Consider the following 57,671-nt stretch of genomic DNA (forward strand, 5'->3'; position numbering starts at 1 on the left):
CGTCAGGACGTACGTCCAGGGCGCCGAGCGCCCGCTGACCGGCCAGCCGCATCGCGGCCATGATCCCGACCTCGTCGATCTCGGAGGCCAGGGCGTGCCCGACGGCGGAGTCGACGGCCCACCGGCGCACCTTCGGCGCGAGCGCCTCGCGGGCCTCAGGGGTGAGCAGCTTCGAGTCGCGTACGCCCTGGGGTGCCGTCCGCGTCGCCGCGGAGATCACCACGATGCCGATGGAGACCGGCCCGCACAGAGCGCCCCGCCCCACCTCGTCGACGGCACCGAGATGGGTGACGCCGTCGCGCAGCATGGACCGCTCGACCCGGAGGGTGGGCGCCGTGCTCATGGTGACGGCACACCCTCGAAGCTGTCGGGCCGGTGGATCCACTTGGCCCGGCTCAGCGGCCAGCCGAGCGCGACGACCTTGCCGACCACGTTGTCCTCCGGCACCCACGGCACCAGCGCGCAGTCGGTCTCGTTGGCGGTGCACATGTGCACGGTCGAGTCGGCCGAGTTGGCCCGGTTGTCGCCCATCACGAACAGCGACCCGTCGGGCACCGGACCGATCTCCCAGTGACGGGTGCCGGGCATCGGCCCGAAGCACTCGCCCTCCTTGTTGGGACGGCCGCACTTCGTCTCGGCCGGCCGGGCGTACGGCTCGTCGATCGGGACGCCGTTGACCATCAGCCGGCCCTGCTTGTCGCAGCACTCGATGACGTCGCCGGGGACCCCGATGACCCGCTTCACCAGGTGGCCGCCCTCGGGATAGAGCCCGATGATCGCCAGCCCCTTGCCGAGAATGTTGCTCGGGCCAGCCGACTCGTCGACACCGAGCCAGGAACCCGGGTCGGAGAAGACCACGACGTCGCCGCGCTCCGGCGTGCCGGCGAGCCAGTAGGACGGCTTCTCCACCAGCACCCGGTCGTCGGTCGCCACCGACGGGCCGCCCTGCAGGCCCGGCTCCATCGACTCCGAGGGGATGTAGAAGGCCTGCACGAACAGGGCCTTGACGACGACCGCGACCAGCACGGCCAGGACGACCAGGACGATGCCCTCCTGCCAGGCCGACAGCCGCGGCTTGTGCTCCTCCTCATGACGTCCCGATCCGTTGCCAGGGACGCCCGGGCCACGCTGCTCAGGGGTCCAGCGCGGCGCCTGGGGAGAAGACGAGAACGACCGCGATCCTCCCATGTCGGGCCCGTCCCAGCGGGCCTGGGGCCCGACGCCGACGGATGGATCGCGGTCGTTCGAAGTCACGCGGTGAGTCTAGAGACTCCCTCCACAACGAGCCTCATCGACTCGCAATGCTCAGGAAACCCTCAGACCTCCGAGGCTCACGCCTCGCGGCGCTCCTTGATCTTCGCCTTCTTGCCGCGCAGGTTGCGCAGGTAGTAGAGCTTCGCGCGACGGACGTCACCGCGGGTGACGATCTCGATCTGCTCGAAGATCGGGGAGTGCAGCGGGAAGGTGCGCTCGACACCCACGCCGAAGGAGACCTTGCGGACGGTGAAGGTGCGGCCGATGCCGGAGCCGTGGACGCGGATCACGACGCCCTGGAAGACCTGGACGCGGGACCGGTTGCCCTCGACGACCTTGACGTGCACCTTGACGGTGTCACCGGCGCGGAACTCCGGCAGGTCGTCGCGCTTGGAGGCGTTGCCGACCTCAGCGAGTACGTTGCTCATCTTTTCTCCTCACGCTCGCCACAGGCCGATCGCGGTCATCATTGCCCTGGTCAGGGCGGACTTTGGCGGTGGTCCAGCCGCGGTGGCCGGCGGCGTACGGTTCCCCCTGTGGCAGGAGCCCGTCGCAACACCTCCGGGTGTCTTCTTCGGAGCGTGCCTCGGCCGACTGGACCGGCCCACAAGTCTGCCACAGCGCCGCGGACCGCCGAGAATCGAGACGCGGAGACGTACGCAGCGCCTCCGGGCCCCGTGCGAGGATTCCTCCGTGACCGACACCGACTGGCCGCCGCACACCTACGTGACGCGCCCCTACCGGCAGCGGATCCCTCGCGGTCCGCGCGTGGACCGGCTGCTCCGTGAGGTCACGGTGGCGCTGCCGCCGCACATCGCCGATCTCGACCTGGCGCTGGAGCGACCGGTGGCGGCGATGACGACCGCCAGCGCCGGCGCGCTCCGCCACCTCGACCTCGTCCACGGCCGGACGTTGGACGGGCTCAACCACCTGCAGCTGCGCACCGAGGCGATCGACTCCTCCAAGATCGAGCACGTCGAGGCGAGCCTGGCCGACTACGGCCGCGCCCTGCTCGGTATCGGCGCCAACTCCTCGGCGACCTCGATGGCCTCCGCGACCAAGGCGATGGCACGACTGATCAGAGACGCCGATTCGACGCGCAAGATCACCTCCGACGCCATCCTGCGCGCACACCAGGACCTCTTCGCGCGTCACCCCGACGAGGCGGCCACCGCCGGCAGGTTCCGCACCGTGCAGAACTGGGTCGGCGGCTCCGACTACGCGCCCCGTGACACCCTCCACGTGCCCCCGCCACCGGAGACCGTCGTCGACTACATCGAGGACCTGGTCTCCTTCGCGAACCGCGACGACCTCTCCCCCATCGCGCAGGCGGCGATCGTGCACGCCCAGTTCGAGTCGATCCACCCCTTCATCGACGGCAACGGCCGCATCGGCCGGGCGCTCATCCACGCCGTGCTGCGCCGGCGTCGCGCCTCGCGTCACCTGACCGTCCCCATCGCCTCGGCGCTCGTCGCCCACCGTGACCGCTACTTCGCGGCTCTCAACGACTACCGGGCCGGCACCGCGGCCACGATCATCGCGATGCTCGCCGCCTCGACGACCATCGCCACGACCGAGTCCTGGAAGACGGCCGAGACGCTGGAGAGCATCCGGCAGGGCTGGGGCGAGGCGGCCGGCGGCCCGCGGCCCGGGTCTGCTGCGTACCGTCTCCTCGACTTCCTCACCGAGGAGCCCATCCTCAACGTCGAGCTCGTCACCACGTCGCTCGGGCTCGAGGACGTCCCCGGGACGATCGAGGGGCTGGAACGGGCCGGTGTCCTCACCCGCATCAAGCGCACCCGCCGCTCCCCCGTGTGGGTCGCCCCGGCCGTACTGGCCGAGGTCGAGGACCTCAGCGCCCGCATCCAGCACCAGGCCCGTCAGCTTCCGTACGGACCCCGCTGACGTACGCCACGAGGCCCGCCCCGGCGAACCGGGACGGGCCTCGTGGAGGATGCGAGCAGATCAGCCGAGCTCGGAGTAGCCCGGCTCGTGGAGGACGGTGTCGATACCGGCGACCTCGTCCTCCTCCTTGGCGCGGAAACCGATGGTCTTCTCGATCGCGAGGCCGATGATGAAGGCGACCACGAACGAGAACACGATGACGGTGAGCGAGGAGAGCAGCTGAGCGCCGAGCTGGGTGAAGCCGAACCCGTCGATGACGGTGTCGCGGCCGACGAGGTCCGCCGCACCGAAGACACCGACCCAGAGGCAGCCGATGAAACCGCCGACGAGGTGGATACCGACCACGTCGAGGGTGTCGTCGAAGCCGAGCTTGAACTTCAGCTCGATCGCGAGCGCGCAGACCGCGCCGGCGAACAGGCCGAGCACGAGCGCCCAGACCGGGGTGAGGAAGGCACAGGCCGGGGTGATGGCGACCAGACCGGTGACGATGCCGGAGGCGGCGCCGACAGCAGTCGGCTTGCCGTCCTTGAACTGCTCGACGATGAGCCAGCCGATCATGGCCGCGGCCGGGGCGAGCAGCGTGTTCAGGAAGATCATCGAGGTCTGGCCCTCACCCGCACCGAAGACACCGGTGTTGAAGCCGAACCAGCCGAACCACAGGATCGCGGCGCCGATCAGCACCAGCGGTACGTTGTGAGCGACCGTCTCCTCCTTGGAGAAGCCCACCTTGCGCTGCCCGACGACGAGCGCCAGAGCCAGGGCCGCCGCACCGGCGGACTGGTGGATGACCGTACCGCCGGCCCAGTCGAGCGCGGCGCCGAGGCCGTAGACGTTGTTGGCGAGCCAGCCGTAGAAGTTGCCGTCCGCGTCGATGCCCCAGATCCAGCGGAAGGTCGGGAAGACGACGAAGGTGGAGAAGAACGCGGCGAAGATCATCCACGGCCAGAAGCGGGCACGGTCGGCCACCGCACCGGAGACCAGCGCGACGGTGATGATGCAGAACGCGACCAGGAACGCGTGACCACCGAAGAGGTTGGCGGTCTTCTCGCCGGCAGCCCCGGAGGCGAGGCTCACCATCCCGAAGTCCTCGAACGGGTTACCGAAAAGCTTGCTGCCACCGCTGGTGCCGTTGCCGGCGATACCGGTGCCGCCGTAGAGGACGTAGAGGATCGTGACGACGGCGATCGAGCCGAAGCTCAGCATCATCATCGACACGACGGACTTGGCCTTGACCAGACCGCCGTAGAAGAACGCGAGGCCGGGGGTCATGAAGATGACCAGGGCCGCGCACAGGAGTTGCCATGCAAGTTCGACAGACATTCAGTGCCTCATTGATTGAGTCTCGGGATGGGGCTGTGACGCCACGCGAGCCACATCGCTCGTCGTACGCATTGCCCGGCATCGTTGCGACGCTTCGTTTCAGAGACAGATGCCTCGTGTTACAGAAAAGTAACAGAGTTGGCGGTTGCCGAACCGTTACCGACGGTGAGCGTGTGTCTTCGTCAGGATGACGGCGCCTGGCGGGGCCTCGAGATCGCGGCGCAGCCGGAACCCGGCCTTCTTGTAGATCCGCTGGTTGCGCTCGCTCTTCGCACCGGTGAAGAGCTGGTAGGTCCGGGTGCCGGCCGGGGCGACCGCCTGGATGTGGTCCAGCAGCTGCCGTCCGAGGCCGCGGCCCTGCATGTCCGGGGCGGTCATCAGACGACCGATCTCCCACACGTCGCCCACGAGCCGGGCACGGACCGAGCCGACCAGCCGCCCGGCGGAACGGACGACGTAGACGTCGTGGGTCTCCAGAGCTCGCACCGTGTCGTCGAGCGACTCGTGCAGCGGCGGGATCGGGACGCCGGGGTTGTCGTGCATCTCCTGCACCCAGCAGGCGAGCTGCAGCGTGTGCAGCTCGGGCACGTCGGAGCGTACGGCGGGCACGATCTCCCACTCCGTGGCGGCCTGGGAGGCGTGGAGCAGGTCGGGGCGGCGTACGGAGGTCCTCTCCACAGCCTGCTGGTGGCGCCACTCGGCGATGCGCTTGTGGTCGCCGCTGAGCAGCACCTTCGGGACCTCGAGGTCACGCCAGGAGGCCGGCTTGGTGTAGACCGGGTACTCCAGCAGGCCGTCCTCGTGGGACTCCTCCACCAGCGAGTCGGCGTTGCCCATGAACCCGGGGAGCAGGCGTACGACGGCCTCGGTGATCGCCATCGCGGCGACCTCTCCCCCGTTGAGCACGTAGTCGCCCAGCGAGACCTCGCGGACCTCGGCGCGGGTCGCGGCGTGGTCGAGCACGCGCTGGTCGATGCCCTCGTAGCGGCCGAGCAGGAAGACCAGCCGGGTCCGGGTCGACAGCTCTCGGGCCAGGGCCTGGGTGAACGGCTCGCCGCTCGGCGTCGTCACGATCACGGTCGCGCCGTCGATCGCCAGCTCGTCGAAGGCCTCGCCGAACGGCTCGGGCTTCATCACCATCCCGGCACCACCGCCGTAGGGGGTGTCGTCGACGGTGCGGTGCTTGTCGTGCGCCCAGGCTCGGAGGTCGTGGACGTGCAGGTCCAGCAGCCCCGACTCGATCGCCTTGCCCGGCAGGCTCAGCCGCAGCGGCGCGAGATAGTCGGGAAAGATGGTGAGGTAGTCGAGCCTCACTTCGCCGCGTCCTCGTCCTCGGTGCTCTCGGGGAAGGGCGTCACGAGGCCCGGCCGGTCGGCGATGACGACCTTCTTCTCGGCGAGGTCGACGACGGGCACCAGCGCCTTCACGAACGGCACCAGCGCGTCGCGCCGGTCAGGGGTACGGATCGTCAGCAGGTCCTGCGCACCACCGTGGACCAGCGCCTTCACCGTGCCGAGCTCGCGGCCCTCCTCGTCGAAGGCGGTGAGGCCGATGAGCTGATGGTCGTAGTACTCGTCGGGGTCCTCGGGCGTCTCCTCGGCCGGGACGTCGGCGAAGAGCAGCGTCCCGCGGGCCGCCTCGGCCTCGTTGCGGTCGGTGATCTCCTCGAAGGCGACCTGGAGCACCTGGCCGTGCCACCGGGCGCCCTCCACGGTCAGCTGCTTGGCGGCGTACGCCGAGCCCTTCGGCGGCTGCGTCCGCAGCACCGTTCCCTCGGCGAACCGCCGGTCGGGCTCGTCGGTGCGCACCTCGACCGTCACGAACCCCCGGATCCCGTGCGGCTTGCCGATCCGTCCGACCAGCACCTCGATCAACTCCACAGGAGTGAGATTAGGGGGTGTGGGGTGCGGGGTAGGAATCACCGGTTCACCGGTGATCCCTGCACTTCTCCGGCGTTGCATTGCCAGAGAAGTGCAGGAATACCCGGTTAACCGGGTAAACCAACGGGCGCCACCCCCGAAGGAGTGACGCCCGTGATGAGCTGGTGCAGCCGGTGCTCAGCGACCGCCGTCGACGTCGACGAAGTCGATCCGCGCGCCGCCCTTGCCGGCCAGCGCGGAGATGACCGTGCGGAACGCGGTGGCGGTGCGGCCACCGCGGCCGATCACCTTGCCGAGGTCGTCGGGGTGGACCCGGACCTCGAGAACGGAGCCGCGACGGAGCTGCTTGTCGCGCACGCTCACCTCGTCCGGGTTGTCGACGACTCCTCGGACGAGGTGCTCGAGAGCTTCGGCGAGCATGCTGCTCAGGCCTCGGCCTCAGCGGCCGGGGTCTCCTCGGCCTTGGGCTCCTCAGCCGGAGCCTCCTCGGCCTTCGGCTCCTCAGCCTTCTTGGCGGACTTCTTGGTGACGGCCTCGGCACCGGCGGAGGCGTGCGCCTCGGCGAGAGCCTTGTTGAAGAGCTCCAGCTTGTCGGGCTTCGGCGCGGCGACCTTGAGGGTGCCCTCGGCACCCGGGAGGCCCTTGAACTTCTGCCAGTCGCCGGTCACCTTGAGGATCGCCTCGAGAGCCGGGGTCGGCTGGGCGCCGACGCCGAGCCAGTACTGGGCGCGCTCGGAGTCGACCTGGATGAAGCTCGGCTCCTCCTTGGGACGGTAGAGACCGATCTCCTCGATGACAGCGCCGTCGCGCTTCTTGCGCGAGTCGACGATGACGATGCGGTACTGCGGAACCCGGATCTTGCCCAGGCGCTTCAAGCGGATCTTGACAGCCACTGTTGGTGGTATTCCTTCGGAATCGAATATGGGTGAAGAGGCCCGTGTCGGTGTGGGGACACCCGTCAGGCAACTTCGGCGGGCACTGAGCGCCGGGTGAGAGGGTCCCTGCGCACAGGACACGCGCTCCAGTTTGCCAGACCTGCAGGTCGGGAAGAAATTCCCGTACGCAGCGCGCAACCGCCCCGCCCGGTGGGGCGTCTCACGAGTCATGACGATCACCGCACCCGCTCCCAGGCCGGCCGAGCACGACGTGCTCGCGATCGCGGCCCGGCGTACGCCGCTGAGCAAGCGCCACCCCTCGCTGCTTCCCCTCGCCCGCCTCGTCCACCGCGAGCGACGCCACCTGGACTGGCTGCTCTCCTCCACCACCTGGGCGGCCACCCGTTCGGAGGAGAACCTGCCGGTGCGCGTCAAGCAGCACGGTTCGCTCCTGCTGCGCCAGCTCGGCGAGGCAGAGATGTGGCTGCAGCACAACAAGATCATCAATCTGCGGCTCGCGGCCGCGGAGACGGACGGGATCGTGATCCGGCCCGGCGAGACCTTCAGCTTCAACAAGGTGGTCGGCGACTGCACCGCCCGCAAGGGCTACGTCGAGGGCATGCGCCTGTCCAACGGCGAGGCGACCCCGGGCGTCGGCGGCGGGATCTGTCAGCTGGCCAACCTGCTGCACTGGATGTTCCTGCACTCCCCGCTCACGATCGTGGAGCGCTCCGAGCACAGCTTCGACCCGTTCCCCGACAACGGTCGCGTGCTCCCCTGGGGCGTCGGCTGCTCGATCGTCTACCCCTACCTCGACCTGGTCGTACGCAACGACACCCCGCACACCTTCCAGCTGCGCACCTGGGTCGGCGAGAAGCACCTGCGCGGCGAGCTCCGCGCCGACACCCCGACCGGCGTCTCCTACCACGTGGACGCCCGCGGCGAGGAGTTCCTCCGCGTCCCCTCCGGCGAGGTCTACCGCCGCAACGAGATCTGGCGCACCCTGATCGACACCCGCACCGGGACCGCGTACGCCGAGGAGTGCGTCAAGCGCAACTGCGCCCTGGTGAAGTACCTCCCCGAGGAGCACCGGATCCGCGACGTCGCTCAGGAGTAGACGGTCCCGCGGAGCACGACGGCAGCGGGCCGGGCCAGGACGGTGAGGTCCTCGAGCGGGTTGGTGTCGTAGACGACGAAGTCGGCGGGATCGCCCTCGGCGAGGCCGGGGTTGTGGCCGAGCCACTCCCGGGCGCGCCAGGAGGCGGCGCCGAGGACGACGTCGGCGGGGAGGCCGAGGCGGTGCATGGCGAGGACCTCGGTCGGGAGTACGCCGTGCAGCTGGTCGCCCGCGCCGTCGGAGCCCGCGTAGAGAGCGACCCCCGCCTCGTAGGCGCTCATGATCGTCTCGCGACGGCGCGCGTAGAGGTCCTCCATGGTGGCGGCGTACGTCGGGAACTTGGGCGCCGCGGCGGCAGCCAGATCGGGGAAGATCTCGAGCTGGGCGACGGTGGGGACCAGTGCGGTCCCCTGCTCGGCCATCGCCTCGACGAGATCGGGGCTCAGCCCGGTGCCGTGCTCGATGCAGTCGATCCCGGCCTCGATCAGCCCGGGCAGGACCTCGTGGCCGAAGCAGTGGGCGGTGACGCGCGCGTCGTTGTCGTGGGCCACCTTGATCGCCTCGGCGAACGACTCGGCCGGGAAGGACGGCTTCAGGTCGCCCTCTGCCCGGTCGATCCAGTCGCCGACGAGCTTGACCCAGCCGTCCCCGGCGCGGGCCTGCCGCTCGACGGCCTCGGCCAGGCCCTCCGGCTCGACCTCGTCGGCGTAGTTGCGCATGTAGCGCTTCGTACGCCCGATGTGGCGGCCGGCGCGGATCAGCCGAGGCAGGTCGTCGCGCGACTGGACCCAGCGGGTGTCGGCGGCGGAACCGGCATCGCGCAGGAGCAGGGCACCGGCGTCGCGGTCGGCGATCGCCTGCGCCTCGGCGGTCTCCTGGTCGACCGCGCCGTCCGGCCCGAGCCCGACGTGGCAGTGGGCGTCGACGAGACCGGGGACGATCCAGCCCGACGCACCGGTCTCCGCCCCTGACGGCCGCTCGTAGGTGATGCGGCCGTCGAGGACGTAGAGGTCTCGCACCTCTCCATCGGGAAGGACCGGGCCGGAGAAGCGCAGAGCAGTCATGTGACGCAGGTTACCTATTCGCCGACGGCACCTTCACCCCGGCCGCCTCGAGGATCGGGATGTGCTGGGCGAGCGGGATGACCTGGCCGGTGACGACGTTGTTCTCGTCCCAGCCGATGGAGGTGGGTACACCGACGAGCTCACCGTCGTCGTTGACCGCGGCGCCACCGGAGTTGCCGCTGGAGATCCGGGCGGTGACGTCGAAGACGGCTCGCTCCTCCCCCTCGAAGGAGAGGATGGTGGCCACGTTGCCCTCGGCGACGGTGGGCGGCTGGAAGAGAGCGCCCTCCTTGTCCACGAAGCTCTCCTTCGGCAGCATCGGGAAGCCGATCGTGGCGATGAAGTCGCCACGATCGACCGCGTCGGAGTCGCCGAGCGCGATCGTCGGCAGGTCCAGCGAGGACGGGTCCACCGCGTTGCCCTCACCGTCGGCGACGATCTGCACGACCGCGCTGTCGACCTCGCCGTCGGACTCGATCACCTTGGCGACGTAGTCGGGCTCGCCGACCTTGTAGCCCTCGGCCGGGTTGGTCAGGTGGATGTTGACGTAGTCGGGTGAGACCTCGCCCTTGGCGGCGTACTCCGGGATCTTCGCCGGGTCGGCCACGTGGGCGTTGGTGAGGATCTTGCCGTCCTTGGAGACGATCGACCCGGAGCCCATCGCGATGGTGTCCTCGGTCGGCGCGTAGGTGATCCAGACGGTGGCGCTCTGCGCGACGTTGAGCTCCTCCTTCGTCAGGCCGGCGTCCTGGGCGGCCGAGTCGCCACCGGGCACCACGAACATCGCGACCACCAGTCCGATGATCACGACCGCGGCGGCGGCTCCGATACCGCCCCACAGCAGGAGCTTGTTGCGCCGCTTGGCGGCGGCACGGGCGACCTCGACCTCGGCCGCGTAGATCGGGATGACCTTGAGGATCTCGCCGGCGACCGGGTGACCGAGGCGGATCTCGGTCTCCTCGTCGATGTCCTCCCGCGCCAGCGGCTTCCCCTTGAGGAAGGAGCCGGTCTGGGAGGCGTTCTCGAAGGTCCAGCCACCGGGCTTGGCGACCAGCCGGGCGTGCTGGCGCGAGACCCCCTGGTCCTCCAGGACGACCGAGTTGTCGGCCGCGCGGCCGATGGTCACCGTGACCGGGTGGCGGAAGCGGTGCTCCTTGCCCTCGGCGACCAGCAGCAGGTCGGGTCCGGTGGGCGGCGTCGGCGGCTGCCCGGGGGCGCCCGGCCGCGCCATCCCAGGGGCGATCGTCATCTCCGAGATCCCGTCGTCCGCCGACGGGGCCGGGGGCGCCGGCGGCTGGAAGCCGGGCGCCGCGGGCGCCGCTGCCGGCACCCCGGCGGGCGGAGCCACGGTCGCGCCCGGCCCGGCGAACCCGGCCGGCGGAGGCGGCGGAGCCGGCGCCTGGGCGCGCGGAGCCCCTGCCGCCACCGGTGCGTCGTCGAGCGTGACCGTGATCGTCGAGCCCGGTCCCGCCGGGCCGAGCTGGATCTCGGTCGCCCCGGTCAACGGCACCTCGGTGACGCGGCTGCCGGAGACGTACGTCCCACCGGCGGAGCCGACGTCGACCAGCTTCCAGCCGGTGGGATCCGGGCGGAGCTCGGCATGAGCACGCGAGACCGAGGAGGACGAGAGCACCACGTCGGCATCAATCGAGCGACCTATTCGGACGATCTTGTCGGGCGGGAAGCTGAGCGCACGTCCCGATACGTCTACGCGAAGCGTCTGCATGCACAGATCATGCACCGAAATGGCCCGATCCAAGCGTCGCGAATCGAGGATTCGCCGAACTCGGACCGGGCCATCTCACCTACCGACCGGTCCGCAGCCCGTGTCCGTACGCAAACAGCGGGTCATAGTCGGAATCACCGATATTGATCGGCTCCTGGTCGACCGATCGCGGCCAGGTCACCGGCAGCTTCCCGGTGAACGGACGCCTGCCGAAGAGCACGTCGGCGACCCCCTTGCCCTCGCTGCCCGGCAGCCAGGAGGCCACCAGAGCGTCGATCTGGCTCAGCAGCTCGGGCGGGATGATCATCGGGCGTCCGGAGACGACCAGCACCGTGCAGGTCGCCGCGGCCGCGCAGACCTTCTCGATCGCCGCGGTGTCGGCGTCGCTGAGTTGCATGGTCAGCGCCGGCCGGAGCACGCCGCCCTCACCCGGGTCGTAGCCCCAGCGCGGGCCGCCGACGTCACCGAAGCCCTCGGCGTACGGGTGCTCGCCGACGACCACGACACCGTGGGCACCGGCGGGGATCGGCGCCGAGGCGTCGGGCGAGTGGGTCACCTCGCCGTGGGCCGCGGCCTCGATGCCGTCGAGGATGGTGTCGCCCGGGATCTGGTGGGTGGAGTTGCCCTGCCAGGTGATCGTCCAGCCACCGGCCTGGTCGCCGATGCTGTCGGCCTTGCTGCCGGCGACGTAGACGTCGTCGTGGCCCGAGAGCGGCAGCGTGTGCCGCCGGTTCGTCAGCAGGACCTGCGACTTGGCCACCGCCTCACGGGCGACCCGACGGTGGTCGGCGCTGCCGATCTCGTCGATGTTGCGCCGGTCGGTGAACGGCTTCTCGAAGAGGCCGAGGTCGAACTTCGCGGTCAGGATGCGGGAGACCGCGTCGTCGATTCGGGCCATCGGGACGGCACCGTCCTCGACCGCCGCGATCAGCGTCTCGATGAACTGCGGGTAGCCGACCGTGTCGCCGGAGAACGGCTCCATGAACATGTCGACACCGGCATTGACCGAGGTCGCCACCTGCTCGGCGTACGTCCCGGGGATCTGGTGGATCGCCCGCCAGTCGGAGATCACCAGGCCGTCGAAGCCCTGCTTCTGCTTGAGCCAGCCCGTGACGAGCTCCTGGTGGGCGTGCATCTTGACCGGGTTGCCGAGACCGTCCTCGGTCCAGTCGACGCTGGAGAAGGACGGCATCACCGAGCCGACGTCGTGCTTCTTGATGGCGGCGACGTACGGCGTGAGCGCGAGCCTCTCGAACTCGGCGTGCGAGGCCTGGGTGATGCCCTGGTCGATGGTGTAGTCGCCCTCGCCGGTGCCGAAGGTCGTGAAGCCGTCGCCGGCGAAGTGCTTGGCGGTGGCGAGCACGCGGTCGGGGTCGTCGAGGTCGCCGCCGTCACCCTGGAACCCCTCGATCATCTGGGACATCTTCGCGGCGAGCTTCGGGTCCTCCCCGAACGACTCGTACGTCCTCCCCCACCGGTCGTCGCGAGCGACGCAGATGCACGGGGCGAAGGTCCACTGCGGCCCGGAGGCGCGGGTCTCCTCGGCGGCGATGTGCCCGATCCGCTCGGCGAGCTTCGGGTCGCGGGTGGCACCGAGGCCGATGTTGTGCGGGAAGACGGTGGCGCCGTTGAGGTTGCCGTGGCCGTGGACCGAGTCCACGCCGTAGAGCAGCGGGATCCCCAGCCGGGTCGAGAGCGCCTGCTCCTGGAAGGCGTCGACCGTGTCGGCCCAGGCCTCGGGAGTGTTCTCGGCCGGGGTCGAGCCGCCGCCGGAGAGTACGCTGCCGAGCCCGAGCTCGGCGATCTGGCCGGGGTCGGCGGCGACGTCGGCACGCTCGGCCTGGGTCATCTGGCCGACCTTCTCGGCCAGCGTCATCCGGGAGAGCAGGTCGGCGACGCGGGTCTCGGTGGACAGTCGTGGGTTCTGGTAGGGCAGCGCGTGGTGTGCACGGGTGGCCGCGCTGTTGGTGGCGGGAGTGGCAGAAGCCGCGGTGGACGCGGGGGTGACGAGGAGCGTGGCGCAGAGCAGGCCGGCGAGAGCCGAGGCTCCACCGATCGCGCCGCGCTGTCTGTGTGATCGCACGGGACAGGCCTCCTGAGAGTGATCTGCCGGCGCCTCGGCGGTGAGGCGCCAGGGCTCGTGAGAGCGCTCCCAGCGTGACGGTGATCACATCATCGGTCAATGGCTACGCGTGCGTAACCCCGCGAATTCCTCAGATCTGGTCAAGCAACCAGGACGGTCCCAGCGCGGTCGCGCCGCCGCAGCGCGCCTGCAGCATCCGGTCGGCGGTCACCAGCGTCACCCGGTCACCTCGGTCGGCCGCGGCCTTCACCTCTGCCACGATCGTCGCGTCGCCGTCCTTGGGAGCATGGACGGTATGCACATGCGCGTCCTTGCCGGGACGTACGCCGCCCTTGGCCTGCCCCTCCAGCACTAAGACGATCCGGTCGTGGGGGATGTCGGCGACCAAGAGCGCCTCGTGCAGCCGGCGCGCCGCCCCCGCGCGGTCCTTCCACCAGCCGTCGGGGCGCGCGCCGACCACATTGGCGCCGTCGACGACCAGAACCGTTGCCATGCGGCACAGCCTAGGCCGTCGACGTCGTCGCGGTTCACTCCGAGGGTGGGCCCGAGATCACCTTGCCGCGGCCCTGGCAGGGCTCGCCAGGCTATGACCGAGGGTCCGAGCTTGTGAATCGTTCACAAGCTCGGGCCCTCTGCCATAGCGGACGATTGCCGGGCCCGTCCCCGGGGTGCATTCCTCATGCCGCATCTTCGACTCAAGTTCGTGGAGCGATCCGGTTCAACACCGACGCGATGAAAGGGGCCTTACCCGTCCGGTAGGCATTCCGGTCCTCGTCGTCGACCGCCGCGAGCTGGCGTTTGATCGCGGCGTACGCCACACGGTCCTCGGCATTCGTGCGTAGATGGTCTCGGAAGGCCAGCCAGGTCGGCCAACCCTCCGAGGACTCCTCGACCACATGCAGGTGGTGGGCGCGATGGGCGACGGACGGCGAGCACCACGACCACTTCCGCTGTTCGACATCGTGAGGCTCCGGGGCAGCAACCCAGCCGACGCCGGTTAGTGCGACGAGGGAGCGCCCGACCGCCTCGTACGACTCCACCACTGCGAGCATGTCGATGATCGGCTTGGCAGGCAGGCCGGGTACCGACGTACTTCCGATGTGCTCGACCGGACGCACCAGATGCCCCGCAAGGAGCGGCTCCACCAACGACCGCGCCGACTCGAACGATTCTGCCCACTGTGGGCAGTGCTCGACGATGACGATGCGGTCGAGGCGGGTCACTTCAGGAACTTGGAGAAGTCGGACGGAAGGTTGAGCTCGGCGGCTGCCTTCTCGTAGTCGATCTCCTCGCCCCCGGGCACCCCGAACGGGTTGGCCGCGGCCGGCTTCTTCGCGGCGTCGGCCTTGGCCTGCTGGGCTGCCTTGGCCGGGTTGCCGGACTTGCGCGCGCCCTTGCCCTTCTTCTTCTGGGCCACCTGCTTGGCACCGGCGCGCTTGCCGAAACCGGCGCCAGGCGCACCGGGCATCCCGGGCATGCCGCCGCCGGAGGCGAGCTGCTTCATCATCTTCGACGCCTCGGTGAAGCGCTGGATGAGCTGGTTGACGTCGGAGACCTGGCGGCCGGAGCCCTTCGCGATGCGGGCGCGGCGGGAGCCGTCGAGGATCTTCGGGTTGGCGCGCTCGGCCGGGGTCATCGACTGGATGATGGCCTTGATCCGGTCGATCTCACGGTCGTCGAAGTTGTCGAGCTGCTCGCGGAACTGGCCCATCCCCGGCAGCATGCCCATCAGCTTCGACATCGAGCCGAGCTTCTGGAGCTGCTGCATCTGCTTGAGGAAGTCCTCGAGCGTGAACTCGCCGGTCGCGATCTTCGCCGCGTCCTGCTGGGCCTGCGCCTGGTCGAAGGTCTTCTCGGCCTGCTCGATCAGGGTGAGCATGTCGCCCATGTCGAGGATCCGGCCGGCCATCCGGTCGGGGTGGAACAGGTCGAAGTCGGTCATCTTCTCGCCGTTGGAGGCGAACATGACCGGCTTGCCGGTGATCTGGACGATGGAGAGCGCCGCACCACCGCGGGCGTCACCGTCGAGCTTGGTGAGCACGACGCCGTCGTAGCCGACGCCGTCGAGGAAGGCCTGGGCGGTGTTGACCGCGTCCTGGCCGATCATCGCGTCGACGACGAAGAGGACCTCGTCGGGGTTGACCGCCGCCTTGATGTCGGCGGCCTGCTTCATCAGCTCCTCGTCGATGCCGAGGCGGCCGGCGGTGTCGACGATGACGACGTCGTGGAGCTTGCGCTTGGCCTCCTCGACGGCCTCGCGGGCGACCGCGACCGGGTCACCCACGCCGTTGCCCGGCTGCGGCGCGAAGACGGGCACGTTGACCCGCTCACCGTTGACCTGGAGCTGGTTGACCGCGTTGGGCCGCTGCAGGTCGGCGGCCACCAGCAGCGGCGCCTTGCCCTGCTCCTTGAGCCACAGCGCGAGCTTGGCGGCCAGGGTGGTCTTACCGGCACCCTGCAGACCGGCGAGCATGATCACCGTCGGGCCGGTCTTGGCGTAACGCAGCCGGCGGGTCTCGCCACCCAGGATCGTGATCAGCTCGTCGTTGACGATCTTGATGATCTGCTGGGCGGGGTTCAGCGCCTGGCTGACCTCCTCGCCGCGCGCCCGCTCCTTGACCCGGGCGACGAACTCGCGCACCACCGGCAGCGCGACGTCGGCCTCGAGCAACGCGATCCGGATCTCGCGAGCGGTGGCGTCGATGTCGGCATCGGTGAGGCGGCCCTTGCCCCGGATGTTCTTGAACGTCGTGGCGAGCCGGTCGGAGAGCGTGGCGAACAAAGCGGTCCTTCAGCAGAGTGGTTGTCCTGCCAAGACTAACGAACCGATGTGCGTGGGGTGCTATTCGGCAGGCCCGCTCGGGGGTAACACCGTGTCACCCCTACCGCGCCACCTCGCATCGCGCCGCATGCTGACCGAGGTACCTCGGTCAGCGTTCGAGCGCCGCTCGGACCGCATGCGCCGCCTCGGCCGCCCGCTGCTCGGCGAGCGCACCGGCATGCGCCTCCTGCAGGTAGAACACGTCGACGGCCTGCGGGCCGAGGGTGGAGATGTGGGCGGAGCGTACGGCGATCTCCATCCGCGCCAGGGCGGCGGCGACGGTGTAGACGACCCCGGGGCGGTCGATGGTGCGCACCTCGAGGACGGTGGCCTTGCTGGAGGCCTCGGGACGTACGACGACCGAGGGCTCGCTCCCCCGCGCGGCCGCGCTCGGCGCCAGCCTGGTCGCCGGGTCGAGGCGGCCCTCGGTGATCGCCGAGAACCGGGTGCGCAGCACCGCGGCGTCGACGTAGGAGTCGTCGAGGTCCCACACGCTGACCCCGAAACCACCCTGCTGCCAGGCACGACACGCCCTGACCGGCAGCCGGGCGACCGCGAAGGTGGCGGCCAGGTCGGCGAGCAGCCCCAGCCGGTCGTGGGCGATCACCCACACCCGGGCGCCGTCGGCGAGCGGCTCGGACCGGAAGGAGACCGACCCCGAACGTACGCTCTCGGGGATCTCCACCGCGGCCTGCGGCCGCTCCCCCGCGGCGATGCCGGTGTCGAGCACCTTCGCCGCCCGCGCGGCCAGGTCGCGGATGAGCCGGGCCCGCCAGCTGGTCCAGGCCTGGGTGCTGGTCGCGCGGGCGTCGGCCTCGGTGAGCGCGGTGAGCAGCGCGAGCGCCTCCGCGTCGCCCATCGTCTCGACCACGAGGTCGACGGTCGCGGGGTCGTCGGGGTCGCGGGTGGTCGCGGTCGTGGAGAGCAGCAGGTGCCAGCGCACCAGCATCGAGATCAGGTCGACCTCCTCGTCCGGGAAGCCCATCCGCGTGGCGATCCGGCGGGCGATCGGCTCCCCCGCGACGCTGTGCTCGGTCAGCGACCCCTTGCCGATGTCGTGGAGCATCGCGGCGACGAGGAGCACGTCCGGACGGGCCACGCGCGGCAGCAGCGCGACCGCCTCGATGCAGGTCTCGATGGTGTGCCGGTCGACCGTGAAGCGATGGATGATCGAGGCGTGCGGAAGCAGCCGGATCCGCTCCCACTCGGGCAGGATCCGGGAGACCGCCCCGGTCTCCTCCAGGGTCTCCCACACCGCGAGCAGGCCGCGCCCGGCACCCAGCAGCCGTACGAAGAGCCGGCGTGCCTCCTCCGGCCACGGCTCGGCCAGCGCCGGGGTGTCCCGGGCCAGGCGTGCGGCGGTCGCGGGCGCCAGCGCGACGCCGTTCTCCGCCGCGAGCGCCGAGGCCCGCAGCAGCATCAGCGGATCGCGCGAGGGGCGGGCGCCCGGCGCCAGCACCACCTCGCCCGAGGCGAGCGCCAGGCCGTTGCCCAACGGCGCGAGCTTCGGGCGTCGCGGCGCTCCGGGGCGCGATCGTTCGAGCACCCCGTCGACCCGCCGCCAGGCCAGGCGCGAGAGGTGGGTGAGGCGGCGGCCGATGGTGCGTACGTGGGCCTGTGCGGTGCGGGCGTCGGCCAGCTCGAGCCGCTTGGCGAGCTCGTCCCACATCTCGGGCACCACCCGGTCGGTGGCACGCCCGGCGATCTCCTGCACGAGATCACGCACGTCGAGGAGGGCCCGGCGCGACTTCTCCAGGTCGACCGCCGGGACGTCGATCAGCCAGGTCGCCACGATCGCCTTGATCACGACCGCGTCCCGTAGCCCGCCGTACATCTCCTTCAGGTCCGGGACCGAGGCGTGCGCGAGCTCGCCGGCGCGCCGGTGCCGCTCCACGCTCATCGTCCTCAGCTCCGGCAGCAGGGCGCGGGCGTGCTTGCGCCAGTGCGCCAGCATCGTCGTACGCAGCCGCAGCACCAGCCCGCGGTCGCCGGCCAGGTGCCGGATGTCGAGCAGTCCCAGGGCGACCCGAAGGTCGCCGGTAGAGGCCGAAAGCATCTCGGAGAACGACCGGACCGAGTGGTCGAGCTTGGGGGCGGTGTCCCAGAGCGGATACCAGACCTGCTCGGCCACGGCCCCGGGCTCGACGTCGTCGTCGTGCACCAGGACCAGGTCCCAGTCGGAGAAGGGCGCGAGCTCGCCGCGCCCGTATCCCCCGACCGCGACCAGGGCGACCCCGACCTCGGGGCCGCCGGCCGCGACGTACGCCTTGACGCACTGCTCGTCGGCCTCGGCTGTGCGCGCCGCCCGTCCCTCAGCGGTCACGCCCAGCCTCCTTCATGTCAGATCGCGGCGTCGTCGCGGTCGCCGGTGCGTACCCGCACGATGGTCTCCAGCGGGGAGACCCAGACCTTGCCGTCGCCGATGCGCTCGGTCTTCGCCGAGGTCTCGATGGCGGTGACCACCGAGTCGACCTCCTCGTCGGGCACCGCGATCTCGATGCGGATCTTCGGCACCAGGGCGACGTCGTACTCAGCGCCTCGGTAGACCTCGGTGTGACCCTTCTGGCGGCCGTAGCCGGAGACCTCCGAGACGGTCATGCCGGTGACACCGACAGCTTCCAGGGCGACGCGGACGTCCTCCCACTTGTGGGGTTTGATCACTGCGGTGACGAGCTTCATTTCTCTCCTCCGGTGGGGATTCGATGGGACGGCACTCGGACGAAGCCTAGTCAGAGCGCTTCCGCATCGCGCGCACCGGTCCGTACGCGGACAACCGACTCGATCGGGCTGAGCCAGACCTTCCCGTCACCGATCCGTCCGGTCTGAGCGGTCTTCACGATGATCCCGACGACGTCGGCCGCGTCGTCGTCCTCCACCACGATCTCGATGCGGATCTTCGGCACCAGCGCGATGTCGTACTCGGCGCCCCGGTAGACCTCGGTGTGGCCCTTCTGGCGACCGTAGCCGGAGACCTCCGAGACGGTCATCCCGGTCACGCCGAAGGCCTCGAGCGCCTCGCGCACGTCCTCCCACTTATGGGGCTTGATCACTGCGGTCACGAGCTTCACGAGAGGGCGCCTCCAGAGGTCCTTGATCCTGTCATCTTCGCCGCCACCTTCACCTGGGGACGTTTCGACACCCCGAAGCGTCTGTTTCCTCTGTGTAACAGACCATTTCCCCGTACGTCGCCGGAGCATCGAAACACCCCGCAAATCACCCGTGCCGGACCCGCGCGGCGCCACCAAAGGTCGCTACCCTCGACGCATGTCGCACTACGCCGTCGAGATCGACCTCGATCACCGCAACACCAGCCATGTGCAGGTCCTCGACCTGGCTGAGTCTGCCGTCTCGACGGGCGGTGGGAAGCGGGTCCTCGACGTCGGCTGCTGGACCGGCGAGATCGGCCGGATCCTCACCGAGCGCGGCTGCACCGTCACGGGCATCGAGATCGACCCCGAGGCCGCGAGCCTGGCCGAGAAGGTGCTGGACAGGGTGATCGTCGCCGACCTCGACGCGAGGCCGCTGACCGAGCTCGTCGAGCCCGGCTCCTTCGACGTGGTGATCTTCGCCGACGTCCTCGAGCACCTCGCCGACCCGCGAGCCGCGCTCGAGCAGGCCCGCGACCTGCTCGCCCCGGGCGGCCGGGTGGTCATCTCGATCCCCAACGTCACCCACGGATCGGTCCGTCTCGCGCTCCTCCAGGGTCGCTGGAAGACCACCGACACCGGGCTCCTGGACCGCACCCACATCAAGTTCTACTCGCGCGAGGGCCTGCTGGAGCTCTTCGCCGAGGCCGGCTACGCGGTCGAGGACCTGCGCGGCACCACCGCCGACCCGCTCAGCGTCGAGGTCGCGATCGACGGCGACCTGCTTCCCGAGGTCGCGGTGGAGTGGGTGCGCCAGCAGCCCGACGCGCTCGTCTACCAGTTCCAGCTCGCCGCCCGGCCGCTCGCCGCCGGTGAGCGGCCGCCGGCCGCGCCCGAGCTCGTCGAGGCGACCCCGGCCGACGAGGTCCGGCTCCGCGACATCCACACCCGGCGGTTCGAGGAGGCCACCCGCTCACGCTTGGCCACCCGCGACCACATCCTCGGCATCCAGGCCTCCGCCAACTCCGCCCAGGCCCGGGTCGGCTCGCTGTCCAAGCAGCTGCGCCAGGCCCGCGAGACCAACAAGCGCCGGCGCGAGCGCATCGAGCGGCTCCGCGGCCGGGTCGCCGGCCTCGAGGCAGACCTGGCCTACGCCAACCGCCACCCGGTGCGGAACTTCCTCCGCCGCGTCGTCCGCCGCCTGCGCCGCGCGGCGCAGGGCTGACCAGGATCCGGGCCGAGTCGGCTCATCCTGACCGAGATCGACGCCGAGTCGGCTCGTCATCACGAGCCGACTCGGCGGAATCTTCGGTCAGTTTGCGCCGACTCGGCGATCGCACGTGGGTCAGCGGACTCCGTTGGAGTAGCCCTCGCGTACGTGCTCGTAGTTGCCCCAGCGGTTGTTGATGAAGTCCTTCTCCCAGTCGTGGACCGCGTTGTCGCGGCTGACCGACTCGAAGTGGAAGAGGACGACGTCGTGGAGCCAGACCAGGCGCAGGCCGAGTGAGCGGCGGACCTTGAGGCACAGGTCGACGTCGTTGTAGTTGACCGGCAGGCGCTCGCTGAAGCCGCCGGCCTCGAAGAAGACCTCGCGCCGCATCGCGACACAGGCGCCGGTCAGCGCGGAGGTCTCCCGGTTGATGTGCAGCTCGCCGTGGTTGCCCCGCTCCTCGGGACGGGCCCGGTAGTAGGCGTGGGTGATGGTGCCGCTGCCGTAGATCAGGCCGGCGTGCTGGATGCGGAGGTCCTCGAAGAGGAGCTTGGGACCGGTCATGCCGACGTCGGGCTCGCGCAGCGGGGCAATCAGGTTCTCGATGACGCCCTCGGAGTAGGCCTCCATGTCGTCGTTGAGGAAGATCAGGACGTCGCCCCGGGCGTGCGCGGCGCCGACGTTGCACTTGGCGCTGAAGCTGAACTTCTCGGTGAACTCGACCAGCTTGATGTCGGCACCCTCGATCGCCCGCAGCGCCGCCAGCACCGGCGCCGGGGTCGGGGTGTCGTAGACGATCACGAACTCGACGTCGCGATGCTTGGTGGAGGCGACGACGGAGCGTACGGTCTCGACGACCATCGCCCGCCTCTCGCCCCACACGATCGCGCTGGTGCCGATGGTCGGGATGATCACGCTCACCGGGGTGTCCAGGTCGGGCTCCCGCTCGACGCGGTAGAGGCCGGGCGAGACGCCGTGCGAGGCCCTCGCCCGGATGCCGAGCCGGTCGAGGTGGGCCTGCACCGCGCGCACGCCGGCGTCCCAGGCGTACGGCTTGGCCTGGTTGTCCGCAGCGGCCGATCCCGGCACCTGGCGCCAGTGGTAGAGCGCGCCCGGGACGTGGACGATGCGCCGCGCCCGTTCGCTGACCCGCAGCACGAGGTCGTGGTCCTGGGAGCCGTCGTAGCCCTCCTGGAAGCCGCCGACCTCCTCCACGAGGGAGCGCCGGAACACCGAGAAGTGGGTGCAGTAGTTGTGGTGGCGCAGCCGCTCCGGGGACCAGTCGGGCTTGTAGTAGGCGTCGCGAAGCTCCCCCGCGTCGCTCATCAGGTCCTGGTCGCTGTAGGCGTAGTCGAGGTCGTCGAACCGGTCGTAGGCGCCGACCATCTTCTCCAGCGCGTTCGGCTCGAGCACGTCGTCGTGGTCGAGGAGGGCGACCAGCTCGCCGGTCGCCTCGGCCAGCGACGAGTTCGACGCGGCGACGATCCCGCCGTTCTCGGGACGCTCGACGATCCGCACCCGCGGCTCCTGCGCGGCCAGCTCGCGCAGCCGCGGCAGCACCCACGGCGCCGGCGACCGGTCGTCGCTGAGGACCCACTCCCAGTCGTCGAAGGACTGTCCCAGGACCGACGCGATCGTGTCCTCGAAGGCATCGGCGGGCGGGTTGTAGACAGCGGTGATCAGCGATACCCGGGGCGATGGCATGAGTTCCAGCCTATGCCGCTCCCCGGCGGTACGGGGAGCCCGACACGGGCCACCCGAGGGATCGGGCGGGAGCCGACATCTGGACTTCTCGGAGGGTTCACCCGGTCTTCATCGTCGGCATCGGGTGTGGTCGGCAGCCGCCCCGGAGGGAGGGTCGGGGGCGGCTGCCGAGTCAGGTGTGGCGTACGTCGTACGTCAGTAGCGCAGGCCGCGCAGGTAGGAGTAGCCGACCTCCGCGGTGTGGATCGGGCTGATCTCCGGGGTGTCGTTCTCGACGATGTACTCCTCGACCTCGTGGGCCGAGAAGACCTTGGCGAAGTCGATGAAGCCGGTGCCGAGGTCGACGTGGTCGCCGGTGGTGGGGTTGCGGTCCTTGACGTGGTACTGCCGCACCCGCTGCGGACCCGACGTGATGGTGTCGATCGCGAAGTCCACGGCCTCCTCGTTGGACAGGCCCCGGTTCACCCCGCCCGTGACCGCCCAGTAGATGTCCACCTCGAGGTGGACCAGCGACGGGTCCAGCTCGGTGGTGAGGATGTCCCACGGGGTCACCCCGCCGCCGAGGTCGGTCGTGAACTCGTGGGCGTGGTTGTGGTAGCCGTAGGCGATCCCGTAGCGCTTCGCGGCCGCCGCCTCGACGTTCATCTGCTCGGCCCAGGTCTGCCAGTCGGAGAGCGAGCTGGAGGCGAGGTAGGGCACCACCATGTAGCGCTGGCCGAGGGTCGCGGCGTTCTCCAGCTTGGTCTGCAGCGCGGCCCTGTCCGCGCTGATGCCGTCGTGGGAGGAGGAGGCGCGGATGCCGAGGCCGTCGTAGAAGGCGCGGAGCTCGGCCGCGGTCTTGCCGAAGTAGCCCAGCGCCTGCTCGACGCGCGGGTAGCCCATCTCGGCGATCTTCGTCATCGTCGCGTCGAAGCCGGCCGCGCCGTTGAGGTCGTCGCGCAGCGTCCACAGCTGGATGCTGATCCGGCCCGGAGGCACCCGGCATCCTCCTCGCGCGGACGCCACGGCCGCGCCGGCCGGGGAGAGCAGACCCGGCACGGCGGCCAGCATCGCGCCGCCGGCGACGGCGCCCAGGGCACCCTTGACCATCGAGCGACGGCTCAGGCCGCGCTCCTCCAGCGAGCGGCGCAGCGCGCCCTCACCATCGAATCCGTAACACATGGCTGATTCCTCTCGGGGGGGGTTCGAACTCTGGGGGTCGAGTCAGTCGTTGGTGCTGAAGGCGGCGTCGAAGGCGGCCTCGGGGGCGTCGAAGGCGAGCCGGCGGACGAACTCGAGCGCCTCGGGGGCACCGACGAGACGGTCCATGCCGGCGTCCTCCCACTCGACCGAGATCGGGCCGTCGTAGCCGATGGCGTTGAGCATCCGGAAGCACTGCTCCCACGGGACGTCGCCGTGGCCGGTGGAGACGAAGTCCCAGCCACGGCGCGGGTCGGCCCAGGCGAGGTGGGAGCCGAGCCGGGCGTTGCGGCCGTTGCCGGTCTGCAGCTTCGTGTCCTTGCAGTCCACGTGGTAGATCCGGTCGCGGAAGTCCCACAGGAACCCGACCGGGTCGACCTGCTGCCACACCATGTGGCTGGGGTCCCAGTTGAGCCCGAACGCCTCCCGGTGGCCGATCGCCTCCAGCGTGGCGACCGTGGACCAGTAGTCGTAGGCGATCTCCGAGGGGTGCACCTCGTGGGCGAACCGCACCCCGCACTCGTCGAAGACGTCGAGGATCGGGTTCCACCGGTCGGCGAAGTCCTGGTAGCCGGCCTCGATCGTCTCCTGGGAGACGGGCGGGAACATCGCGACGTACTTCCAGATGGCGGAGCCGGTGAAGCCGACGACGGTCCTGACACCGAGGTTCTTCGCCGCCCGGGCGGTCATCTTCATCTCCTCGGCTGCCCGCTGGCGTACGCCCTCGGGGTCGCCGTCGCCCCAGATCCTGGCGGGCAGGATGTCGCGGTGGCGCTGGTCGATCGGGTCGTCGCAGACCGCCTGCCCCTTGAGGTGGTTGGAGATCGTGAAGACCTTCAGGTTGTGCTTGGCCAGCAGGTCCAGCTTCGCCTGGACGTACGTCTCGTCCTCGGCCGCCTGCCAGACGTCGAGGTGGTCGCCCCAGCAGGCGATCTCCAGGCCGTCGTAGCCCCACTCGGACGCGAGGCGGCAGACCTCCTCGAACGGCAGGTCGGCCCACTGGCCGGTGAAGAGGGTGATCGGTCGGGTCATGGTTGTCCTTCCACGTGGGGTCAGAGGGGGTCAGAGCACGTCAGAGCAGGGAGGCGAGCAGGTCGCGGACCTCGGTGGCCTCGAACCGGTCGCGCTTGGCGGCGGCGTCGGAGCAGACCAGCACGGGGCCGTGGTCGGGGTCGTCCGGAAGCCGGCCGTGGCTGCCGGAGACCGGGGCGGGATCGAGCGGCACCACGCTCATCGCGTAGCGCAGCCCGGCCGTCTTGCGGGCCAGCGTCGTGGCGGCCCGCAGCTTGACCCAGCGGTCCTCGGGGTCGAGGAACAGCTCGGCGGGGTCGTAGCCGGGCTTCTTGTGGATCTCGACGCCGCGGGCGAAGTCGGGCGCGTTCGCGTCGTCGAGCCAGTAGTAGTAGGTGAACCAGGCATCCGGCTCGGCCACCACGACGAGCTCGCCGGCGCGCTCGTGGTCGAGTCCGTACGCCGCCTGGCCGGCGCGGTCGAGGACCTCGGCGACCCCGTCGAGACCGGTGAGCAGGTCCCGGACGCGCTCCAGGTCGGCGGGGTCCTTGACGTAGACGTGGGCGATCTGGTGGTCGGCGACCGCGAACGCGCGCGAGGTCCACGGGTCGAGCAGCTCGCCGGTGGCGTTGTGATGGACGTGCAGGAGGCCCTCGCGGCGCAGCAGCCGGTTGACGTCGACCGGGCGAGTCGCCCGGGTGATGCCGTACTCGCTCAGCAACACGACGCGCACCCCTGCGGCCTCGGCGTCGTCGAGCAGCGGCGCCAGGGTGGCGTCCACGTCACGGGCGGCCTGGACGGCCTGGGGGCTATCGGGGCCGAACCGCTGCAGGTCGTAGTCGAGGTGGGGGACGTAGACGAGGGTGAGGTCGTGGTCGGGCATGACCTTGCGGGCGGCCGCGACGATCCACGCCGAGCTCTTGATCGACGCTGTCGGCCCCCAGTAGGTGAACAGCGGGAACGGCCCCAGCTCCGAGGTGAGCTCGTCGTGGAGCGAGGGCGGCCAGGTCCAGCAGTCCGGCGACTTCTTGCCGTCGGCGTGGTAGGCCGGACGCGGGGTGACGGTGGTGTCGACGTCGGCGCCCATGGCGTACCACCAGCAGATGTTGGCGACCTTCACACCGGGCCGCCGGCGGCGGACCACACCCCAGAGCTTCTCGCCCTGCACCAGCGCGTTGTGCTGACGCCACAGCAGCACCTCGCCGAGGTCGCGGAAGTACCAGCCGTTGCCGACGATGCCGTGCTCGCGCGGCAGCGCGCCGGTCAGGAAGGTCGACTGGACCGAGCAGGTGACCGCGGGCAGCACGGTGCCGAGCTCGGCGGTGAACCCCGACTCCCCCACCTGCCGCACCCGCGGCATGTGACGGAGCAGGTCGGGGGTCATCCCGACCACGTCGATGACCAGCAGCTTCTCGTTGTTGTCCTCGCTCATGCCGAAGCCTCCTGCAGCTGTTCCAGACCGGACTCCAGAAGCCGGTCGCGTGTCCAGGCCAGCTCGGCCGCGATGCCCGCGACCAGGCCGGCGTCCCCGTCCGGGCGGACCTGCTCGGGCAGGACCCCCCAGGTGTAGGTCTCGACCTCGAGGTGGTCGGTGTGCGCCACCGGGCCGCCGAGCAGCGCGTCGAGCGTGCCGGCCAGGTGGTCGCGGGTGCTGCGCAGCGGCGGCGCGGGGTCGGCGTGGAGAGGTACGTGGAAGTGCACCCGCCACGGATGCTCGGCCGGCAGGGGACGATGCCCGGCGAGTGCCTCGGGCAGGTCGTCACGGCTGTCCACCCGTGCCCCGCGCGGCTCACGGGTCTGGTGGAGGAAGCGGTCCTCGGCGTAGGAGGCGAGGGCCTCCCGGGTCGCCGGGTCGCTCGGGTCGTCGGCGTGCAGGGCCGCGGAGACCTGGACCTTGACGACCGGCAGGTTCGCCACCTGCAGCCGGTCGAGCGCCTCCGTCGCGTCCTCGAACTGGGTGGCGAGGTGGCAGGTGTCGACGCAGATGCCGAGATACTCGGGGGCGAGGCCGGCGAGCCGGGTCACCGCGTCGCGAGTCGTCTCCACGACGCAGCCGGGCTCGGGCTCGAACCCGACCCGGATCGGCCGGCCGTGCTCGGCCTCGATGCCGGCCAGCCCGTCGGCGAGCTCGCCGATCAGCTCCCGGGCCGCCCGGTCGCGGTCGGTGAACCACGGGGTGCGCCAGCCCAGCGGAAGCGTCGAGATGCTGCCGCGGGCGGCGTCGTCGGGCAGCAGCGCCGCCAGCACCCGGGCACAGTCCAGGGTGTAGCCGAGCCGGCGCCGGGTGGACCAGTCCGGGGAGTAGACGTCGCGCTTGACGACCGGGGCATGGAACCCGGCGTACGGGAAGGCGTTGAGGGTCACCACCTCGAGGCCGTGGCGGTCGAGCCCGGCGCGCAGCCGGTCGAGGGTGGCCGGGTCGCCGGCCAGCTCGTGGGCGGTCGCGGCCGGGAGCCAGAGGCCGAGGCCGATCCGGGTCTCGCCGAGCCGCGCCCGCACCTCGCCGGCGTAGCGGCGCAGCTGGTCGAGGATGCCGTCGACGTCCTCGGCGGGGTGCACGTTGCTGCAGTAGCCGAGGTGGACGACGGTGCCGTCGCGGTGCCGGAACCTCATGCCCGCTCACCCCGCAGCAGCGAGTTGCCGGCGAAGGTGGCGCCCTGGTCGGCCTCGGGTACGTCGAGCAGCAGCCGTCCGCTCTGGCCGAAGAACTCCACCGGGTTGCGCCACAGCACCTTGTCGACGTCGTCCTCGGTGAAGCCGGCGGCGAGCATCGCCTCGCCGGTCGCCCGTGTCCGGAGCGGATCCGACCTGCCCCAGTCGGCGGCGGAGTTGACCAGCACCCGGTCCAGCCCACGCCGCTGGAGGATCGCGACCATCCGGTCGGGGTCCATCTTGGTGTCGGGATAGATCGAGAAGCCCATCCACGCGCCCGCCTGGTCGACGACGTCGACGGTCACCTCGTTGAGGTGGTCGACGACGACCATCCCGGGCTCGATGCCGGCCGCCTCGACCAGGTCGAGGGTGCGCCGGGTCCCGGCCAGCTTGTCGCGGTGGGGCGTGTGCACCAGTGCCGGCAGCGCGAACTCCCGGGCCAGGTCCAGCTGCCGGCTGAACGCCTTCTCCTCGTCCTCCGTCATCGAGTCGAAGCCGACCTCGCCGACCGCGACGACCCCGTCCTTGGCGAGGTAGCGCGGCAGCAGGTCGAGGACCGGCGTGCAGCGCGGGTCGTTGGCCTCCTTCGGGTTGAGCGCGATCGTGCAGTGGTGGGCGATGCCGAACTGCGAGGCCCGGAACCGCTCCCAGCCGACCAGCGCGTCGAAGTAGTCGACGAACGAGTCGACGCTGGTCCGCGGCTGACCGAGCCAGAACGCCGGCTCCACCAGGGCCTTCACCCCGGCCGCCGCCATCGCCTCGTAGTCGTCGGTCGTACGTGAGCTCATGTGGATGTGCGGGTCGAAGATGCGCATCAGGACTCCCGAGTGCTGGGGGTGGGGACGGGAAGGAGGGGCAGGGCGTCGGCAGGCACCTCGCGCCCGGCCGCGCGCCGCTCGGCGGCGTAGTCGGCGACCATCCGGCGCAGCTCGTCGTCGGCCCGCACGTCGAGACCGGCGACGAGACGGAGAGGAACCCCGACGAAGAGGCACTTGAGGACGGCCTGGCGCCACGCGGCGTCCTCCAGACGAGCGGCGTACGTCCCCACAGCAGCGGCCACCAGCCGCGGGTCGTTCGTGCGCAGGGCGTCGTGGAGCAGGTCGACCGCGCGGTCACCGAGAGCGGCCTGGAGGTGTCCGAGGCCGAGCAGGACCGCGCGCCGCTCGTCGGCGTCGCCGAAGCGGTAGAGGTCGTGCACCTCGGCACTCAACGCGTCGGCGTCGTCCGCGAGGCCGCGGCCGAGCGCGCTCAGCAGCCGGACGCGGACGTCGTCCTCGACCCGGTCCTCACCCGGCGCCGGCGACGTGCCCGGTGTGCGGCCGATCTCCCTGGCCGCGGCCGGGAAGCGGGTCCGGACCCGGGTCGGGTCGGCCTCGATCTCGGCGCACCACTCGGCAAGAAGGGTCTGGTTCATGCCCGCACCTCCACGGGGTCGGGGAGAGCCGCGAGGGTCTCGCGGAGGAACGCGAGCGAGCGCTCGGCAACGGCCGGGGCGGCGTGGGACTGCCGGGGCAGCTCGAGCGCGGCGAGGCCGGTGTAGCCGATCTCGACGAGGGTGCCGAGCGCGGCGGCGAAGTCCACCTCGCCGGTGCCGAGCTCGAGGTGCTCGTGGACGCCCTCGACCATGTCGTCGACCTGCACGTTGGCCAGCAGCGGACCGGCCAGGCGGATGGTCTCGGCCATCCCGCGCGGCTCGTTGCAGACCACGTGACCGAGGTCGAGCGTGACCCGGAGAAGGGCGGGGTCGTCGAGGCGTCGGCGCAGTTCGAGCACGGCGTCGAGGGTGTCGATGAAGTGTCCCGGCTCGGGCTCGACGGCACACACCACCCCGCGACGCTGCGCGAGGTCGAGGATCCGCCAGACACCGTCGCACAGGCGTCCCCAGGCGCGGTCCTCGGCGACGCCGTCGGGCAGGCTGCCCGACCAGAACGAGACCGCCTCGGCACCGAGGTCGGCGGCGACCTCGACCGCCCGGTGCAGGTAGTCGACCCGGCGGCTCGCCTCCGGTCCCGGGTGGAGCAGGGTCGGGTGGTGCTTGCGGAGCGGGTCGAGGATGTAGCGGGCGCCGGTCTCGATCACGACGGACATGCCGAGCTCGTCCAGCCGGTCGCCGAGCTGCGCCACGCGGCCCGCGAGATTCGGCCGGTAGGGGTCGAGGTGGAGGTGGTCGAGGGTCAGCGCGACCCCGTCGTAGCCCAGGTCGGCCAGCACGGCCAGGGCGTCCTCGAGCCGGTGGCTGTGCATGCCGTTGGTGCCGTAGCCGAACCGCAACGCGCTCGTGCCGGTCATGTCGGTGACACCACCTTCGAGGCGGCCCGCACTATCGGCCCCGCCGCCAGCAGCCCGCCCGCGGCCAGCGGCGAGCGGCGAGCGACGAGCGCGGCCTGGAGCGGGATCATGCCGCGGATCCCGGCGCCGGTGGCCCGGCGGACCGTACCGGCATCCGGCGAGGAGACCGCGGCCAGCTGGGCGGAGCCGACACTGCCGGCGTACGTCGCGGCGAGGGCGACGGGGAGCGCCGCCCGCCCGTGGCCGGCCGCCGCGAGGCCGGTCGCGACCGTGACCCCGCCCGCAAGGCTCGCGGTGAGCGGCCGGGTGCCGTGGACCTCGCCGCGGCTGAGGAGGGTGACCCCGGCGGTGTGCGCGGCGAGCAGGCCGGCGGGCACCAGCCCGGCCCGCGTACGTCCGCCCGCACTGGCCCCGAGGAGCACGTCGAGCCCGCGCGCCGCGGCCATCGCGACCGGTCCGGCCGGGGTGTCCTTGAGGACGGTGTCGTAGGCCCATACCGCCCCGGCCAGGACGGCCGCCGTGGCCGCCGCCGGACGGCCGCCGGCGAGCGCGGCCAGCCCGACGCCGGCCGCGGTCAGGCCGACGGCCGCCCCGAGCGCCTGCCGTGGGCTGACCCGGCCCGACGGGATCGGCCGCTCGGGCCGCTCGACGGCGTCGAGGTCACGGTCGGCCCAGTCGTTGAGCGCCATCCCGGCCCAGTAGAGCGCCACCGAGGCCGCCGGCATCGCGAGCGACCGGGCGCGCAGCGGACCGGCGGCGGCCGCCCCGGCCAGGGTGTCGCCCGGCACGGTGAGGGCGGCCGGCAGCCGGACCAGCTCGGCGAAGGCGCGGGCTCGAGGCGTCATCGGCCCACCCGGCCGACCCGGCCGCACCAGGCGACCAGCTCCTCCCACTGGGTGCCGAGCCGGTGCTCGGTGGAGCCGGCCGGGTCCTTGAAGAAGAATCCGAACGGAAGCGGACCGGACTCCCCCACCTCGAGCGCCCGCAGCGTGAGCCGGGCCAGGTCGAGCACCAGCGGTGCGGCCAGCGCCGAGTCGCAGCCGCTCCAGGTGAACTGCAGCGACATCCGCACCCCGAGGAACCCCTCGAAGGAGACGTGGTCGATGGCGGTCTTCCAGTCGCCGTGGTCGGGGACGTAGTCGATGTGCATCGGCCCCTCGACCGGATGACCGAGCATCGCCTCGAGCCCCTGGGCCTTGGTGACGAGCTTGCTCTGCGCGTTCGCGGGGTCGGCGAGGGTGGCACCGTCACCGCCGCCGAGCATGTTGTAGGAGGCCCAGGCGTTGACCTGCAGCGCCCGCGTCGAGAACATCGGCGCCAGCGCGGACTTCAGCAGCGTCTCCCCGGTCTTCCCGTCCGAGCCCGCCCACGGCAGCCCGGCCCGCTCGGCGAGCGTGACGAGCACCGGCAGCCGCGGCCCGGGGCTGGGCGTGAACGAGACCACCGGGCAGCCGGCCCGGTAGGCGGCCAGGACGTAGACCGAGCTGGCCGGCAGCGGCGACTCCCCCGCGGCCAGGGCCTGCTCCAGGGCGTCGGGGTCGGCGAGCGGCCCGCCCTCGACGATCTCGGCCGGCGGCTCGGTGCTCGCCACGTCCACCACGACGACCCGCTCGAGCCGGTGCTCCTCGCGGAAGGCCGCCAGATCGGCCGCCAACCGCTCGACCGCGGCACCCTGTGGCTCGGCGCCCGCCGGGTCATAGCCCGTACGCAGCCGCCCCTCGACCTCCTCCAGCTCGCTCGCGATCGCCGGCAGGATCCCGGCGGGGACGACCCCGCCGGCGGCGAGCCGCTCGGCCCGCTTGGCCAGCGGCTCGGTGCACAGATCGTGCCCGCCGATCACCAGGTCGTCGAGAGAGGGCAACCGGGCAGCGGCGATCTCCGGCTGCTCGGCGACCAGCCCGACCCGTCCGGCGAGCCCGGCCCGCACGGCCAGCGCACCGACCGTCGTGGTGACGCCGACCGAGCCGCAGGCGCCGACCAGCCAGACACCGACTCTGCTGCCCATCAGCCCGCCTCGCAGCGGAACGGCGCGACACCTGCGACCATCTCGATGCCGCCGAGCACGTGGGACAGGAACGCGGGCTCGGTGAACGACTCGTTCGTGTGGCCCATCCCGGTGTAGAACGCCCGGCCGCCGTCGTACTCGTGGCACCAGGCGATCGGGTGCGGGTCACCCATGGCGAACCGGCCCGGCTCGTAGCTGCGCTCGTCGAGGTCGGCGAGGACCCGGATCGAGTCGGCCGGACGGTCGCGGAAGCTGTACCACTCGTCCCAGCGCGTCCAGCGCTTCGGCAGCTCGGCCGTCGCCGCGGTGTTGTGGGCCCGGACCTTCACCGTCGCGGTCTGCTGGGCGGGGTGACCGGCGAAGTAGGCACCGACGAGACCGCCGTACCAGGGCCAGTCGTACTCGGTGTCGGAGGCCGCGTGCACACCCACGTAGCCGCCACCGCCCTGGATGTAGCGCTCGAACGCCGCCTGCTGCCCGTCGTCCAGCACGTCTCCGGTCGTGGAGAGCCACAGCACCGCCTCGTACGACGCCAGGTCGGTGTCGTTGAACACCGTCGCGTCCTCGGTCGCGGTCACGGTGAAGCCGTTCTCTGCCCCCAGCCGCTGGATGGCGGCGATGCCGGCCGGGATGGAGCCGTGCCGGAACGCGGCGGTCTTGGAGAAGACCAGGACGTCGTACGTCCCCACCCCCTCGCTCCCGTCGAGGGGATCGGCGCTCGCGGCCGGTGCCGGTGACAGACCGGGGGCGAGGGCGGCCACGGCCACCAGCCCGACTCCCGCGATGAGGGTCCTGAGCCTTCTGGATGCGTACTTCATGATGCGTGTCCCTTCCGAGCTGAGTGGCTGTGTCTGGTCAGACGAGAGCGGCGAGGTGGGTCAGGCAGGGATCTCCTGCCACGTCCTGGAGTCGGAGCTGGTCTCGACGGCGGCGAGCACGCGCTGCACCTGGAGGCCGTCGGCGAACGTCGGCGCGGGTGCGGTGCCCTCGCCGAGCGCCCGGACGAGGTCGACGACCTGGTGGGTGAAGCCGTGCTCGTAGCCGAGCCCGTGGCCCGGAGGCCACCAGCCGGCCACCCACGGGTGATCGGGCTCCGTGACGACGATCCGGCGGAAGCCGCCCTCGGCATCCGGGATGGTCGCGTCGTGGAAGTGCAGGACGTTCATGTCCTCGAAGTCGAAGGCCAGGCTCCCCTTCGACCCGTTGATCTCGATCCGGATCGCGTTCTTGCGGCCGGTGGCGAAGCGGGTGGCCTCGAAGGAGCCGATCGCTCCCCCGGCGAACCGGGCCATGAAGACCGCGGCGTCGTCGACGGTGACCGGACCGCGACCGGCTCCCGCGGTGGCAGACAGGCCCGAGGAGGCCGAGGCCACCGGACGCTCCTTGACGAACGTCTCGAGCATCCCGGAGACCTCCAGGATCCGGTCGCCGGTGATGTGCTGGGTCAGGTCGATGACGTGGGCGCCGATGTCGCCGAGCGCACCCGAGCCGGCCTTGGCCTTGTCGAGACGCCAGCTCAGCGGTGTCTCGGGGTCGGCCAGCCAGTCCTGGAGGTACTGCGCACGCACGTGGTGGAGCTCACCGAGCCGACCGTCGGCGACCAGCTTCCGGGCCAGCGCGATCGCGGGCACCCGTCGGTAGGTGAACCCCACCATCGCCCGCACACCCCGCTCGGCGGCCACCGCGGCGGCCGCGGCCATCCGCTCCGCCTCGGCCACGGTGTTGGCCAGCGGCTTCTCGCACAGCACGTGCTTGCCGGCCTCGAGCGCGGCGATCGCGATCTCAGCGTGGGTGTCGCCGGGCGTGCACACGTCGACCAGGTCGACGTCGTCGCGGGTGATCACGTCTCGCCAGTCGGTGACGCTCTCCTCCCAGCCGAACCGGTCGGCGGCCTCGGCCACGCGGGTCGCGTCACGGCCGCAGAGGACCTGCATGCGCGGGGTCAGGGGAAGGTCGAAGAAGCGGTGGGCGCTGCGCCAGGCGTGGGAGTGGACGGCGCCCATGAAGGCGTAGCCGATCATCCCCACTCCGAGAGTGGCCTTCTGCTCGGTCATCGGAACTCGATCCTGTGTCTCGGTGGTGTCGCTCCGTGCCCGAGCACGGAGCGACCTTGCGGTGGGGCGTGGGTCAGGACTCGAAGGCCGTGGGCAGGAAGTCGTCCACGTTCTCCTCGGTGACCACCGGCGCGTCCAGCTGGATGGTGCGCGGAACCGTCACCTCGACCAGGTCGGACATCGCCTTCTGCTGCACCAGGAGCCGGGCGAGCTTGATGCCGTCGGCGGCCTGCGTGGACGGGTAGATGACCGTCGCCTTGAGGACGCTCTTGCCGGACTGGATCTCGCGCATCGCGTTGGCCGAGCCCGCGCCACCGACCATGGTGAACTCGTCACGGCCCGCGTTCTTGATCGCGGCCAGGACACCGACGCCCTGGTCGTCGTCGTGGTTCCACAGGAAGTCGATCTTCGGCGCCGCCTGGAGCAGGTTGGCGGCCGCCTTCTCGCCGCCCTCGACGGTGAAGTCGGCGGCGACCCGGTTGTCGACGTCGAGACCGCACTCGGCCAGCGCGTCCTTGAAGCCCTGGCTGCGGTCCTGGGTCAGCGGCAGCGAGTCGATGCCCGCGATCTCGGCGACGACGGCGTTCTTGTTGCCGTCGGCCTGCTCGCAGACGTACGCACCGGCCGAGACGCCCATGCCGTAGTTGTCGCCGAGCACGGTGACGCGGGCCGCGTTGGCGTCGTTGAACTCACGGTCGACGTTGATGACCGGGATGCCGGCCTCCATCGCCTTGAGCGCGACCGGCGTCATCGCGGCGCCGTCGAAGGGCAGCAGCACGATGGCGTCGACCTTGTCGTTGATGAAGGTCTCGACCTGGCTGATCTGCAGGCTGACGTCGTTGGTGCCCTCGGCCAGGCGCAGGTCGACGTCCTCGTAGGCGTCGGCGGCGGCCTTGGCCTGGTCGCTGATCGCGCCCATCCAGCCGTGGTCGGCGGCGGGGGCCGAGAAGCCGATGACGACCGTGTCGCCCTTCTCGTCGTTGGAGCCGGCCTTGGCGTTGGACGTACCGCCGACGTTGTCGGACTTCTCCGGGGTGTTGCTGACGCAGGCGGAGAGGGCGAGCACCGCGAGGCCGGCGACGACGATTCTTGCTGTGGACTTCAGTTTCATGGAGGTGCTCCTAGATCGTGCGAGGTGGAGGAGAGATGAGTCCGAGAGAGCCCGAGGACAGCTGGTGGGACGACGCGGGGTCATGACCCGGGCCGTCGTGCGAACCGCTGCTGCAGGAGCACGGCGGCGACGATGATCAGGCCCTTGGTGAAGGCCTGGGCGGAGATCGAGAGGTTGTTGAGCACGAACACGTTGGTGAGGGTCGCGAAGATCAGCACGCCGAAGACGGTGCCGACGATCGTGCCCCGGCCACCGGAGAGCAGCGTGCCGCCGATGACGACCGCGGCGATCGCCTCCAGCTCGTAGAGCTGACCGTGGGTGGCGCTGCCGGTCGTGGTGCGGGCCACCAGCATGACCGCCGCGATGCCGCAGCAGAGGCCGACGAGCACGTAGAGGAGCACCGTGTGGCGGCGTACGTTGATGCCGGCCAGGCGGGATGCCTCCGGGTTGCCGCCGATGGCCAGCGTGCGCCGGCCGAAGGTGGTGCGGTTGAGCACGACCCAGCCGATCACGGCGACGATCACGAAGATCCAGATCAGCACCGAGACGCCCAGGATGTCTCGGGAGAACGCGTCGGTGAAGCCCGGCACGCTGACGATCTGGGTCTTGCGGGCGGAGATGATCTCGGCCAGGCCGCGGGCGCTGGCCATCATGGCGAGGGTCGCGATGAACGGCACCACCCCGCCGTATGCCACCAGCAGCCCGTTGATCAGGCCGGCTCCCGCGCCGACCAGGAGGGCCGTGGTGACGATGAAGATCCAGTGGTAGTCGTTGGCCATCGCCTGGGTCGACAGCGTCGTGCACCAGACCGAGGAGAGCGCGACCAGCGCGCCCACCGAGAGGTCGATGCCACCGCCGGTGATGACGAACGTCATCCCGATGCTGACCACGCCGATCACCGCGGCGAGACGCAGGATCGTCATCACGTTGTCGATCGAGGCGAACCGCTCGCCGCCGGTGACGACACCGACCAGGGCCAGCAGCGCCAGCGCCAGGACCAGGCCCAGGGTCTGGCCGCCACCGCTGCGCAGCAGCCGGCCGAGGCCGCCGGGTTCGGCCCTGCGGGCCGCCTCCTTCTCGACCCGGGCCGTGTCCGCCGGGGTCACCGCCGGCGGTGGGGTCACCGCGGCGTCCGTGGGCGTGTCGCTCATGCGACCTCTCCTTCCATCACGAGGTCCAGGACCTTCGACTCGTCGATCTCGGTGGCGGGTCCCTCGTGGACGACGGAGCCCTCGCTGATGACGAGGACCCGGTCGGCGAGACCGAGCACCTCCTCCACCTCGCTGGACACCACGACCACGGCGACGCCTTCGTCGGCCAGGCGGCGGACGAGGTTGTAGATCTCGGTGCGCGCCCCGACGTCGACGCCGCGGGTGGGCTCGTCGAGGAGGAGCACCTTGCAGTCGCGCAGCAGCCATCGGGCGAGCACGACCTTCTGCTGGTTGCCGCCCGACAGGTTGCGGACCGGCCGGTCCACCCCCGCGGGACGTACGTCGAGGGAGCGGCTGAGCTCCTCGGCGGCACGGCGCTCGGCGCCGCTGTCCAGGAAGCTGCCCTTGGAGAACCGGTTCAAGGACGAGACCGTCACGTTGCGGTAGACGGCCTGGTCGAGCAGCAGCCCCTGGCTCTTGCGCTCCTCGGGAGCCAGCCCGATCCCGGCGGCCACCGCGGCCCGGACCGAGCCGCGGCGCAGCCGGCGTCCGTTGACGGTGACCGTGCCCGTGCTGGAGCGACGGGCGCCGTAGATGGTCTCGAGGATCTCCGAACGGCCCGAGCCGACCAGGCCCGCCAGACCGACGATCTCGCCGGCGTGGACACGCAGGTCGACGTCGCGGAAGCGGTCGCCGGACAGGCCGCTGGCCTCGAGCACCGGCGCGGTGTCCCGAGCGGGCCGCGTGGTGGGGCGCTCGGGGAAGACGTACTCGATCTCGCGGCCGGTCATCAGCGTGATCAGCTCCCGGGTCGGAGTCTCCGCGACCGAGAGCCCCGTGGCCACGGTGCGGCCGTCCTTGAGGACCGTGATCCGGTCGCCGATCTGGCGGATCTCCTCGAGGCGGTGGGAGATGTAGATGATCGCGACGCCCTCCGCGGTGAGGCCACGGACCACCCGGAAGAGGTTGTCCACCTCCTCCTGGTCGAGGACGGCCGAGGGCTCGTCGAGGATGAGCAGGCGGGTGTCGTGGGACAGCGCCCGGGCCATGCTGACGATCTGCTGACCGGCCGGCGAGAGGTCGCCGACCAGGCGGTTCGGGTCGACCTCGCTGTGGCCGAGCCGGGCCAGGAGCGCACGCACCCGCTGGGTCGCCTCGGCGCGGCGGCTGAACCCGGCCGTCGCGAGCTCGTGCCCCAGGAAGACGTTCTCGGTGACGGTGAGCCCGGGCACCAGGTCGAGCTCCTGGTAGATGGTCGAGATGCCCCGCTTCATGGCGGCGACCGGCGTGGTCAGCCGGACCGGCTCGCCCTCCCAGAGGATCTCCCCCTCGTCGGGCTGGTACGCCGCCGAGAGCACCTTGATGAGGGTCGACTTGCCGGCGCCGTTCTGCCCGAGCAGGCAGTGCACCTCGCCCGCCCGGACGTCGAGGTCGACGCCGCCGAGGGCGAGCACGCCGGGGAACCGCTTCACGATCCCGGTCATCTCCAGCAGTACGTCACCCCCGGCTGCGCCGGCGGTGGGGCCGTCGGGCGACGGCGTCGGGGTCTGGGTCATCGGCTTCCTCCGTGGAGTTCGGGCAGGTCGGCGAGGGCGGTGGGGTCCGAGAGCACCGGCTCCAGGGAGACCAGTGCGCCGCCGCGTACCGCGGCGGTGGGGCCGAAGGCCGAGATGGCGACCCGGGTGCCGCCGGCCCGCGGCGCGAGCACGTCGGCGGCGAGGCGGGCCTCGACCGCCGGGCGCAGCCACTCGCCGAGCGCGGCGAAGTAACCGCTGAGCACGACGGTGCCGGGGTTGAGCGTGTTGACCAGCACGGCGGCGCCGGTGCCGAGCCAGGTCCCGATCTCGCCCAGCGCAGCCAGGGTGCGGCCGTCGGCGAGCCGGGCCCGCTCGACCAGGGTGGCGAGCCGCTCCTCCAGGTTGAGCGCGGGGTCGCGGATCGGGTCGTCGGGGTCGGTGGCCGCCTCGAGCAGGGCCCGGAGGCCGACCACGGTCTCCCAGCAGCCGGTGCGACCGCAGCCGCAGAGACGACCGCGCGGGTCGACCGGGAGGTGGCCGATCTCGCCGGCCCAGCCGTGCCGGCCCGGCGCGACCCGGCCGCCGCTGACGATCGCGCCGCCCAGGCCGACCTCGCCGTAGAGCACCACCATGTCGGCGCGGTCGGCGTCGGTCGGGTCGAGCTCGGCGGTCGCGGCGAGGGTGGCCTCGTTGGCCACCTGCACCGGCGGCAGAGGCTCGGCGGTGGTGGCCATGGCGGCCAGCCGGCCGCGTACGTCCTCGGCGACGTCGATCTCGCGCCAGCCGAGGTTGGGGGCGAGCGTGACCCGCTGGGTGGCGGTGTCGACGAGACCCGCGACGCCGACGGTGATGCCGGCGACGGTCGCGCCGGCGGTCCGGGCCTCGGCGAGGGCGTCGGTGACCAGGCCGGCGAGCTCGGCGAGCACGCCCTCCGGGGAAAGCCTCCGGCCGTCGATGCCGAGGCGGAACTCGGCGATCACGGAGCCGGCCAGGTCGAGGGCGACGACGGCCAGGTGGTCGACGTTGATCTCGGCGCCGATCCCGCACACCGAGCGGCCGACGAGCCGGACCTTGACGCCGGGACGCCCGGCGCCGCGGCGGTCGGCGTCCTCGCAGGAGACCAGCCCGAGCTCGGCGAGCTCGTCGACCAGCCCGGCCGCGACCGTGCGGGTCAGGCCGGTCTCCTCGGCCAGGCGGCCCCGCGAGCGGGGACCGCCGTCGCGCAGCGCCCGGAGCAGCAGGCCCATCCGCGCGGTACGGACCGCAGCGGGGTCGGCGGTGGCGGAGACCCGCACGGTGATGTCGGCGTCGCGCACGGTGGTCTCCTGTCCGGGGTCTCGTGGTGGGTCGCTCAGCAGCCCTGTGATGGCAGTCACAGAATTCGGTGGCCGAGAGACAAACTAGTGACCCGGCTCACGTTGTACAAGGCTTTCGCGACGGTTTCTGCAAAGTTTGTGTCAAACTTTGAAAAGTAATTGGACAAAGTTGCCGGAAGGGGCACCCGGCCACGGTTGGCCGGATGCCCCTTCGGGTCGATCGCGAGGGTCACTCGCTAGGCGTGATCACCACCTCGTCGCTGCCCGTGAGCGCCGGGATGTCGCCAGCACCGGGATCGGTGTACTCGGCCACGAAGACGGCGTGCAGCTCGTCGTGCTCGGGGTCGTGGCCACCCGGGACGGTCGTCACGATCGAGCCGCTGCACCCGTTCGCGGTCGACTGCGGGTGCCCGTGCTGGTCGTGGCCCAGGACGTACGTCACCGAGACCCGGTCGCAGTCGACCGGCTGGTCGTCGGTCACCTCGACCTGGAAGTGCACGGTGTCGCCGAAGTGGAACGCCTCGCCGGGCGCCGGGCTGGTCGTCAGGGTCACCACCGGCACGTCGTTGCCGACGATCACGTCGACGTCTGCGGAGGCGTGCTTGCCGCGACCCACCTTGCCCTTGTCCGTGACCGTCAGCGTGGCCCGGTAGGCCCCCGGCTCGGCGTAGGTGTGGGTGGCCGTCTTCCCGGTGGCGTCGAAGGTGCCGTCACCGTCGAAGTCCCACTGGTAGACGAGCTTGTCGCCGTCGGGATCGGTCGTCCCGGCGCTGTCGAAGGCGACGGTCAGCGGCGGCTGACCTGCGGTCTTGTCGGCGCTGATCACCGGCTTCGGGGAGTGGTTGCCGGTGCGGGCGATGTAGTCGATCCGGGAGACCTGAGCCTCCTCGTTCTCGCTGAAGTACCCGTCGCCGTACTCGAGCATGTAGAGCGAGCCGTCCTTGCCGAACTCCAGGTCCATCACGTTGTCCGTGGCGAAGGTGGAGAGCACCGACTCGATGCCGGTGAGCTCGCCGTCGGCGTCGAGCCGCATGCCCTTGATGTAGTCGCGGCCCCACTCGGCGAACAGCGGGACGCCGTCGTAGTACTCCGGCCAGGCACCGGAGAGCGGGTCCTTCGTGGCCGACTTCTGGAAGTCGTACGCCGGGCCGGCCATCGGGGCGATGCCGCCCTGGGAGCCGAGCTCGGGGAACTCCTCGGACTGGCTGTAGGTGTACCAGACCGTCGGCTGGGTGACCGGCGGGAGCTCGGTCAGGCCGGTGTTGTGCCGCGAGTCGTTGACGGGGGCGTCACAGTCGAAGGCCGGACCCGAGGTCCCGGTCGCGAAGTCGTAGTCGCGGTAGGGCATCTCCGCGGTCGCACACAGCGGCCAGCCGTAGTTGGCCGGCTTGGTGACGACCGTCCACTTGCCCTGGCCCGCCGGACCGCGGTCCGGGTTCGCGGTGGCCGCGTCGGGTGAGTAGTCGGCCACGAAGACGCGGTCGGTCTGCGGGTCGATCTCGATCCGGAACGGGTTGCGCAGGCCCATCGCGTAGATCTCCGGACGGGTCTTGTCCGTGCCCGGCGCGAACAGGTTCCCGGCAGGGACGGTGTAGCCGCCACCGGCCTTCGGCTTGATCCGCAGGAGCTTGCCGCGCAGGTCGTTGGTGTTGGCCGCCGTGCGCCGCGCGTCGAAGGCCGGGCTGCGAGTATCCCGGTCGTCGAGCGGGGCGTACCCGTCGGACTGGAACGGGTCGGTGTCATCACCGGTGGCGAGGATCAGGTTGCCCGCGGAGTCGAAGACGATGTCGCCGCCGACGTGGCAGCACCGCCCCCGGTCCACCGGTACGTCGAGGATCTGCTGCTCGGTGGACAGGTCGATCTTGCCGCCGGCGAACTGGTAGCGCGAGAGCCGGATCGCACCCTTGAACGGCGCGAAGTCGGCGGGCGAGCCGTACTCCGGCGCGTCACCCTCGTTGACGTCCGGCGTGGCCGGGTCGTCGACGGGGGTGTTCATCGGCGGGGAGTAGTAGACGTAGACCCACTTGTTGGTCCGGCCGTTGTAGCCAGGGTCCAGAGCGATGCTCTGCAGACCCTCCTCGTCGTGCCGGTAGACGTCGAACTCGGCGGCGACGCTGTTGACGCCGGTGTCGGCGTCGTTGAGCCACACCTTCCCGGCACGGGTCGTGTGGAGGACGTCCCCGTTGGGCAGGACCGCGAGGTCCATCGGCTCACCGGGGCGATCGTTGAGTGTCACCTTCTCGAAGTCGGAGTCCGGCGGCGGGTCGGCCGTGGGGGCCGCGTCCGCGGACGTCGTGAGGGGGAGAACGAGGAGCCCTGAGACCACGGTCGTGGCGACGCTCCAGAGGGTGAATCTGCGCACGGTCCATCTCCTTCTCTCGCTGTCGTGGAGGGGAGCGAGATCGTCCGTGAACGTAGCGATGTGACGCCGGTCACGTCAAGTGACTTGCGTTCTTTCGCAAGAAGATTTCGAAAGATGGGACGATGGGACGCCTCTGGAGCGGTCGGAGCCGGGACTACGCCTCTGCGCTGCTGGGCGCGTAGACCGAGGCGCTGATCAGGTGAGCCGCGCCGATCACGCCGCCCTCGTCACCCAGCTCGCTGAGCACGATCGGGAGGTTGCCGGTGGCCAGCGGCAGCGAGCGACGGTAGGTCACGCTGCGGATCTCGGCGAGCAGCCCATGACCCAGCTTGCTGACCCGGCCTCCGATGACGATCAGGCCCGGGTTGAAGAACGAGACCAGGCTGGCGAGCACCTGACCGATCCGGTGTCCGCTCTCCCGGATGAGCTGGACCGCCTGGGCGTCACCGCGGGCCACCGCGACGGCGATGTCCTCGGCGCTCAGGTCGCCCTTCTCCGCGAGCAGCTCGGCCAGAACCGGGGAGCGACCGGACCGGGCCGCGGCGAGCGCCTCGCGGGCGAGCGCCGCACCGCCGGAGAACGCCTCCAGGCAGCCGGTGTTGCCGCAGGCGCAGGTGGGCCCGAAGTCCTCGACCCGGATGTGGCCGATGTCGCCGGCGCAGCCGTCGACGCCGCGGTAGAGCTCGCCGTCGACGACGATCCCGCAGCCGATGCCGGTGCCGATCTTGACGTAGAGGAAGTCCTTGGCGGTGCGGGCGACGCCCGCGTGCTGCTCCCCCGCCGCGAGCACGTTGACGTCGTTGTCGAGCACGACCGGGCAGCCGAGCTCGCGGGCGACCGCGTCGCGCACCGGGTAGCCGTCCCAGCCCGGCATGATCGGCGGCGACACCGAGACGCCACGATGGAAGTCGACCGGTCCCGGCACGCCGACGCCGGCGCCCATCGGCTCGGTGACGCCGTGCTCGTCGAGGAGCGCGCGGACCTCGTCGAGCGCGGTCGCGAGCACCTTCTCCGGGCCGCTGCGGATGTCACAGGCTCGGGTGCGGGTGCCGATCACCGACAGGCGGCCGTCGGTGAGGCCGACCGACATGCTGGTGGCGCCGATGGAGATGCCGACGAACCGGATGTCGGGCGCGAGGTCGACCAGGGTCGAGCGCCGGCCGCCCCGAGAGGCCGCCGGCCCCACCTCGTGGGCCATGCCCAGCTCGGTGAGGCGGCCGACCTCGGCCGCGATGGTGGTGCGGGAGACGTTCAGCCGATCGGCGAGCTGCACCCGCGACAGCGGGCCCTCGTCGCGGAGCTGGGCGAGCAGGCGGGCCTGCATGGAGGTCTCTGCCCTGCCGGCGAGTGAATGACGCATACCGGCGATCCTGCCATGCGAGAGCCGCAAGGGCTCGACCAGGAATTGGTCGGATGTTGCGCGTCGTCAGGGTGCGTGCTCCGCAAGGCGCCCCGCCGAAGGCATGCCGGGGCATTTCGAGGCGGGGCAACGCCGCGGAGTGCGTGCCATGGCGGCGCGCAGCGCCGACCAGATCCTGGTCGAGCCCTTATCAGCCCAGAAGCGCGTCGACGAAGGCCTCGGGGGTGAACGGGGCCAGGTCGTCGGGGCCCTCGCCGAGGCCGACGAGCTTGACCGGAACGCCGAGCTCGCGCTGGACGGCGACGACGATGCCGCCCTTGGCGGAGCCGTCGAGCTTGGTGAGGACGATGCCGCTGACGGCCACGGCCTCGCTGAAGACCCGGGCCTGGATGAGGCCGTTCTGGCCGGTGGTGGCGTCGAGGACGAGCAGCACCTCGGTGACCGGGGTCTGCTTCTCGATGACGCGCTTGACCTTGCCGAGCTCGTCCATCAGGCCGGCCTTGTTCTGCAGCCGGCCGGCGGTGTCGACGATGACGGTGTCGACACCGGTGTCGAGCCCCTCCTTGACCGAGTCGAAGGCGACGCTGGCCGGGTCGGTGCCCTCCGGGCCGCGGACGACCTCGACGCCGACGCGCTCGCCCCACGTGGTGAGCTGCTCGGCGGCCGCGGCACGGAAGGTGTCGGCGGCACCGAGGACGACCTTGCGGTCCTCGGAGACCAGGATGCGGGCGAGCTTGCCGGTCGTGGTGGTCTTGCCGGTGCCGTTGACGCCGACCATCAGCACCACGCCGGGGGCGCCGTCGGCGCCGCTGACCTGGAGCCGGCGGTCCATGCCGGGGTCGACCAGCTTGATCAGCTCGTCGCGCAGCGCCGCCTTCGGGTCCGCCTTGCCACCCTCGACGCGCAGCCGGGTGCGCAGACCCTCGACCAGCTCCTGGGTCGGGGCGACGCCGATGTCGGCGGTGAGCAGGAGGTCCTCGATGGACTCCCAGGTGTCCTCGTCGAGCTGGTCGGTCGAGAGCAGGTTGAGCAGACCACGGCCGAGTGCGTTGGAGCCGGCGAGCCGCTGGCGCAGCCGCACCAGGCGCGAGGCCGTGCTCTCCGGCTTCTCGATGACCGGGGCGGCGGGCTCCGCCGTCTCGGGCTCGGCCTCGCCGGCGCTGGGCTCCTCGACCGTCGGCTCTTCAGGACGGGTGATGACATCGGTCCCCGCCTGGGGCGGGAGCGAACGGTCCTTGCGGCGCCGGGTGCTGGTGACCAGACCGACGATGCCGCCGCCGATGATCGCGACAGCGGCGATCGCGATGATGACGATGAGGGTGACCATTTCCATGGGCCTCATCCAATCAAACTAGCCCCGATTTTCCGTAGTTCCTGGGTTGCGCTCACCCAGCAGCTCGGTCAGATGGTCCCCGGGCCGGGTCTGCAGGCGCGTGGCCGGGCTGAGCGTGGGGGCCGTGTCGACGGCCCGCTCCATCGCCTCACCGAGCTTGGTGGCGTACGGCATCTTCTGGCCGCGGTGGGGGAAGACCGTGTAGACGATCACGAGTCCGGCAAGCGCGACGATGAGAAGCATCGCCACGAAGATGACAAGGATGGTCAGCACGGCGTCCACCCTTGCACACCCCGCGCCCGGAGCCCACAACGCCACGCGCGCCGCGGGCAGGGGGCGTCCGTGGTACGGCGCGGGATCTCGACAACGTAGACCGGGCCGGTAGTGTTTCACCGCATGAGGATCATCGGGACAATGATGGTCCGGGACGAGGTCGACATCGTCGCCGCGATGATCGAGCACCACCTGGATCAGGGTGTCGACACGTTGATCGTCACGGACAACGCATCGGTCGACGGCACCACCGAGGTGCTCGAGCGCTACGCCGCGACGGGGCGGGTCGAGCTCCACCACGACCCCGTCCACCAGAAGCAGCAGGGCAAGGTCGTCACCGAGATGGCCCGGCGGGCGCGCACCCACTTTCGCGCCGACTGGGTGCTCAACCTCGACGCCGACGAGTTCCTGGTGCCCAAGGACAAGGGCCTGACCGTACGCCAGGCGCTCGAGGTCACTCCTCTGTCGCTGAACGCCTTCACCGTCGAGGTCGAGAACCTCGTCGGCCCGCCGGCCTGGAAGGGCGGCGGCATCAACCGGCTGCAGTGGCGCGACCGGCGCCCCGACGAGCGGCTCGAGGCGGTCGGGCTGCACGCCCACCCCACGCCGAACGCGATCCACCGCGGTGAGTCCGACATCAAGGTCGTCCAGGGCAACCACTTCGTCTCGCTGGTGAGCAACGGCCAGCCCGCCGACGAGGTCGCCATGGAGGTGCTCCACCTCCCCTGGCGCTCCTGGTCGCAGCTGGAGCGCAAGGTGATGAACGCCGGCAAGGGCTACGAGGCCAGCCCCGACCTGCGGCCGAGCCCGCGCCACCACGGGATGCGCGACTACCAGCGCTATCTGGCCGGGACCCTGCAGGACGCGTACCTGGCGCGCACGCCGACGCGCGCCGAGCTCGCCGCCGGCGCCTTCTCCGGCGACTACGTCTTCGACGACTGGCTGACCAACCACCTGCACATCGTGCTCAGCCGCGCGCTGATCCCCGACCTCCTGCGTGACGTGCTCGACCCCGAGACCGACAAGGCCGTGCCCGACGACGAGCACGCCCTCGGTGCCGAGCGCGGCCGGGCCGCACTGGCCGCCGAGCCCTACATCCCACCCCGCAAACGCTGAACTCTCTTCACAGGAGGACCTGTCTTGCCCACCTTCAGGGGCGCCGTACGCCGCGGCCTCGCCGCAGCGGGTCTGCAGACCGTCCGTGCCGCCGATGCCGAGGCCGCGCGCCTGCACGACCGGATCGACGAGCTCAAGCAGCGCAACCAGAAGCTGCGTACGAAGGTGGAGGGGTTGCAGGGCGACCGCAACCGCACCACCGCGGTGCCGGCGATCCCGGGCCTGGACCGGCTGGAGCTGCGCCGCGAGCAGGTGCTCGCCGGGGTCAAGCCCGACGCCCTGATCCTGGAGATCGGCCCCGCGCACAACGCGATCCTGCCGAAGCGGGACGGCTACGACGTACGCATCGTCGACTATCTCGACCGGGAAGGACTGGTCCAGCGGTATTCGGGTTTCTCGCAGTACAACCCCGATGACATCGAGGAGGTCGACTACGTCTTCCGGCCGGGAACTCCCTGGTCAGAGGTGATTCCGGAGCGGTTCGACCTCGTCGTCGCCTCCCACGTCATCGAGCACACCACGTCGATGATCGACTTCCTCAACGAGTGCGAGAAGCTGCTGCGTCCCGATGGGGTGCTGGCGCTGGTCATCCCCGACCACCGCTACTGCTTCGACCGCTTCCGCGAGCGCGCCTCGCTCTCGCGCGTCATCGACGCCTCGCTCTACCCCTCGTCGGTGCACACCATGGGTGCGGTCATCGAGGAGCGGCTCAACGCCGCCAAGCACGGCGGCATCACCGCCTGGGGACCGCGCCACAAGGGCGACTACACCTTCGCGAACGGTCTGGACGCCGTGAAGGCGAGCGGCGAGGAGGCCCGGCGCGGGGAGCGCTACATCGACACCCACAACTGGGTCTGCACCCCCCACCACCTCCGCCTGCTCCTCCAGGACCTCGCCGACCTCGACTTCATCTCGATGCGCGAGACCTCGTTCCACGACACGGTCAAGCACGAGTTCTTCATCAACCTCTCCCCCACCGGCGAGGGCACCGGCCTCTCCCGCGAGGACCTCCTCGTCCTCGCCGACGACGAGCGGCGCGTCCTCGACCAGGCGGTCTTCGAGAAGTAGCCGAGACGTCACTTAGGTCGGGCGAGATGTCACCCCGGTCGGGCGAGACGTCACCCCGGTCGGGCGAGACGTCACTTAGGTCGGGCGACTTGGCAATGCCGTGACGGCTCGGCCAGCGTGCGTGACGGCTCGGCCAGCGTGCGTGACGGCTCGGCCAGCGTGCGTGACGCCTCGGCCGACGTAGGCGACGCCTCGGCCGACGTGCCTGACGGCTCGGCCGACGTACGTGACGGCTCGGCCGACGTACGTGACGGCTCGGTGGTCAGCGGCGACGGAACTCGCGGAGAGCGAGGGCGGCGGCGAGGCCTACGACCACACCGAGGAGGGTCTCGGCGAGGCGTGACCAGAGCAGCGCGTCGACCGGCTGCGGGTGGCCGAGCTGCACCATCAGCAGCGAGAGCGGGGTGATGGAGACGAGCGCGAGGCCGTAGTGACGCCCGACGAGCAGCTCGGTGACCGCTTGGAGCGCGGCGACGACCATCGCGACGACGAGGGCGGGGAGAGAGACCGAGAGCAGCGCAGCCGCCAGGAGCAGGCCGACCAGGGTGCCGATGACGCGCTGGAGCCCGCGGGTCGTCTGGGCCAGCAGCCCGCTGACGCCGAACGGTACCGCCGCGGCCACCATCGCCCAGTAGGTGTGGCTGAGCCCGAGCGCGGTCGAGACGGTGCCGGCGACCACGACCGCGGCGACGACCGCCGTGGCGTGGTCGATCCGGACCTCGCCGCGGTTCGCCTCCACGGTCGCTCCGGTTCCGGCCAAGCGCTCCTCGAGCAGCCCGAGGAGCACCGCGATCAGCGCCGCGGCAGCTGCCACCCCGACCGCCACCGCGACCCCGAAGAGCGTCACCGGAACCGCCGCGCACGTCGCCACCGCGAAGACCGGGAACATCGGCCCCGGCGGCCGCAGCACGAACCGGTCCGACAGGACCGACCCGATCGCGGCCCAGAGCGCGGCGGCCGGGATGACGAGCCAGGCCCGGTGGGGCGAGGTCGCGACGAGCGCACCGCACAGGACCGCGGCACACATCAGCGCACCTGCCGCGGTCTGGGTCCGCCATCGTCCGCGTAGCGGCTGACGGCCGCCGTAGATCGAGGCGAAGGTGCCGAAGCAGGCGTACGCGGACAGCTCGATGTGTCCGGTCACGGCCAGCGTCACGAGCCCGATGAGCAGGGTGACGCTCGCGCGCCAGGCGGGCGAGTGGCTTCCGGGCGCCGGGGAGACTCGTACGGACTCCCGCATCAACCGCTCGACCCGGCTCCCGTCGCTTCCCAACCCGTCTCCCCCATGCTGCTGTGCCGTCGTTGCCATCCGACACCTTACGGCCATCTGTACGAACCAGTTGGTTCGGAGTGCCCGGCCGAGCACCGACTGGACGAGAACGGCCTCGACGTACGTGACGCCTCGGCCGACCGCGGTGACGTCTCGGCCGACGTACGTGACGTCTCGGCTATCGCTTGGCGCGTTCCTCGAGGGCGATGTCGAGGAGGGTGCGGGCGCGGGCGTCGAAGCCGTGGTCGCGGTGGATGCGGGCGGCCTCGGCGCGGATGTGCTCGTCGGTGCCGAAGACGACCGAGGGGTCGGGCATCGAGGACCACTTCACCAGGTCGTCGGGGGTCTGGTAGACCTGCACGGTGTCGCCGAAGACGTCGCGAAGCCCGACGACGTCGTCGGAGATGACCCGGGCACCGGAGGCGACGGCGTCGAAGAGCCGGTTCGAGATGAAGCCGTAGTCGCGCATGTCGGCCCAGTGGTCGTTGAGCACGACCCCGGCGGCGCGGTATTCGGCGCCGAGCTGGGTGTTGGACATGTGCTGGGCCTTGACGTAGTGGCGCGGGATGTAGGGCTCCCAGCCGTGGCCGTAGACCGACAGCGGCAGGCCGGCCGCGACGGCGTCGTGGATGATCGGGCGCTCGACGTCGCGCGAGGTGCCGACGAAGAGCACCGGGTGACCGGAGTCGGGCAGCGCCCGGTCGGGGTTGAACAGCTCGGGGTCGGTGGCCTGCAGGAGCGGGTCGATGCGGATCCCCCAGCGGGCCGACATCCGCTCGGCCCAGGCCGGCCCGGCCGCGAGCAGCCGGTCGAAGCCGGCCGCCTCGGCGCGAGTGACCGTGTCGGGGTGGGAGATCACCCAGCCGATGTTGATCCGGCCGTCGGGTGCGGGGAAGTAGCGCGAGAGGCCGCGCAGGGTGACCACGACGTCGTCGTCGAGGGAGCTCGGCCGCTCCCACTCGTAGTGGTGGTCGACGACCGCGGACTGGCCGAGCCTGCCCAGCGAGCGCGCCAGCGCGCGGGCGAAGTGGGTGTCGCCCCACCGCTCGCCCTCCGGTGCCCCGGGCGCGGAGATCTTGATCGACCAGCGCAGCTGCGGGACGCCCTCGATGACGGAGGTGCGCGGCAGCGGCGCGAGGATCGGCCGGGTGGCGGCGTACGTCTTCGCCGGGCCGGTCGGCTCGCCGGCCGTCGCCCGGCCGACGACCTGGTAGCCGCAGGCCGCCCAGGCGGCCACGTCGTCGCGCGGCTCGGTGCGCCCGACCCAGCGGTCGAGGTAGATCAGCCGGTTGCGCGGGGCGCGCGCGAAACGGCCCTTCGACTTGGACTCGTGGTGGACGACCTGCGAGGAGGTCACGACCCGGAAGGACCCCGGCCGCAGCTCCGTGAGCCGGTGGCACAGGTCGACGTCCTCCATGCCGTTGGTGAAGATCGGGTCGAACCCCTGGAGCGCGACGACGTCGCGGTAGCGCATCACCAGCGCCGCGCCGGTCAGCGCCGAGAACCGGTGGCCCTCGAGCCCGGCGGCATCCTCGAGCGGGTACTCGGCGAGCATGTTGTAGGGCAGCCCGCCGTAGGGCGGGAAGACGACCCCGGCCGACTGCACCGACCCGCTCGGGTAGAGCAGCAGCGGCTGCACCGCGAGCACCTCGGGGTCCTCGAGCGCCTCGACCAGAGGCGAGAGCCAGCCCGCCAGCGCCGTGGTGTCGTTGTTGAGGAAGACGACGGTCTCGCCGGTGACGTACGGCACGGCGAGGTTGTTGCCGAGCGCGAAGTTGTGGTTGACGGTGCTGTGCACCACCGTGACCTCGGGGAACCGCAGCGGCAGCGAGTCGAGCACCGCCGAGACGCCGGCCGAGGAGCCGTTGTCCCAGACCACCACCTCGAGCCGCTTCGACCCCGCACCGTGCTCCATCACGGCCTCGACGGCGCCCACGGTCAGCAGCGAGTCGTCGTAGGTCGGGATGATCACCGAGACGACGTCCGGGTCAGGGGTGCGCGCGGCGAGCGCTGCCCAGTCGACGAAGGCCCGGTTGCGTACGACGTCCTCCCACGACTCCAGGTCGTTGGGGTCCAGCGGGAGCCGGTCCTGGCGCGGGCGGCGCGGGTTGATCCCCTGGCGCCGCTCGACGCCGACCTCGGGAACGACCACGACCTCCGCCCTCGAGGTCAGCCGCAGCGCGAGGTCATAGGCCCAGCCGACGCCGATGTCGGCGCGCGGCCCGCCGACCTCCGCCAGCAGCGACCTGGCGATCAGCAGACGCGAGACCAGCGTCCGCATCAGCGGACCCGGGACGTCGGGACCCGGCGAGGCCGGAGGTACGTCGACAGCGAACCGCTGCTCGGGCTGCCACGGCCGCTCCAGCACGTCCGCGACCAGCGGGCTCCGGCCCGCCTCGGCCACCGAGACCAGCCGCGCGAGACGCCCGGGCCGCCAGACCTCTCCCCCGGCCACGTAGGCGACGAAGTCGCCGCTGACCTGCGCGAACGCCGCGGCTACGCCGGGCTCGACACGGTCCGGGTCGCCGATCACGACCAGCCCGTCGGGGACGACGTCGGCGATCGACTCGGTGACCGATGGGGTCAGGCCGCGGTCGACGAGGATGATCTCGGTGCGGACGCCGGTCTGCGCGGCGACGCTGTCCAGCGTCGCCCGGGCGTGCTCGTCGGAGGCGCCGAGGTCGACGATCACGCTGACGGTGCCGACGGGCTCACGACCGGACGGAACGCCGCGAACGGGCTCGATCGTCGACCGCCAGGTCTGCGGGCCACCCTGCCGGGCCCGCCACTCCGCGCGCCGGTCGCGGATCCAGTCGCGCAGGTCGGGGAACTTGCCGTCGACCTGCTCCATCCAGTCGTTGGCCCGCCGCCCGTTGCGAGCGCCCCGGTCGACGTAGTGGCCGATCGCGCCACCGTAGAAGTTCTCGGTCCTGCGTCGCTCGGTGTAGCCGTCGGTGTCGAAGAGCGGGTGGGTCGGCTGCAGCCACAGCTCGGCGCGCAGCCAGTAGAGGAACGGGTCCTGGTCCCCCATCTGCTTGCGCAGTCGCGGGGTCAGCTTCGCGACGAAGAACTCGGGGTCGAACAGCGGGCTGGGCTGGGCCAGCGGCTTGGTGCGGTCCTGCTCGAGATAGTGCCGGGCGGCGCGCTTGCGGTCGAGGCGCTGGCCGACCTGCTCCGCATACCACTCGTGGTCGAACAGCGGGCAGTCGACGAGCAGCCGCACGTCGTCGGCCCTGCTGTAGAGAGGCGAGTCGTTGTAGACCTTGCGGGCCAGGTCTCGCCCTCTGCGCAGGCCGCCACGTGCGATGCGCTTCAACTCTTCGTCCACTAAAGGTCCCCCAAGACGCTCCAGATCGTGCTTCGGCAGTGGGTCAGACTGTCACAGTGCCGAATGGCGGTGAACAGCGCCACGCACGTTCACCGAACTGTCAAGGTCAATTCTGCCGCCACAGCGGCATGACCGCCTCCCGGATCTCGTCGGGCATCGGCGTCACCGGACGCGACGGATCGGTGTTGTCGACGTAGACGTGCACGAACCGGCCCTCGGCGGCGGCCTCGTCGCCCGGTCCCTGGAAGAGCCCGATCCGGTAGATGACCGACGAGCTCCCGACCTTGTCGACGACCAGCCCGGCCTCGACCGGCTCGGGGAACCCGATCTCGCGCAGGTAGCGGCACGAGGTCTCGGCGACGATCCCGATCTTCGGCAGCTTCCGCACGTTCACGCCGGTCGCCTCGAACAGGTAGGCGTTGACCGCGGTGTCGAAGTACTCGTAGTAGGTCGCGTTGTTGAGGTGACCGTAGGCGTCGTCGTCGCGCCAGCGGGTGGTGATCGTGCGCCAGTGGACGTAGTCGGCGCGGGTCGGGGCCTTGCGGTCAGGAGTGCTCATCGCGCCCGATCTTAGATCCTAGAGCTCCTCCTCGACCGCACGGACCAGATAGGGCGCCAGCGTCATCGAGAAGGTCGCGGTGATGTGGCTCCGGTCGCGATAGGCCTGTACGTGGCCGACCACCAGGGGACACCGGTCCTCGACGCAGTAGGCCGCAGAGAGGTCCACCAGGGAAGCGCCCGGCCCGGCCAGGCGGACCGCCTCGGCGAGCGGGTCAGAGGTGGCGTACGCCTCCTGGCGGGTCATCTCGCACGCGGTGGCGTCCGCGAGCGTCTCGATCTCGTCAAGGCAGGTCGCCGCCTCGGGGGTGAGGTACGGGTTGTCGGCGAGCGCGACGATCTTCGTGCCCCGCTCGAGGATCGGCTTCCAGGCCTGGGCGAGCTGGTCGGCGGCCGGGTCCGGCTCGCCGGCCGCGAGGTTCGGATTGCGGCGTTGGGTGACCAGCACGACGTCGTACGCCTGCTGTTCGAGCTGCTCGATCAGCGCCTCGCGGTAGGCGCGACGCGGGTCACCCGCGGTGGCCGGGAGCAGCCCTCCGCCGTTGGCGACCAACGTGTCGACCGACCATCCTGAGCTCTCGGCGACCCGGGTCAGGCCGGGGATCAGCGAAGCGCCGTGGGAGTCACCGACCAACGCGACCCGGAGCGCATCCGGGTCGTCGGAGCCGAGGTGGCAGACCTCGGGGCGGGCGTCGACGGCATACGTCTCGATCTCGGGGAGATAGCACCGGTAGGCCCGGCCGGTGTCATCCTTGCGGGCGATCGGCGCAGGGAGAAGTACGCCGTCGAGCTCCGGGTTCCGGCACCCCTCCATCAGGGCGGCGGCGCCGAAGCACTCGGTGTCTGCCGATGCGAGCGCCTCAGCCTGGCCGCGACTCTCCTCGACCAGGTGGCGTCCATGCAGGATCCCAGGGATCGCGGCGGCGACGACCAGGGCCGCTCCGAGCACCCCGAAGAGGAAGGCCCGCGGGGTGGTCCCCAGGATCGGTCCGGTGCGGAACGGCGTCTCCACGTACCGGTAGGTCAGGGCCGCGAGGCCGATGGTGACCAGGAGGATCAGCGGCTCGCGGAGCCACGTGCCGAGCACGGGGCCGGTGTCGGGGAGCACGACCGCGAGCGGCCAGTGCCACAGATAGAGCGAGTAGGAGACCGTCCCGATCCACTGCACGACCGGATGGCCGACGACCCGAAGCCCGAGGCCGCGGGGCGCGCCCGCCCAGATGACCAGCGCGGTGCCGACGACCGGCAGCAGCGCCACCCAGCCCGGGAACGGCAGCGAGTCGTCGAAGAGCAGCAGCGCGCCGAGCACCCCGAGCCAGCCGGCCACCGCTGCGTACGGCGCCCAGCGCCCGGGCACGCGCTTGAGGGAGAGCGGCAGCACAGCGATGAGACCGCCGACCGCGAACTCCCAGGCGCGCGCGTAGGTGACGAAGTAGGAGTCGGCGCCGTCCGTCATGGTGACGTAGACCGAGGCCACGAAGCTGACCACGAAGACGGCGAGGAAGACCGCCCGGATTGCCGTCAGCCGCACCTTCCGCCGTCGCCGGGTCAGGAGCGCAACCGCGACGATCAGCAGCGGCCAGACGAAGTAGAACTGCTCCTCGACCGAGAGGGACCAGTAGTGCTGCGCTGGCGATGGCGGGTCCTCGGCGGCGAGATAGTCGACCGCCGCCCAGGAGAGCTGCCAGTTCTCCACGTAGAACGCGGCCGCGACCGTCTCCCGCAGGAACTGCTGCCACAGGGCCTCCGGCACCAGGGCGTACGTCGCCCCCGCACTACACACGAGCACCAGCAGCGCCGCGGGGAGCAGCCGCCGGATCCGGCGGGCCCAGAACGTGCCCAGCCGCACCCCGCCGGGCTTGGCGGCCTCGCGCACCAGGTGGGAGGTGATCAGGAAGCCCGAGATGACGAAGAAGACGTCGACGCCCGCGTAGCCGCCGCGGATCGCGCCCGGCCAGAGGTGGAAGAGCACAACCCCCAGCACCGCGGCCGTACGCAGGGCCTGGATCTCCAGCCGCTTGTCCCGCACCGGCTGCCCGGTCTGCGCGGGCTGCCCGTCCGTGGCGGGCGCGACCGCGACAGCGGTCACCTGCGCACCCGGCGGACGATCCCGCGTGCCACCCGGCGGGCCTTGCGGACGCCGCGCTCGCCGAAGCTCAGCGGGATCTCGATCCCGTGGCACGGGCGACCGTCGAGCTGGACGATCTGCGCCCCCTCGCCGATCCGCTCGCCGATGACGTCCTCGCGGATGATCACCGGACCGTCGAACTCGCCCAGCGCGTCGCGGCCCTCGAACTGCACCCGCCAGCGCCCGCCCGGGAGCGTGGAGGTCGACACCACCACCTCCAGCTCATCCGGGGCGAGCTCGGCCGTCTCGTAGTCGAAGTGTCGGCGCCGGCTGTCGCTCACGAAGACCACCCGGAGCCACTCGGCATCCACCATCGTGTGGGCGAGCCGCAGATGGACGCAGCCGTCCACGAGCGAGAGCGATGTGGCTGTCACGGGGTCGGTCGCGCCCGCAACCGCCTGGCGAAGCAGTTCGGGACCATCCTCGAGCGCCACCATGATCCGGTTCAGGCGCCAACCCGGGTCGGCGGCGGCGTCGGTGATCGCCGTGAAGAGGTCGCGATGCTTGAGCACGAGGTCGGCGAGGTCGTTGCCGACCAGCGTCTCGTCGCTCGGCGCAATCGTCGTGATGACATGGACGAGCGGCCCGTGGAGCGCACGCAGCGGCACCACCCCGCTGTCTGCGACCAGACGCAGCGACTCGAGGAGGTCGGCAGCGGTTCGGTCGCCCCAGCGGACGTCGTCGCCGATCAGCCGGGCCACGGTCGCCCACTTGCCCGCCTCGACCAGTCGCCAGCCCCACCGCTTCACATCGTCCAGGTCGTCGATGACACCATCGTCGAAGAGACCGACCAGCTCACTGATCATCAGGCGCGCCGGCTCCAGCGCGGCCGCGTCGGTCACCGGCATCCCTCGCAGGGCGCGGACGATCGCCGTCCAGCCGTCGGCGGCGAAGACCAACGACGCATACTCCGCGCGCACCTTCGGGTCACCCACGTCGATGATCCGGCGCGCACAGCGCAGTTCCTGTTCCAGATAGCTGATGAGGCCCTCCGCCGAGTGCGACTTCGCCGTCATAGATCCAGGTCCCGGCCGGTCGCGGTAGACGTAGACCGTCTCGGTGACGATGTCGAAGCGAGCGGTGGTCAAGGCGTGCACCATCGGCTCGATGTCGTTGGAGCGATTCGCGTCGGGGAACGAGATCTGCGCCGAGTCCCAGAAGCTGCGCCGGAAAACTCTGTTCCAGCATGCACGGTTGCGCAAGGCAGAGGGCGCGTCCGCCAACCTCATCAGGGTGCGCTCCTCGTCGAAGGCGGGCCACGCTCGTACCGGCCACCAGACGCGGTCGCTGAAGAGCTTGAAAAACCGGCCGATCACCATGTCCGAGCCGGTCTCGCGTGTCTTGCGCAGCATCGCGGCGTACGCCCCGCGGGGCACGAGGTCGTCGCCGTCGGCGAAGGCGAGGAACTCGCCACGTGCCAGTGACACACCGTGGTTGCGCGCCTGTCCACCGCCCGTGCCGGGAGAGCGGACCACTTTCAGGCGAGGGTCTCGGGCTGCGTAGGCCTGAGCGACCTCGAAGGTGTCGTCCGTGGATGCGTCGTCGACGAGGATGACCTCCAGATCCAGCGGCACCTGGTCGGTCGACTGATCCTCGAGGATCGAGGAGAGCAACTCCCCTACCCAGGGGCCCAGGTCGTGGGTCGGCACGACGACGGACAGCTCGGGCTCCGTCATCAGGCGGCCAGCTCCGCAGCGTCGGCCAGGCTCTCCAGCAGCCGCAGATAATCGCGCGACATGTCATAGGGCGTGTAGGCGCGGGTGTACAGGTGGGCGGCACGGCGCCGCTCCTCCCGGCCTTCGAGCGCCTCGACGATCGCCGCCGCCAGGGCGGCCGGCTCGTCGGGCTCGGGCGGGTAGGTCACCACCCACGGCTGCTCCGCGAACTGTCGTGCGATGGGGGTGCCCTCGGGGATCAGAGCGGTGCGACCGAACGTGCCGGCGGCAAGCAGCGAGCCGGAGTTGAGGATCCGGCGGTAAGGCAGTGCGACCACGTCGCTGGCCCGCATCCAGTCGGAGAAGTCGGCAGTCTCCACGAACTCCAGCCGCTTGACGATGTTGGACGCGGACAACATGGCTTCGACCGTCTGGTGGTCCTCGGCCGGCACGACCTTGCCGGCTACGACGAAAGTCAGGTCGGGGACCGTCCGTGCGGCGATCTCGACCGCCCGGCAGAGCACGTCGAGCCCTTTGTAGGCCCGAATCTGACCGATGAAACCTACCGTCGGAACCCCCTGAGGCACGCCGATACGCTCGCGCGAAGCGACATCGTCACCACCGTCGGGGTAGACGCCGAGGTAGGACGAGTGCGGCAGGTCGACGACCTTCTCGGGCGGGAGCGTGTAGTAGGCCGCGGTCTCCTCGATGGTCGCCGGATTGATCCGAATGATCCGGGTCGCGTGCCTCGCCAGCGTCTTGGCGACCGCAAGTTCGACATCCATGTGGTCGGCCTCGTGGGCGATCGAGTTGTGCACCGTCCAGATCACGTCGGCCCCGCGGCTGCGTACGCCGGTGAGCACGTCCTCGAACCGGGCAGCCTTGGCCCACGCCTCGTCGGCGTCCTGGCAGCCGCTGGTGACCGGCGAGGTCCAGTGGACGTGGAGCACGTCTCCTTGGCCGAGATGCTCGGCCCTCATCTCCAGCCGGCGAAGTGTTCGGATGCCATCCATCACGTCCCACCCCGCCGCTCGCGGGGCGACGGTGAGCATCGTCAGATACGGGTTGCTCGCATAGTGAGGAAACGACAGCAACGTCGAAGGCATGTGGGGGTCCTCGAATTCATTGACCGTGACGATCCCCCGAGCGTCGAGATCAGGTCTCGCCGAATGTCCCGGCTGGCCGGTAACCGGAAAATTGTAGTCAGGTAAAAGAAGCCGCCATGACCACTCTGACGAAATCCCCGCGGTCGTGCACCAATTGTTCACCAATTGTTGGAGCAACCATCCCGCGGACGGCGCCCGATCCTCGGCCTGCTCAGGCCGGCTGCGCGTCGCGCAGCCGCTGCGAGATGACGGTCGTGACGCCGTCGCCCCGCATCGTCACGCCGTAGAGGGCGTCGCCGACCTCCATGGTGCGCTTCTGGTGGGTGATCACCATCAGCTGGGAGTTCTCGCGCAGCTCCTCGTAGATCTCCAGGAGCCGGCCGAGGTTGGTGTCGTCGAGCGCGGCCTCGACCTCGTCGAGGATGTAGAAGGGGCTCGGCCGCGCCTTGAAGAGCGAGACCAGGAAGGCGACCGCGACCAGCGACCGCTCGCCACCGGAGAGCAGGGAGAGCCGCTTGACCTTCTTGCCCGGCGGCCGGGCCTCGACCTCGATGCCGGTGGTCAGCATGTTCTCGGGGTCGGTGAGGACCAGACGACCCTCACCGCCCGGGAAGAGCCGCGCGAAGACATGGTCGAAGGCGACGCGTACGTCCTCCCAGGCCTCGGTGAAGACCTGCTCGACGCGGTTGTCGACCTCCTTGACGATGTCGAGGAGGTCCTTGCGGGTCTGCTTGAGGTCCTCGAGCTGCTCGGTGAGGAACTTGTGGCGCTCCTCCATCGCGGCGAACTCCTCCAGCGCGAGCGGGTTGACCTTGCCCAGCGCGCGCAGGTTCTTCTCGGCGATCTTGAGCCGCTTGGCCTGCTCTGCGCGGACATAGGGGATCGGCGCGACCTCGTTGCCGTCCTCGTCGGGGTGCTGCGGGACCAGCTGGTCGGGGCCGTAGTCCTTCACGATCGCCTCGGCGTCGAGGCCGAGCTCCTCGAGGATCCGCTCCTCGAGCTGCTCGATCCGCATCCGCTGCTGGGCGCGGGCCATCTCGTCGCGGTGGACGGAGTTGACCAGCTCCTCGAGCTCCTTGCCGAGGTTGCGCAGCAGCGAGCGGCACTCGCGCAGCGCCTGCTCGCGCCCGGCACGGGACTCCTCGATCTCGGTGCGCGCCTTGGCGGCCTGCTGCACCGAGACCTCCAGCCGGTCCAGCGCGTACGCCACCGCGGTCCCGACCGCCCGGGCAGCCTCGCCCTCGCGACGCATCTGCTCACGACGGGCTGCCGCCTTGGCGCGCTGCTCCCGCTCCTGCCGGGCGGCACGGAGCAGCCCGTCAGCACGGCCGGCGAGCGCGCGGGCGCGCTCCTCGGAGGTACGCAGCGCCAACCGCGCGTCCATCTCGCGCTGCCGTGCGTCACGAGCAGCCTGGGCCAGCTCGTCGCGGGTGCTGACGTCGGGCTCGTCCTCGGGGTCCTCCTCGGCCATCGCGAGGCGCTCCTCGAGCTCGGCGAGCCCGGCAACGGCGTTCTCGCGCGCCTCCTGGGCCTGCTCGACGGCCGCGAGCAGTCGCTCGGCCTCGCCACGCGCGGCGCGCGACTGCGCGCCGAACTGGCCGAGCTCCTCGGCCACGGCGGCCAGGGTGGCGTCGGACTCGTGCAGCTTGGCCAGCGCCACGTCGACCCGCTTCTGCGCGGCCAGCCGCTCCGCCTCCAGCCGCGAGGTCTCGAAGGTGGCCCGCTCGGAGGCCGCGTGGGCCTCGGCGAGCTGGGCGGCGGCCTCGTCGACCGCGGCCTGCACC

The 57,671-nt window shown here is 70.9% G+C and carries 49 protein-coding genes (2 of these 49 running past the window's edge); 5 read left to right on the top strand and 44 right to left on the bottom strand.

Annotated features, from left to right (window positions below):
• The 3 genes from UG56_RS02585 to rplS all read right to left on the bottom strand — a co-directional run.
• Nucleotides 1-343 carry the beginning of a ribonuclease HII gene (locus UG56_RS02585; protein WP_045550888.1) on the bottom strand. The gene continues 350 nt to the left of window position 1, outside the view, so only the first 343 of its 693 coding nucleotides appear in the window; it begins with the start codon at nucleotides 341-343; its stop codon lies beyond the left edge, outside the window.
• Nucleotides 340-1,254: a signal peptidase I gene (lepB, locus tag UG56_RS02590; protein WP_045550887.1), complete on the bottom strand. Its 915-nt coding sequence runs from the start codon at nucleotides 1,252-1,254 to the stop codon at nucleotides 340-342. The genes UG56_RS02585 and lepB overlap by 4 nt, the downstream gene beginning before the upstream one ends.
• A 77-nt stretch (nucleotides 1,255-1,331) precedes the next feature.
• Nucleotides 1,332-1,682, bottom strand: a complete 351-nt coding sequence (gene rplS, locus UG56_RS02595; protein WP_045550886.1) for a 50S ribosomal protein L19 — start codon at nucleotides 1,680-1,682, stop codon at nucleotides 1,332-1,334.
• Between the two features lie 265 nt (nucleotides 1,683-1,947).
• Between rplS and UG56_RS02600 the strand changes: the two genes are divergently transcribed.
• Nucleotides 1,948-3,159, top strand: a complete 1,212-nt coding sequence (locus UG56_RS02600) for a Fic family protein (protein ID WP_045550885.1) — start codon at nucleotides 1,948-1,950, stop codon at nucleotides 3,157-3,159.
• 60 nt (nucleotides 3,160-3,219) lie between these two features.
• Here the strand turns inward: UG56_RS02600 and UG56_RS02605 are convergent, their stop codons facing one another.
• The 5 genes from UG56_RS02605 to rpsP all read right to left on the bottom strand — a co-directional run bounded on the left by UG56_RS02605 (nucleotide 3,220) and on the right by rpsP (nucleotide 7,252).
• The gene (locus tag UG56_RS02605) at nucleotides 3,220-4,479 is read right to left on the bottom strand and encodes an ammonium transporter (RefSeq protein ID WP_045550884.1); all 1,260 of its coding nucleotides are present in this window, start codon (nucleotides 4,477-4,479) and stop codon (nucleotides 3,220-3,222) included.
• A 156-nt stretch (nucleotides 4,480-4,635) separates the two neighbouring features.
• A complete protein-coding gene (trmD, locus tag UG56_RS02610; protein WP_045550883.1) occupies nucleotides 4,636-5,793 on the bottom strand; it encodes a tRNA (guanosine(37)-N1)-methyltransferase TrmD in 1,158 nt (385 codons plus the stop codon).
• Nucleotides 5,790-6,359 (bottom strand): ribosome maturation factor RimM, encoded by a 570-nt coding sequence (gene rimM, locus UG56_RS02615; protein WP_218145109.1) that lies wholly within the window; start codon nucleotides 6,357-6,359, stop codon nucleotides 5,790-5,792. The genes trmD and rimM overlap by 4 nt, the downstream gene beginning before the upstream one ends.
• 177 nt (nucleotides 6,360-6,536) lie before the next feature.
• Nucleotides 6,537-6,779: an RNA-binding protein gene (locus UG56_RS02620; RefSeq protein WP_008363327.1), complete on the bottom strand. Its 243-nt coding sequence runs from the start codon at nucleotides 6,777-6,779 to the stop codon at nucleotides 6,537-6,539.
• Between the two features lie 5 nt (nucleotides 6,780-6,784).
• Entirely contained in the window at nucleotides 6,785-7,252 is a 468-nt protein-coding gene (rpsP, locus tag UG56_RS02625) for a 30S ribosomal protein S16 (RefSeq protein ID WP_045550882.1), read from the bottom strand.
• 211 nt (nucleotides 7,253-7,463) lie between these two features.
• On the opposite strand from rpsP, the gene UG56_RS02630 reads away from it, so the two are divergent.
• A complete protein-coding gene (locus tag UG56_RS02630) occupies nucleotides 7,464-8,351 on the top strand; it encodes a VanW family protein (protein WP_052694012.1) in 888 nt (295 codons plus the stop codon).
• On the opposite strand, the gene UG56_RS02635 is transcribed toward UG56_RS02630, so the two are convergent.
• The 9 genes from UG56_RS02635 to UG56_RS02675 all read right to left on the bottom strand — a co-directional run bounded on the left by UG56_RS02635 (nucleotide 8,342) and on the right by UG56_RS02675 (nucleotide 19,113).
• Nucleotides 8,342-9,415, bottom strand: coding sequence for an amidohydrolase family protein (locus UG56_RS02635; protein ID WP_045550881.1), 1,074 nt, complete (start codon nucleotides 9,413-9,415; stop codon nucleotides 8,342-8,344). The genes UG56_RS02630 and UG56_RS02635 overlap by 10 nt on opposite strands.
• A 10-nt stretch (nucleotides 9,416-9,425) precedes the next feature.
• A complete protein-coding gene (locus UG56_RS02640) occupies nucleotides 9,426-11,141 on the bottom strand; it encodes an FHA domain-containing protein (RefSeq protein ID WP_084100371.1) in 1,716 nt (571 codons plus the stop codon).
• A 79-nt stretch (nucleotides 11,142-11,220) separates the two neighbouring features.
• Nucleotides 11,221-13,224, bottom strand: coding sequence for a glycoside hydrolase family 3 protein (locus tag UG56_RS02645; protein WP_045551706.1), 2,004 nt, complete (start codon nucleotides 13,222-13,224; stop codon nucleotides 11,221-11,223).
• A 130-nt stretch (nucleotides 13,225-13,354) separates the two neighbouring features.
• Complete coding sequence (locus tag UG56_RS02650; protein WP_045551705.1) at nucleotides 13,355-13,717, bottom strand: hypothetical protein; 363 nt, start codon at nucleotides 13,715-13,717, stop codon at nucleotides 13,355-13,357.
• 202 nt (nucleotides 13,718-13,919) lie between these two features.
• The gene (locus UG56_RS02655) at nucleotides 13,920-14,447 is read right to left on the bottom strand and encodes a GrpB family protein (protein ID WP_045551704.1); all 528 of its coding nucleotides are present in this window, start codon (nucleotides 14,445-14,447) and stop codon (nucleotides 13,920-13,922) included.
• Complete coding sequence (ffh, locus tag UG56_RS02660) at nucleotides 14,444-16,006, bottom strand: signal recognition particle protein (RefSeq protein WP_045551703.1); 1,563 nt, start codon at nucleotides 16,004-16,006, stop codon at nucleotides 14,444-14,446. The genes UG56_RS02655 and ffh overlap by 4 nt, the downstream gene beginning before the upstream one ends.
• Nucleotides 16,007-16,154: 148 nt before the next feature.
• Nucleotides 16,155-18,368 carry a [protein-PII] uridylyltransferase gene (locus UG56_RS02665; protein WP_177191409.1) on the bottom strand — a complete coding sequence of 738 codons (2,214 nt, stop codon included), beginning with the start codon at nucleotides 18,366-18,368 and terminating at the stop codon, nucleotides 16,155-16,157.
• Between the two features lie 17 nt (nucleotides 18,369-18,385).
• Entirely contained in the window at nucleotides 18,386-18,724 is a 339-nt protein-coding gene (locus UG56_RS02670; protein WP_045552064.1) for a P-II family nitrogen regulator, read from the bottom strand.
• Nucleotides 18,725-18,774: 50 nt separating this feature from the next.
• Nucleotides 18,775-19,113 carry a P-II family nitrogen regulator gene (locus UG56_RS02675; protein ID WP_045552065.1) on the bottom strand — a complete coding sequence of 113 codons (339 nt, stop codon included), beginning with the start codon at nucleotides 19,111-19,113 and terminating at the stop codon, nucleotides 18,775-18,777.
• A gap of 196 nt (nucleotides 19,114-19,309) precedes the next feature.
• Between UG56_RS02675 and UG56_RS02680 the strand changes: the two genes are divergently transcribed.
• On the top strand, nucleotides 19,310-20,356 hold the full coding sequence (locus UG56_RS02680; protein WP_071326840.1) for a class I SAM-dependent methyltransferase: 1,047 nt from the start codon (nucleotides 19,310-19,312) through the stop codon (nucleotides 20,354-20,356).
• 120 nt (nucleotides 20,357-20,476) lie between these two features.
• Here UG56_RS02680 and UG56_RS02685 read toward each other — a convergent pair whose 3' ends face one another.
• The 20 genes from UG56_RS02685 to UG56_RS02780 form a co-directional block, all read right to left on the bottom strand.
• Nucleotides 20,477-22,045: a glycosyltransferase family 2 protein gene (locus tag UG56_RS02685; RefSeq protein ID WP_045552002.1), complete on the bottom strand. Its 1,569-nt coding sequence runs from the start codon at nucleotides 22,043-22,045 to the stop codon at nucleotides 20,477-20,479.
• Nucleotides 22,046-22,240: 195 nt separating this feature from the next.
• The gene (locus UG56_RS02690) at nucleotides 22,241-23,206 is read right to left on the bottom strand and encodes a sugar phosphate isomerase/epimerase family protein (protein WP_071326841.1); all 966 of its coding nucleotides are present in this window, start codon (nucleotides 23,204-23,206) and stop codon (nucleotides 22,241-22,243) included.
• A gap of 42 nt (nucleotides 23,207-23,248) precedes the next feature.
• Nucleotides 23,249-24,256: a sugar phosphate isomerase/epimerase family protein gene (locus tag UG56_RS02695; RefSeq protein WP_045551961.1), complete on the bottom strand. Its 1,008-nt coding sequence runs from the start codon at nucleotides 24,254-24,256 to the stop codon at nucleotides 23,249-23,251.
• Nucleotides 24,257-24,296: 40 nt separating this feature from the next.
• On the bottom strand, nucleotides 24,297-25,667 hold the full coding sequence (locus UG56_RS02700; protein WP_045551962.1) for an alkaline phosphatase family protein: 1,371 nt from the start codon (nucleotides 25,665-25,667) through the stop codon (nucleotides 24,297-24,299).
• The gene (gene eboE / locus UG56_RS02705; protein ID WP_071326842.1) at nucleotides 25,664-26,848 is read right to left on the bottom strand and encodes a metabolite traffic protein EboE; all 1,185 of its coding nucleotides are present in this window, start codon (nucleotides 26,846-26,848) and stop codon (nucleotides 25,664-25,666) included. The genes UG56_RS02700 and eboE overlap by 4 nt, the downstream gene beginning before the upstream one ends.
• The gene (locus UG56_RS02710) at nucleotides 26,845-27,702 is read right to left on the bottom strand and encodes a TatD family hydrolase (protein ID WP_045552042.1); all 858 of its coding nucleotides are present in this window, start codon (nucleotides 27,700-27,702) and stop codon (nucleotides 26,845-26,847) included. The genes eboE and UG56_RS02710 overlap by 4 nt, the downstream gene beginning before the upstream one ends.
• On the bottom strand, nucleotides 27,702-28,301 hold the full coding sequence (locus UG56_RS28185) for an EboA domain-containing protein (RefSeq protein WP_045552043.1): 600 nt from the start codon (nucleotides 28,299-28,301) through the stop codon (nucleotides 27,702-27,704). The genes UG56_RS02710 and UG56_RS28185 overlap by 1 nt, the downstream gene beginning before the upstream one ends.
• Entirely contained in the window at nucleotides 28,298-29,176 is an 879-nt protein-coding gene (locus UG56_RS28190) for a sugar phosphate isomerase/epimerase family protein (RefSeq protein WP_045552044.1), read from the bottom strand. The genes UG56_RS28185 and UG56_RS28190 overlap by 4 nt, the downstream gene beginning before the upstream one ends.
• Nucleotides 29,173-30,021: an SCO3242 family prenyltransferase gene (locus UG56_RS02725; protein WP_071326850.1), complete on the bottom strand. Its 849-nt coding sequence runs from the start codon at nucleotides 30,019-30,021 to the stop codon at nucleotides 29,173-29,175. Before UG56_RS02725 ends, UG56_RS28190 begins: the two co-directional genes overlap by 4 nt.
• Entirely contained in the window at nucleotides 30,018-31,181 is a 1,164-nt protein-coding gene (locus tag UG56_RS02730) for an inositol-3-phosphate synthase (RefSeq protein ID WP_084100374.1), read from the bottom strand. The genes UG56_RS02725 and UG56_RS02730 overlap by 4 nt, the downstream gene beginning before the upstream one ends.
• Entirely contained in the window at nucleotides 31,181-31,999 is an 819-nt protein-coding gene (locus UG56_RS02735) for a ThuA domain-containing protein (RefSeq protein WP_045551665.1), read from the bottom strand. Before UG56_RS02735 ends, UG56_RS02730 begins: the two co-directional genes overlap by 1 nt.
• Before the next feature lie 60 nt (nucleotides 32,000-32,059).
• Entirely contained in the window at nucleotides 32,060-33,235 is a 1,176-nt protein-coding gene (locus UG56_RS02740) for a Gfo/Idh/MocA family protein (RefSeq protein ID WP_045551666.1), read from the bottom strand.
• 73 nt (nucleotides 33,236-33,308) lie between these two features.
• A complete protein-coding gene (locus UG56_RS02745) occupies nucleotides 33,309-34,346 on the bottom strand; it encodes a substrate-binding domain-containing protein (RefSeq protein WP_045551667.1) in 1,038 nt (345 codons plus the stop codon).
• Between the two features lie 80 nt (nucleotides 34,347-34,426).
• Nucleotides 34,427-35,497, bottom strand: coding sequence for an ABC transporter permease (locus tag UG56_RS02750; RefSeq protein ID WP_045551668.1), 1,071 nt, complete (start codon nucleotides 35,495-35,497; stop codon nucleotides 34,427-34,429).
• Nucleotides 35,494-37,053 (bottom strand): sugar ABC transporter ATP-binding protein, encoded by a 1,560-nt coding sequence (locus tag UG56_RS02755; RefSeq protein ID WP_218145110.1) that lies wholly within the window; start codon nucleotides 37,051-37,053, stop codon nucleotides 35,494-35,496. The genes UG56_RS02750 and UG56_RS02755 overlap by 4 nt, the downstream gene beginning before the upstream one ends.
• Nucleotides 37,050-38,330, bottom strand: a complete 1,281-nt coding sequence (locus UG56_RS02760; protein ID WP_256206400.1) for an ROK family transcriptional regulator — start codon at nucleotides 38,328-38,330, stop codon at nucleotides 37,050-37,052. The genes UG56_RS02755 and UG56_RS02760 overlap by 4 nt, the downstream gene beginning before the upstream one ends.
• A 229-nt stretch (nucleotides 38,331-38,559) precedes the next feature.
• Entirely contained in the window at nucleotides 38,560-40,692 is a 2,133-nt protein-coding gene (locus UG56_RS02765) for a PQQ-dependent sugar dehydrogenase (RefSeq protein WP_045551159.1), read from the bottom strand.
• A 154-nt stretch (nucleotides 40,693-40,846) separates the two neighbouring features.
• On the bottom strand, nucleotides 40,847-42,052 hold the full coding sequence (locus UG56_RS02770) for an ROK family transcriptional regulator (RefSeq protein WP_045551160.1): 1,206 nt from the start codon (nucleotides 42,050-42,052) through the stop codon (nucleotides 40,847-40,849).
• Nucleotides 42,053-42,242: 190 nt separating this feature from the next.
• Nucleotides 42,243-43,385 (bottom strand): signal recognition particle-docking protein FtsY, encoded by a 1,143-nt coding sequence (gene ftsY, locus UG56_RS02775; protein WP_045551161.1) that lies wholly within the window; start codon nucleotides 43,383-43,385, stop codon nucleotides 42,243-42,245.
• A gap of 18 nt (nucleotides 43,386-43,403) precedes the next feature.
• On the bottom strand, nucleotides 43,404-43,658 hold the full coding sequence (locus UG56_RS02780) for a hypothetical protein (protein WP_143054881.1): 255 nt from the start codon (nucleotides 43,656-43,658) through the stop codon (nucleotides 43,404-43,406).
• Nucleotides 43,659-43,781: 123 nt separating this feature from the next.
• Here UG56_RS02780 and UG56_RS02785 point away from each other — a divergent pair, with 123 nt between their 5' ends.
• Both UG56_RS02785 and UG56_RS02790 read left to right on the top strand, forming a co-directional pair.
• Entirely contained in the window at nucleotides 43,782-44,774 is a 993-nt protein-coding gene (locus tag UG56_RS02785; protein WP_256206401.1) for a glycosyltransferase family 2 protein, read from the top strand.
• A 24-nt stretch (nucleotides 44,775-44,798) separates the two neighbouring features.
• A complete protein-coding gene (locus UG56_RS02790) occupies nucleotides 44,799-45,842 on the top strand; it encodes a methyltransferase domain-containing protein (RefSeq protein WP_045551164.1) in 1,044 nt (347 codons plus the stop codon).
• 262 nt (nucleotides 45,843-46,104) lie between these two features.
• On the opposite strand, the gene UG56_RS02795 is transcribed toward UG56_RS02790, so the two are convergent.
• From UG56_RS02795 to smc, 7 genes are all read right to left on the bottom strand, one after another.
• Nucleotides 46,105-47,151 (bottom strand): FUSC family protein, encoded by a 1,047-nt coding sequence (locus UG56_RS02795; RefSeq protein ID WP_143054882.1) that lies wholly within the window; start codon nucleotides 47,149-47,151, stop codon nucleotides 46,105-46,107.
• 139 nt (nucleotides 47,152-47,290) lie between these two features.
• Complete coding sequence (locus tag UG56_RS02800) at nucleotides 47,291-50,428, bottom strand: glycosyltransferase (protein ID WP_143054883.1); 3,138 nt, start codon at nucleotides 50,426-50,428, stop codon at nucleotides 47,291-47,293.
• Between the two features lie 118 nt (nucleotides 50,429-50,546).
• Entirely contained in the window at nucleotides 50,547-50,999 is a 453-nt protein-coding gene (locus UG56_RS02805; RefSeq protein WP_045551396.1) for an acyl-CoA thioesterase, read from the bottom strand.
• A gap of 18 nt (nucleotides 51,000-51,017) precedes the next feature.
• The gene (locus tag UG56_RS02810; protein WP_045551395.1) at nucleotides 51,018-53,087 is read right to left on the bottom strand and encodes an acyltransferase family protein; all 2,070 of its coding nucleotides are present in this window, start codon (nucleotides 53,085-53,087) and stop codon (nucleotides 51,018-51,020) included.
• Nucleotides 53,084-54,802, bottom strand: coding sequence for a glycosyltransferase family 2 protein (locus UG56_RS02815; RefSeq protein ID WP_045551394.1), 1,719 nt, complete (start codon nucleotides 54,800-54,802; stop codon nucleotides 53,084-53,086). The genes UG56_RS02810 and UG56_RS02815 overlap by 4 nt, the downstream gene beginning before the upstream one ends.
• Nucleotides 54,802-55,887 (bottom strand): glycosyltransferase, encoded by a 1,086-nt coding sequence (locus UG56_RS02820; RefSeq protein ID WP_084100379.1) that lies wholly within the window; start codon nucleotides 55,885-55,887, stop codon nucleotides 54,802-54,804. The genes UG56_RS02815 and UG56_RS02820 overlap by 1 nt, the downstream gene beginning before the upstream one ends.
• Before the next feature lie 211 nt (nucleotides 55,888-56,098).
• Nucleotides 56,099-57,671, bottom strand: partial view of a chromosome segregation protein SMC gene (gene smc / locus UG56_RS02825; RefSeq protein ID WP_071326844.1) — the final stretch only. It continues 1,967 nt past the right edge of the window; only the last 1,573 of its 3,540 coding nucleotides appear in the window; the start codon falls outside the window, past its right edge; the stop codon is at nucleotides 56,099-56,101.

It is taken from the genome of Nocardioides luteus (genome assembly GCF_000960475.2).
Classification (GTDB): Bacteria; Actinomycetota; Actinomycetes; order Propionibacteriales; family Nocardioidaceae; genus Nocardioides; species Nocardioides luteus_A.

Coding starts and splice junctions, on each gene's coding strand:
- rplS (WP_045550886.1), bottom strand. CDS start 1,682: ATGAGCAACGTACTCGCTGAGGTCGGCAACGCCTCCAAGCGCGACGAC.
- UG56_RS02605 (WP_045550884.1), bottom strand. CDS start 4,479: ATGTCTGTCGAACTTGCATGGCAACTCCTGTGCGCGGCCCTGGTCATC.
- UG56_RS02620 (WP_008363327.1), bottom strand. CDS start 6,779: ATGCTCGCCGAAGCTCTCGAGCACCTCGTCCGAGGAGTCGTCGACAAC.
- UG56_RS02630 (WP_052694012.1), top strand. CDS start 7,464: ATGACGATCACCGCACCCGCTCCCAGGCCGGCCGAGCACGACGTGCTC.
- UG56_RS02635 (WP_045550881.1), bottom strand. CDS start 9,415: ATGACTGCTCTGCGCTTCTCCGGCCCGGTCCTTCCCGATGGAGAGGTG.
- UG56_RS02640 (WP_084100371.1), bottom strand. CDS start 11,141: ATGCAGACGCTTCGCGTAGACGTATCGGGACGTGCGCTCAGCTTCCCG.
- UG56_RS02650 (WP_045551705.1), bottom strand. CDS start 13,717: ATGGCAACGGTTCTGGTCGTCGACGGCGCCAATGTGGTCGGCGCGCGC.
- UG56_RS02670 (WP_045552064.1), bottom strand. CDS start 18,724: ATGAAGCTCGTCACCGCAGTGATCAAACCCCACAAGTGGGAGGACGTC.
- UG56_RS02680 (WP_071326840.1), top strand. CDS start 19,310: ATGTCGCACTACGCCGTCGAGATCGACCTCGATCACCGCAACACCAGC.
- UG56_RS02685 (WP_045552002.1), bottom strand. CDS start 22,045: ATGCCATCGCCCCGGGTATCGCTGATCACCGCTGTCTACAACCCGCCC.
- UG56_RS02690 (WP_071326841.1), bottom strand. CDS start 23,206: ATGTGTTACGGATTCGATGGTGAGGGCGCGCTGCGCCGCTCGCTGGAG.
- UG56_RS02695 (WP_045551961.1), bottom strand. CDS start 24,256: ATGACCCGACCGATCACCCTCTTCACCGGCCAGTGGGCCGACCTGCCG.
- UG56_RS02700 (WP_045551962.1), bottom strand. CDS start 25,667: ATGAGCGAGGACAACAACGAGAAGCTGCTGGTCATCGACGTGGTCGGG.
- eboE (WP_071326842.1), bottom strand. CDS start 26,848: ATGAGGTTCCGGCACCGCGACGGCACCGTCGTCCACCTCGGCTACTGC.
- UG56_RS02710 (WP_045552042.1), bottom strand. CDS start 27,702: ATGCGCATCTTCGACCCGCACATCCACATGAGCTCACGTACGACCGAC.
- UG56_RS28185 (WP_045552043.1), bottom strand. CDS start 28,301: ATGAACCAGACCCTTCTTGCCGAGTGGTGCGCCGAGATCGAGGCCGAC.
- UG56_RS28190 (WP_045552044.1), bottom strand. CDS start 29,176: ATGACCGGCACGAGCGCGTTGCGGTTCGGCTACGGCACCAACGGCATG.
- UG56_RS02725 (WP_071326850.1), bottom strand. CDS start 30,021: ATGACGCCTCGAGCCCGCGCCTTCGCCGAGCTGGTCCGGCTGCCGGCC.
- UG56_RS02730 (WP_084100374.1), bottom strand. CDS start 31,181: ATGGGCAGCAGAGTCGGTGTCTGGCTGGTCGGCGCCTGCGGCTCGGTC.
- UG56_RS02735 (WP_045551665.1), bottom strand. CDS start 31,999: ATGAAGTACGCATCCAGAAGGCTCAGGACCCTCATCGCGGGAGTCGGG.
- UG56_RS02740 (WP_045551666.1), bottom strand. CDS start 33,235: ATGACCGAGCAGAAGGCCACTCTCGGAGTGGGGATGATCGGCTACGCC.
- UG56_RS02745 (WP_045551667.1), bottom strand. CDS start 34,346: ATGAAACTGAAGTCCACAGCAAGAATCGTCGTCGCCGGCCTCGCGGTG.
- UG56_RS02750 (WP_045551668.1), bottom strand. CDS start 35,497: ATGAGCGACACGCCCACGGACGCCGCGGTGACCCCACCGCCGGCGGTG.
- UG56_RS02755 (WP_218145110.1), bottom strand. CDS start 37,053: ATGACCCAGACCCCGACGCCGTCGCCCGACGGCCCCACCGCCGGCGCA.
- UG56_RS02770 (WP_045551160.1), bottom strand. CDS start 42,052: ATGCGTCATTCACTCGCCGGCAGGGCAGAGACCTCCATGCAGGCCCGC.
- ftsY (WP_045551161.1), bottom strand. CDS start 43,385: ATGGAAATGGTCACCCTCATCGTCATCATCGCGATCGCCGCTGTCGCG.
- UG56_RS02785 (WP_256206401.1), top strand. CDS start 43,782: ATGAGGATCATCGGGACAATGATGGTCCGGGACGAGGTCGACATCGTC.
- UG56_RS02795 (WP_143054882.1), bottom strand. CDS start 47,151: ATGGCAACGACGGCACAGCAGCATGGGGGAGACGGGTTGGGAAGCGAC.
- UG56_RS02805 (WP_045551396.1), bottom strand. CDS start 50,999: ATGAGCACTCCTGACCGCAAGGCCCCGACCCGCGCCGACTACGTCCAC.
- UG56_RS02815 (WP_045551394.1), bottom strand. CDS start 54,802: ATGACGGAGCCCGAGCTGTCCGTCGTCGTGCCGACCCACGACCTGGGC.
- UG56_RS02820 (WP_084100379.1), bottom strand. CDS start 55,887: ATGCCTTCGACGTTGCTGTCGTTTCCTCACTATGCGAGCAACCCGTAT.